Origin of the sequence: Salinicoccus halitifaciens, assembly GCF_021026095.1 — a bacterium.
Taxonomy (GTDB): domain Bacteria; phylum Bacillota; class Bacilli; order Staphylococcales; family Salinicoccaceae; genus Lacicoccus; species Lacicoccus halitifaciens.
The window spans coordinates 519,043-575,201 of record NZ_JAJNCU010000001.1 but is presented as its reverse complement, the minus strand read 5'-3'; the positions used below and the strand labels follow the sequence as shown (position 1 = coordinate 575,201).

The following is a 56,159-nucleotide window of genomic DNA, read 5'->3' as shown; positions in this document are numbered from 1 at the left end:
GCTCAATGAATACGATGCTCAGCTGGATGATGCTGTCTTTGTTTATATCGTTGCCGGATGTTTCGAGGTCGACGACCGCGAACTTTTGATTAATCATTAAATATCACCAAATTTTAAAATTCAATATCTGCACTTATTATTTTATGGGTTTCACCATACCGGTCTGTCGCAAGCAGAAAACCTTCTTCAGTGATATCCACCGGCTTCGCCATGAATGTCCGGTTCACCTCGGAAATCCTCATCTCTTTGCCGAATATGATCGACTTGGAAATCCATTCTTCCCTGATGGATGAAAAAGGCATATTTATGAACTGGTCGTACTGTTTTTCCAGCTCGATTATCAGCTGTTTGAGGAAATGCTCCGTATCCAGATCATTTTTGTCATTCAGCTTCAATTCATCCTCGATGGAGGTTGCCGTTTCCAGCCTGGAAATTTCCTCTGTATGATATAAATTGAGGCCAATCCCGCAGATGATGCTCTGAATCATATTGTTCTCACTGATGACTTCGGTGAGGAAACCGCACACTTTTCTGCCGTTTATGTAGATGTCATTCGGCCATTTGATGCCGGCGTCCAGATTGAAGGATTTTTCAATCGCATTCGCTATCGCAAGCGATATGAACAGATTGAACTTTATTATTTCATTCAGGTAGATGTCCGGCTTGAAGACAGCGGACATATACAGTCCCGATTTTTCAGGGGATGCCCATTCCCTGTTGAAGCGTCCCCTGCCCCCGGTCTGTTCGCCCGCCACGACGATGAATGGTTCTTTTATGTCCGTGATCTTCCCGAATGCAAGTTTCTGTGTGGAATCCACAGAATCCTTATAGATGACTTCCGAGAATAGGTCCGAGTCTTTTATCATCGAAGTCAGAAGGGTCTCATTCAATTCATTGGATGCTGAGACCAGTTTGTAGCCTTTATTGGTGACCGACTCCACTGTATACCCTTCTTCCCTCAAACTCTTCACGGCCTTCCAGACAGCCGTCCGTGATATGCCGAGCTCTGTTGCCATTTTCTGTCCGGATAAAAATTCCTGCTTACTCAGTAATTTCAGCACTTCCTGATTCAACTTTGACATGTCGCCTCACCCAATCGATTATATCATTATGTTCGTTTTTTAACCTTCCGAATAACACTTCATTTTCAATGATGTTCAGACATTCCTTTATCCACGGTCCGCTCCGGCTCTGAAACAATGCCATAAGGTCCCTGCCTCCGACCGCGAGATCCTGCTTACTGCTTATCGGGAGGGATTTCTTGAGGGAAGCCGCTTCACTGAGGGCCGGATATTGATCTGTGAGATGATTCTCATCATTGACGGCTGAAAAGCGCCCGATTACATCTTCATCGAATGAATAGGCGATCTTCAACGGATGCATCCCATCTTCCAGGGCACCGTGGAGTGCAGCGCAGCTTTTGACAAAACCCACTTCTTTCCTTGAAAGTTTCAAATGGGACAGTCCGCCTTCCAAAGCGGGGCTTTTAATGATCTGGACCGCCAGCTCATCAAGCAGGCTGTGCACCCTGCTCCGGAGCAGATCCTCTTCACCGATGTCCGCAAAGAATGGTATATGGCGGACGAGCCCCGTCTGGACGAGTTTCAGTTTGGCCTCCGCCAGAGCAGCGCCGCCATACATCTTTTTGAATTCGGTGATGATGCGTTCCACAGAAACGTGTTTCAAAAGATGCGCATTCAATGTCATCGCTGCCTCGGTATCTTCTTCGATGCTGAAGTTCAGCACCGACATGAACCGGAGTGCGCGGACCATGCGCAGGGCATCCTCGCCGAACCTGTCGGACGGGCGGCCGACTGTGGTGATTTCATGCCTTTCGATCGCTCCGCGTCCATCATACGGGTCATGGAAAGTGTAATCACGGTCCATGGCCATCGCATTCATTGTGAAATCCCTGCGCTGCAGATCTTCATTCAGGTGGTTTGAAAAAATGACCTCGTCAGGATGGCGGTGGTTTGTGTAGGCACCATCGGTCCGGTAAGTGGTGACCTCGAAAGGTATGTCTTCCGTCATGATGATGATAGTACCGTGCGCCTTTCCGACATCAATCGTCTTCTCAAAAAGTGCTTCCACTTCCCCGGGCTTTGCATCCGTCGTGATGTCTACATCCTGTATATCACGCCTCATATGGAAGTCCCGCACACATCCCCCGACGAAGAATGCTTCATGCCCGTTGTCATTCAGTCTTTTTATTATTTTTGCACCTGTTTCGAATAACGTATGCATCATTTACCCTCTTTTAACGAGATATATAATTTTTCATACTGGTCAATGATATTTTCACTTTTGAAGCGTATGAGGATATCATCGAGCATGTTCTTTTGCAGCTTTTTATATTCTTCCTCATCTCTCAACAGGCGTATAAGATGCTCTGCTGCCCTCCTGTAATCCCCGGTTTCCACGATGTAACCCGTCTCCCCATGACGGATCACTTCACTGATCCCGCCTGCATCCGTCCCCACCGGAACCGATCCGCAGTTCATGGCTTCCAGTAAAGCGAGGCCGAAGCTTTCCTGCTCGCTGAGCAGCATGAAGCAGTCCGACATTTTATAGTAGTTTACGACATCACTCTGCTGTCCTGTGAAAACGACCTTATCCTCAAGGTCCAGAGTACGGACGAGCTGCCTCATCCGGTTCATTTCCGGGCCGTCCCCGACGAGCATCAATACGGCATCCACTTCCTTTGATGCGATGTCGAAAGCCCGTATGATGTCCTCGATCCTTTTGACCGCCCTGAAATTCGACGTATGCATGACGACTTTCGTATCTTCCGGAATGCCGTAATGCTTCCTGAGAAGCGCCCCTGCTTCCTTCCTGCCTTCCAGGTTGAACTTCGTTTCATCGATGAAATTATACACGGTCGTGATTTCCTTATCCGGACTGATGAGCCTGTATGTGTCCCGCTTGAGGCTCTCGGATACGGCAGTGGTCATATCGGAAGACTCGATGCCGAACTTGATGGCATCCGTCAGGGATGCATCATGCCCGAGTACGGTAATGTCCGTGCCGTGGAGCGTGCTGATGATCTTGACGTCGCTTGCGGCCATCTGTTTGGCAAGTATACCGCAGACGGCATGAGGCACCGCATAATGCATATGAATGACATCCAGGTCATAATATTTTATCACCTCGGCGATTTTACTCGCAATGGTGATGTCGTATGGTGGATACTGGAATACGCTGTAGCTGTTGATATCCGTCTGATGGATATGGATGTTGGGGTGGTTTATCGTCAGTCTGAACGGTACTTTGGAAGTGATGAAATGCACCTGATGCCCTCTTTTGGCCATCTGGATGCCGAGTTCCGTCGCGATGATGCCGCTGCCGCCGACCCCGGGATAACATGTTATGCCGATCCTCATACCTTCACCCTCTGTCCTTCATATTGATGTAGTGCATTACAGCACCGGCTGTGCCTTCATTCGTCGCAAGCGGCACATCATAGACATCAGAGAGCCGGAGCAATGCAGATACATCCGGTTCATGGGGCTGTGCCGTCAATGGATCCCGGAAGAAGATGATGACATCTATCTCATGATTCGCCACCATGGCACCGATTTCCTGATCCCCGCCAAGGGGGCCGGATTTGAAACGGTGTATGCCGAGCCCCGTTTCTTCGCTCAGCATCTTGCCTGTCGTACCTGTAGCATATAAACCATGCCTTTTAAATGTATCGATATTCTCCTTGACGAATGTAATCAAGGCCTCTTTCTTCTTATCATGGGCGATCAGTGCGATTTTCATAGCTGCCTCCAAATAAATTAATATACACCCATTATAGAGAAAAAACGGTGCCATGTGAAATATTCAAAATAAAAATACAGCCGGAGTGGACTCCGGCTGTATTTATGTTCAATTAACTCTGGCTTCTTGCAATGAGGATGAACCTCACAAGCTCTGCCACTGCGACTGCTGTAGCTGCCACATAAGTCATGGCTGCAGCATTAAGCACTTTCTTGGCATGCCTGTATTCTTTTTGATTGACTATATTCAGCGATTCAATCTGTTTCATGGCACGGTTCGAAGCATCAAACTCAACCGGCAGCGTCACCAGCTGGAAAAGTACTGCGAATGCCATCAGACCGATACCGATCCAGAGCAATGTAGTTCCGAACGGTGAATTCATACCTGCTGTAAGCAGTATACCCGCTATGATCAGGAAGTATGAAAAGTTGCTGCCCAACTGTGCAAGAGGGAACAACGCTGATCTGAAGTTCAAAAACTTGTAGCCTGTGGCATGCTGTATCGCATGTCCGACTTCGTGTGCGGCGACTGCCGTACCTGCTACACTCGGCTTATCATAGTTGTGGGGTGAAAGGCGGATGACCTTGTTCTTCGGGTCATAGTGGTCACTCAGGAAGCCCTGGCCCCTCTCGACACCCACATCATAAATGCCGTTCTCATGCAAGATTTCCTCTGCCACTTCCCGTCCTGTCATCCCACTTGTTGAACGTACTTTCGAGTACTTGTTGAAAGTGGATTTGACATTCATCTGGGCAAGCATTGGAACGACCATCAATATGATGAAATAAAGGATGATACCCATTAAGTTATTTCCCTCCTAGTACTGTCTTACTATATTTTACTTTAATGATTACTCGTTCGTCAACGAATTACGCCTCGGCACCAGCTGGTGTAAAAGCACAAGGACAAGCACCGTCAGCCAGAAAGAAAAGTAACCGATATGGTCGCTGTACTGTGCAAGCTGGCCGTACACCGGATACTGCCCGTACACATAATCGATCACATCGTTGTGGAACAGCCAGATGGCGGCGGCATACAGATGCCACTGTTTTATCTCAAGGTGCGGCAGGAATAAAAACGCCTGGACCGCCATAATGCCGTGGGATGCGACAAGCATGAGGCCGACCCATGAAATGAAGCCGGTCTCCATGAATGTGAGCATATTCATCACTACAGCCCACACACCGTACTTGATCAGAGTCGTGAATGCGAGCGCATCGATGAGACCCCATTTCTTTCCCATCAGGATGAGCACGATCAATATGCAGAGGAAAAGTGTCGCGGTCGGGCTGTCCGGCACAAAAGGCATGAAGTACCATTCGGTGTTTGCGAGCTGTCCCCTGTACCAGTAATAGCCGTAAACCGTACCTATAAAGTTGCCTATCAGCAGAAGAATCAGAAACCATCTGTTGAACATCAATTCAATTAATTTATTCATATCATCACCTAATAAAAAACCCCCTTGATAAAGGGGGTTAGAATTATTCTTCTGATTCCGGTGTGTTCTCGGCTTCATCTGCCGAAACAATTTCAAGGTCAGCGACGAATTCGGAAATCGCGATGATTTCATCGTCGGTCAGTGTATCCTCAAAAGCAGGCATTTCTCCTACACCATTTCTTACGAATGCTTCAACCGTTTCAGGCTGGTAATCCGGTTCGATCAAGCCAGGGCCCGAACCTCCGGCAAGTTCCCCGCCGTGACAGCTGGTACAGTTGGTCCGTATCAGTTCATTGAACACGGGGTCCTCAGCGTCAAGGTTCGAGAAGACGATCTGACCCTGCGCATCCTGCTGCTCCCAGTCATGGTAGGCAACGGATTCCCATGTCGTATAGAAGATGATCGCTACCGAAGCGAGCATGAGTCCGCTTGCTATCGGACGGCGTTTCCAATGACGGTCCTTTTTGTTGTCGAGCCAAGGCGCGAGCAGGAGTGCCGTGAATGCGATGCCGGGTATGACGATGGCACCGATGACGTTGAACGGCCCGGATGCATAAGTGTACTTCAGTATCTGATAAAGGAACAGGAAGTACCAGTCCGGCAATGGGATGTATCCCGTATCAGTCGGATCGGCCACACGCTCAAGAGGCGCCGGATGTGCAACCGTCAGACACAGAAATCCAATGAGGAATACTGCACCTGTCACCCATTCTTTTAAAAGGTAGTCCGGGTAAAATTCTTCGGTACGCCCTGGAAATTCTGAGTAGTCGCGGTTGAGCTTTGGTTTATCGTATTTCAATATACGGGAATCTCCGACGAATGTCAGTCCTTTTCCACGTTTCATATATTTTTACCTCCCATTTCTCCTATAGTGGTCCTGAGATACCTTGTCTACGTATCATGATGAAGTGGATCGCCATCAAGATAAACAATGCAGCAGGCAGGAAAAATACATGGATAGCGAAGAATCGCGTCAATGTCTGTGCACCAATGATTGTATCGTCGCCGGCCAGCAGTGTCTGGATCCAGTCACCGATAAACGGCACACTACCCGCAATATCCAACCCTACTCTAGTTGCGAACAATGCTTTCATATCCCAAGGCAGTAAATATCCGGTGAATGCGAGCCCGAGAATCGTTGCGAAGAGCAGTACGCCGACCACCCAGTTCAATTCCCTTGGAGCCTTATAAGCACCTGTAAAGAATACCCTCAATGTATGTAGGAACATCATTACAACAACTAAACTCGCACCCCAGTGGTGCATACCTCTGACAATCAGTCCAGCTGCTACATCATGCTGAAGATAATAAACAGAGTTCCAGGCGTTGACAATATCAGGTACATAATACATCGTCAGGAACATACCCGATAAAATCTGTATCAATACTATGAAAAATGTCAGCCCTCCAAAACAATAGACGAATGCAGAGAAGTGATAGGCAGGGTTAACATGCTCCGGCACCTCATGATCTGCAACATCCCTCCAGATAGGAGTGATATCCATGCGGTCGTCTATCCAATCATAAATTCTGTTGAACATTAAGTTTCCCTCCTATACTAATTGGTTTGGAATTACTTGGCCTATTGTAAGATATCCATCAGATTCGCCCACTTCAAATTGATCCAATGGACCTGTTGGAGGAGTTCCCGGAACGTTATTCCCGTTCTTCTCATACAAGCCGTTATGGCATGGGCAGAAGAATCTCTCCGGGTTGTTATCATCGGCAGCCCAGGTGACTGTGCAGCCAAGGTGTTTACAAACAGGTGAAAATGCGATGATTTCATCGCCTTCCCGGAACACCCATGCAAAATCCGTCACTTCACTCGTATACCAGGCATCCTGCTGTTCGAATGTGAAGTCGACCTGCATCGGCTCTTCTGTGATTTCATCTATCGTGACACTAGTCGTCACCATATCACCTTCCGCACCTTCCTGGAAAAGTGGATCGAGCGCCATCCTTCCCATCGGAAGAATTACACCGGCCGCCATGAATGATCCCACACCCATCAGAGAATAGTTCATGAACTGACGTCTCGTAATTTTTTGCGACATTTTAATTTCCCCCCTCAAACACTCGCGTTCTTTTACATTAAATATAACTAGGACATATCAATTTTAGCCTATTAAATTCTGACGGTCAATAAGCATTAATGATTTTTAATGTACGCAATATGCGATAATCGTGTAATAATACCTAAAACTAACTGTTCCAGATTGAAATGATGGATTTCATCACTTTCTTGACTTCTTCCTTCACCATATCCATCTTGATGTCGTTCGTCATATCCTGCAGCGGTATATGGTTCAGGCGGATCGTGGTGTGTGGTTCATCGAGTTCCATATGTGTGATGATCACGACATTTTTAAAGCCGTAATCGTAAAGCTGGGCTTCGTACTGTTCAAGCACGGTGGTGTCCGACTTCACAGTGGTCATCGCCGGGGTGATAAAGATCCTGCCTTTGAACTGCTTTTCCAGCTGTATTGAAACCAGCTGGAGCAGCTCGATGTTGTTGGCATGCGTCAGTGCCCCGTCATCCATATCGGCACCGGTGAAGGGAATGATTGCCGTATCCACAAATTCCAGCTGCTCATCCAGGTTTTTGATATCTTCAAAATTGTATAACATATGCTCACCTTTCAAGGGACCGAGCTTTATTCAGCTGATCACTCAGTTCATAAAATAAACTTTTGTCATTATTCTGCAGGGCTGCATCGATTTCCTCTTCAAGGATTCTGATCCGGCAGCCGGCCTGACTGCTTTCATTGCCCGCTTCCCTGTCCTTCACATCTTCATACCGCCTGCTCGGGCCGCTGAAGACGAATTCGATATAGAGGGGCTCGGACTTGTTGCTGTTTATATCATGGAAAATCACTTCACCGTCGGTCGTTATGATCTCCCCCTTTTCAAATACCAGCGTCGGCCTGCCGGTGGCCTGTTCAGCGATGCGCAGCCTGCGGTCTGATGACCTGTCCGTGAATGATATGAAATTGATTATAGAGGGGTGTGCCTTGATGAAATTCATAATCCAGACAGCCGTCCTGTCGCGGAAGTCATAATGGTACAGGACATAATCCAGGAAGTCCCGCTTATAGTTCGCCGTCCTCATCAAACAAACGCTCCTTTTCATCCTGCCATCTGATATTGGCGGGATCCATTTCAATTAGCTTATCAAGTATATCCTTGCGCAAAGGATGCCTGATTTCGGTTAAATAGCCATAATAATCTTCGTAAAATTCGAGAGACTCCCCGATGAGGCCGGAAGCCTCACTGTAATATTGCATCGCTTTCTCATCGTCTTCGTTCTCTGCATATATTTTGGCGAGCAGGTACAGTGACTCACCCGACAGGGCATGGTGGTCGAAATCATGGAGGTAGTCATCGATATCTTCTGCAGCGTCCAGCTTCAGCAGGGTCTCGAACAGCATCAGGTAGGCATCATCGTAATCCTGATCCAGCCGGATCGCCTTGTCAAAGTACCCAAGGGCATCCTCCGGCCGGCTGGTCCTGAAATGGAGGCGGCCGAGATGGAAATAGGCAAGAGGGTTCTTATCATTTTCGCCCAGGTACCTCTCCATGGTGGCGATGGCCTCCGGGAGGTCATGCTGTGTTTCGTGGATGTTCATCAATAAAATATATGCGTTCATATAATAAGGCTCATTATCAAGCACTTTTTCGAGCAGACTGATCGCCTTGTCGTATTCCTGAAGCTGGTATTCGAGGAGCGCCTCCCGGTACCAGTCGTCATTCGAGAAGTTCTCTTCCCGGGCTGCACCGAAGTGATCCCTCGCCTCTTCAAGATTCAGCAGGTTCATATTGATTTCAGCAAGCCTAAGATTGATGTCGACCTGATTCACCTGCTCGATCTCCTGATTCAGGAGGATGGTGTAATGCCTGTTTGCTTCGGGCAGGTCGCCGTCGTGGAAATACAGCTCTGCGATTGCAAAATCTATAATCGGATCGTCCGTCATCTCTTTTGCGTCAAATAAAGCCTTCAGTGCAATATCATTCATGTTGAGCTGCTGAAAGATCTCCGCCTTCAGCATGAGGACGGCCGGTGTGGTTTCTGAACTGTTGACCAGGCTCAGGGCCTCATCCAGCCGGTTGTCCGTGATCATCAGATCCACAAGATATGCGAGGACCTCATCATCATGTTCGGTATTGCGGTAAAGATGGAGATACACTTTCTCGGCATAGTCATGCAGACCGCCCGAGACGAGTGCATCCCCCATGATGAATAAGGCATCCATATCATCGGCCGCCCGCGCTTCGGGCAGCCTGCCGATGATGGCGTTCAGCTTCTCTTCGGGATATTCCCCTTTATTCAATGAATCGATTGCCTGGTAAATCATTTCCTGCATCTTAAATTTCCTTTCATCTGGCCTGTTTCAGTTTCTCCAAATCCTCAAGAAATCCCGGATATGAGATGTTGATCGCCGATGTGTCGTCTATGTTGATCTCGGTGTTGGAAGCGACCGCCATGACGAGCAGCATCATGATGATGCGGTGGTCATGATAGCCCTTGAAACTGTCGCTTGTCATTTTCAATTCCTTCAACGGATATACTTTGAACCCGTCTTCAAACTCTTCGAATTCGATGCCGAATTTTTCGAGTTCATCTATGACGGCCCTTAATCTGTCGGTCTCTTTGTAACGCAGTTCCAGGGCATCTTTGATCACGCTCGGCTCACTGCCGAATGCACCCAGCACCGCGAGCACCGGGATCTCATCGATCAGTCTCGGGATGATCTCCCCGGACAGTTCGAACGATGTGAGGTCTTTTGAGTGGCGGATGCGGATGTTGCCGATCGCCTCCCCTTCGGAAGATGTCTCCTCGATCTCTATGTCGGCATTCATCTGCTGGAACACGTCGATGATGCCGGCCCTCGTCTCATTCAAAGAGACATTTTCTATCGTGATGTCGGAACCTTCGGTGATTGCTGCAAGCACCATGAGGAAGGCGGCGGAGGATATATCCCCCGGCACCTGTACATCCCTCGGTTCCAGCGATTGGCCGCCCTTCAGCCTGATGGACAGGCCGTCGACTTCAATATCGACGCCGAACTGTTCCAGCATGATCTCAGTGTGGTTCCTCGATTTGATTTTTTCATGGATGGTTGTCTCCCCATCCGCATACAGCGCGGCAAACAGGATGGCACTTTTCACCTGGGCACTCGCTACAGGCATTTCATACTCTATCGCCTTCAGGGTGCTCCGTTTCATCAGGATGGGCGGGTATTTCCCGTCGACGAGTGAAATATCTGCACCCATCTTCCCGAGCGGCGTACGCACGCGGTCCATCGGACGTTTGGCGATCGAACTGTCACCTTCTATGGTGGCATCCATGCCGATGCCTGCAATCAGCCCCATCAAAAGGCGTGTAGTCGTGCCGGAATTCCCGGTGTATAACACTTCCTCCGGGGTGGTGAAATTGCTGCTCCCCGGCGATGTGACGGTGATCCTGCCTTCTTCCCTTTTGATGTCGACGCCAAGCTGGCCCATGATTTCCGATGTCCTGAAAGTATCTTCACTCTCAAGCGGTGAGTGGATGACTGAAGTGCCTTCCGCCAGGGATGCCATCATCAGTGCACGGTGTGTGATCGATTTGTCGCCCGGCACTTGTATACTGCCGGTGAATTTCTGATTTAATAGTGATTTCATAATGACTCCTTCAATGCCCCTATATATTTTACCATCTCATCAGTGCTGATTTCAGTAAAAAAGGGCTCAAAATCTTTATCCATTAAAATAAAGCCCACAGATGCATCACTGATGTTTTTCTTGTCGTGTTTCATATGTTTGAGCATCCGTCCTGGATCGAGGGTGCCCAATAATTCCATCGGGTACCCCAGATTTGAAAAATATGTGTGATGGGACTCCAGATCAAAAATCCGGGACTCCGACTGTTCATTCGATATGAACATCATTGCATACAGACCCAGCATGACTGCATGGCCGTGCTGGATCTTATATTCATATTCAATGGCATGGCCGAGTGTGTGGCCGAGGTTCAAGTATTTCCTTGAACCGGACTCGAATTCATCCTCGGTGACATAACGCATCTTCGTCCTGATGCCTTTGATGAGGCTGTCTTCGAGGTCTGCAGCCTTCACCCCGTGTGCAGTCTGTTCCATCAGATCACGAGCGGCTTTTTCACTGTCCAGCAGAGCATGTTTATAGACTTCCCCGAACCCGCTCAGAATTTCCGATTCAGGCAGGGTGCTCAAAAAGTCGAGGTCATAAATGACGCCGGAAGGCCTGTGGAAAGCTCCGATCAGATTCTTGCCATGCCTTGAATTGATGGCAGTCTTGCCGCCGATCGCGGAATCATGTGCAAGCAGGGTGGTGGGCACCTGGATGAAATCCACGCCTCTTAGAGTGACTGCAGCGGCAAAACCGCCCGCATCCCCCGCCGCTCCGCCGCCGATGACGACGACGAGGCTTGAGCGCTTTATTCCGCGTTCAAGGAGGCTTTCAACAATCCCGATGAAAGCCTCCGCTGTTTTGGCAGCTTCCCCCGGCCTGGTGATGACCGGATCTTCAATATCCTTTAAAGCGGTGGTTTTAAAAGCGTGATGGACATTTTCATCTATTATATAAAAAACATCCTCATATCTTGATGTATAAAGATTCAGCGTTTCTTTGAAGATGCCGTGGCCGACATGGACTGTGTAATTATCATCAGGATAAGTCGTTTCAAATTCTTTCATGATTAAAAGTTTTTCACTCTTTCTTTATGCGCTTCGACTGCACTTTCCAGCTCTTCGAAGTTGTCATGCGGGAACTTATCCAGGATCGCCTTCGCCATCTCGATAGCAACCATATGTTCACAAACTATCGAAGCTGCCGGCACAGCACAGGAGTCGCTCCGCTCGACCGTCGCCTTGAACGGTTCCTTCGTGTTTATATCAACACTCATCAGAGGTTTGTACAGTGTCGGGATCGGTTTCATGACCGCACGGACGACGATCGGCATCCCTGTGGACATGCCGCCTTCGAATCCACCCAGATTATTGGACTTGCGGATATACCCTTCTTCGCTGCTGTAGAGGATTTCATCCTGCACTTCCGATCCCGGCGTTTCCGCCAGTTTGAAGCCCATGCCGAACTCGACCCCTTTGAAAGCATTGATGCTGATCACACTGCCCGCGATCTTCGAATCGAGCTTCCTGTCATAATGGACATATGAACCCAGTCCGACAGGCGGGTTTTTGACGATCACTTCAACGATTCCGCCGATGGAGTCGCCATTTTTCTTGGCGGCATCGATCAGTTTTTCCGTTTTGCCGGTCTCTTCTTCAGATATCATGCGCACTGAAGACTTATCCGCAAGTTCGCTGATCTCTTCATAAGAGTAAGTGCCCTCATCCTTGACTTCGCCTATCTGCACCACCCGGCTTGCCATCTCTATGCCGAGCGCATGCAGCAGTTCCTTGCAGAGTGCGCCTACAGCGACGCGTGCGGCTGTCTCCCGTGCGGATGAACGTTCAAGGACGTTCCTCAGGTCACGCGCATTATACTTGATGCCCCCGACGAGGTCGGCGTGGCCAGGCCTCGGTTTTGTGATGACGCGTTTCAGCTTTTCTTCTTCCTCTGGGGTGAGCGGGTCGCTCCCCATGATTGTCGTCCAGCTCTTGAAATCATCGTTCGTGAGTTCGATCATGATCGGGCTGCCGAGCGTTTTACCGTGCCTGATTCCGGCGCCGAATGTGAAAGTGTCCTTTTCAATCTTCATTCTGCGGCCGCGTCCGTAACCGCCCTGCCTTTTTATGAGTTCAGCCTCCATCCGTGCCTTGTCGACCGGCATATTTGAAGGGAAACCTTCAATGATTGCAGTAAGTTTTGGGCCATGTGATTCGCCTGATGTTAAAAATCTCATAATTCCACCTTCTATTCTAAAATTATATTAAAAAAAGCTGAGTAAAAACCCAGCTCATTGTTTTAAGATTAGTAGATCCAGTCTTTGTTAATCAGATTATAATCCAGTATTTCAGCTTTATCAAAGAATAAGCCAATCTCTCTTTCAGCACTTTCAGGTGAGTCCGAGCCATGGATGATATTTTTTCCAACAGTTAAACCAAAGTCACCTCTGATGGTACCAGGTGCAGCCTCCTGAGGATTAGTAGATCCGACAACGAGTCTTGCAGTAGAAATCACATTTTCACCTTCCAGCACCATAGCAAACACCGGGCCTGAAGTGATGAAATCAACCAATTCACCAAAGAATGGTTTTTCAGCGTGCTCCTGATAATGTGTTTTGGCAAGATCTTCAGAAACCTGCATCAGCTTGGCACCGACGATTTTGAAGCCTTTGTTTTCAAGTCTTGAAACGATTGGGCCGATAAGGTTTCTTTGTACCCCATCCGGTTTAATCATTAGAAAAGTTTTTTCCATTATTAAATCTCCTTATAAAATAGTTATGTGACCATTTTAACATTAAATATTTTTAATGTTAATTCATTTCAGACGTTTTTCAAGTTTTTCTGCGATTTCAAGGAGGTAACCCCTGACAGGTTCCCTGATGCCGCTTAAATGCGAAATCGCTTTGTCATAATGACGTGTGCTGATCTGCATCGCTTCTTCCAGGACACCGGAAGCGAGTATCTGTCCGATCAGCTCATCAAGCAGACCGGGATTGTCCTTGAAATCATCAAGGTCCCGGCTGAACTTTTCATCTTCATCACGGAGGAGCAGCACGGGTAAAGTGTAATGCCCGTTCGCAAGATCCGAGAACTTCGGCTTGCCGAGTGCCGCTTCATCGCCGGTGAAGTCGAGTATGTCATCTATGATCTGAAAGCTCAATCCGATATGATTGGCGAATGCGGTCAGGTTTTCCATCGTCTCTTCATCAAGGTGGCTCGCATAGCTGCCGAGCCTTACACTGAGCACTATGAGCAGCGCGGTTTTGCGATATATTTTTTTATAGTAGTCATCATAGCTCTGCTTGGAATTGAACTGATGGTTGAATTGCAGGAGTTCCCCGCTGACGATCTGTTCTATCGCTTCAGAGTATGTCCTGTGGCACTCCGGGTGTTCAATATCACTGACGATATGGACCGCGGTGGATAAGAGCAGGTTGCCTGTAGTCACAGCCTGGAAATACCCATAGTCATAATAGGCGGTCGGCCTTCCCCGCCTCAATTTGCTGTCGTCTATGATGTCGTCATGGACAAGGGTCGCCATATGAAGGAGTTCCAGACTTGCGCTGACTTTATAGACATCGTCCATTTTATCCGGGTTCCCCAAACGTCCGGCTAAAATGGATAATGTCGGCCGTATTTTCTTCCCGCCGGATTTATAAAGTTTCAAGCCGAGGTCATTGGACAGGACACCTGAAGGTTCCAGGCTCTTCCTGATGAGCCGGTCAACTTTGATGAAATCCGGAGCCAGGTATTTCTTCAATGAAACCATGCCTAATCCTCGGTGATCGGTTTTATCGCGAAATGGGTGGCTGCCGTACCTAGTGTGTGGGGAAGGACTTTAACATTGGTGAACCCTGTGGAAACGAGCATCTGTTTCAGCGCTTCTTTTGACAGGAATGAATGAGTGGATTCATACAGCCATGTATATTCGTCTTTTTTCTTTGCGATCAAACCTCCAAGAGCCGGCATGATCTTTCCGAAATATACTTCAAATCCATAATTGATCAGGCCGTTTTCAGGTGTGGAAGTCTCAAGGATGACAAGCGTCCCGCCGGGTTTCAGGACGCGGTGGAAATCCTCGATCGCCGCCTGGTAATCCGGGAGGTTCCTCAACCCGAACCCGATGGTGACGTAATCGAACCGGTCGTCTTCGAACGGCAGCTCCATCGCGTTGCCATGGATCAGGGAGATGTTGTCGAATCCAGCCGATTTCGCCTCCGCCACTTCGAGCATGTTCTCACTGAAATCAAGGCCGGTGGTCTCCGCCCCGCTCAAAGCGAGCTGGATGGTCCAGTCACCGGTACCGCAGCATACGTCCAGCACTTCCATACCTTCTTCAAGGAACATGTGGTTCATGGTTTTATTCCTCCAGAGCGTATGCTGGTTCAGGCTGATGATATTGTTCATATGATCATAATCATCTGATATCGTATTGAAAATTTTATGTACACGTTGTTCTTTATCCATTATCGTCACCCGTACTCTTTGTAATATAAGGTAATTTTTTTATGTCAATCTCCTCTATGTATCGACTGATCAGGCTCAACAGGCTGTCTTGTGCATAACCATTATCTACAAGATAAAGAAGAGGTGCAAATAAAAGATGCTGTAATTCTTCCGGCGAGGGATTTTCAGGAATCTCGGCATAGGCGGATTTTTTGGAAGTGATCGCTTTTGATATGCCGGAAACATCATTTATCACTTTATACTCATTATGTGCAGCCAGTATCTTATAAAACTGGCTGAAAAAATAATCACCGGTCAGTACATGTTCCTCCCTCTCCTCAGCTTCTGGTTCCTTATCCAATATCTGCAGTGCCTTGTTGAAAAATAAAACCGCATGACAGATATGAGGGTCGCGGATGATGTTGCTCTCGTCATTGAAGAAGGCGAAAAAAGGTTCGCTATGTAATTCCAGTTTATTGTTCTTCAAATCTTTTTCTATCTGTTGTATAAGATTTTCCATGAAAAAAATCACCTTATAAATTAATAGACCTAACATTAACCGTTAGGCCTAAATCATAAATTATTTTACTGCATCTTTAAGTGCTTTACCCGCTTTGAAAGCCGGTACTTTTGAAGCTGCAATCTCTATTTCTTCACCAGATTGTGGATTGCGTCCTTTACGTGCGGCACGTTCACGAACTTCAAAGTTACCAAATCCGATCAGCTGCACTTTTTCACCATTTTTCAATGATTCCTGAATTGATTCAAATACTGCGTCTACAGCAGCACCTGCTTCTTTTTTAGTAAGGTCAGCCTTATCGCTGACAGCATTGATTAAATCAGTCTTGTTCATACTTGTCCACCTCCCATAATGAGTATAATGATATGTTTAATCATTATGTTTTGACTTTAACACAGTCGATTAAGCACTGCAATCAATTTTGACGTTTTTTAACATAAAAAAGGCTTTACTGCGCACTTTTGTGGACATTTGTCATGAAAATCGGTTCATTGTTTTCGTCCACTGTAATCTCCGGGGAATAGATCGGCACGACGGGTGTATATTCATACAGGACCTGCCTCACATCATCACCCGTCTCGAATTCCAGTCCGTTCTCCTCGATCATCCGGCCGATCTCCTCCCTGTAATCCACGACGAACTCTTCACCGCCGCTGTAGTAGATATCGAGTGTCCCGCCCGAGTACGGGCTGGTCACGGTGGGGTTCTCAGAAAGGTTGTAGAAGTCGAGATCGAGCTTGTACACATTGGGACCGACGGCTTCTTCGAATTCCACATGCTCACCCATCCCCTCGACCCTGAGGCGGAGGGAGCGGATTTCTTCGGTGATCCTGAGGTCTGCAATTTTGACTGTCGGATCCTCTTCGGCATCCAGTATCACGAACTGGTAATAGCCGCCTGCTTCATAGGAGATCGCAGGCCTCTCATCCAGGTAATCTGGTACGAGCCTCGTAAAATCCACCTGATACTCGAAGTATTCGCGCGTATCGGATACTGTCTTGATCGGCAGAAGACCGCCCGAATCTTCCCTGAAACTGTCAACCGCCTGCTGTACCATCTCAATCTGGGATTCACTCGGCACCTGCCCGGCCTGTTCCGATTCCGGATACATGCATGCGCCCAAAATTAATGCGGTGAACAAAATGACTGACATCTTTAACATATTTAAAATTTGCATTTAGCTGCCCCCCAGGACAGGGATCATGAGAATGAAGGCCAAAAGCAGCAGTCCCCATGCGAACAGGGAGAGTACGAAACTGATGATCCTGTTTTTGATGACGAACCTTGCAACGTAAATCAGCACCGCTGCAACCGCCATTGATCCCATGGAGATAAAGGACAACCACATCAAGTCCATTGCGGATATACCAAACATAATTTACTGATTGCTCCCATCTTTATATTGCTCGTGAAGCAGTTCCTTCAAACCGATCGATTCCGAGGTCTTCTCCCTCATCATCAGTTTGTAGAATGCTTCTTCCTCACTGATATCATCAAACAGATATTGGTGCAGAACCTTCGTGATCGGCATTTCCACACCGTATTCCTCACTGAGTTCATAGGCTGCGCGGGTCGTATTGACACCTTCGACGACCATGCCCATCTTCGCTTCCGCTTCTTCCAGGCTCAGACCTTCAGCCAGCATGATGCCGCAGCGGAAATTGCGTGAATGCTGGCTTGTCGCTGTAACGATCAGATCCCCGATGCCGGAGAGCCCGAGGAACGTCAGGGGGTCTGCACCCATTTTGGTTCCGAGCCTCGCAATTTCCTGAAGTCCGCGGGTGATGATCGCAGCTTTTGCGTTATCGCCGAAATTCAGGCCGTGCAGGGCGCCGACCGCAATCGCAATGATGTTCTTCAGTGCACCGCCTATTTCCACACCGATGAGATCTTCATTTATATAAACCCTGAAATATTTGCTCATGAAGACATCCTGGACGGTTTCGACACCTTTGTTATGGAGTGAGGCGGTGCTCACAGTCGTCGGTGATTTCAACGCGACCTCTTCTGCATGGCTCGGCCCGCCGAGCACACAGATGTCTTCCACTGTCTCATCTGTAGTCTCCTGCTCGATCACTTCCGACACTCTGAGATGGGTGCCGAGCTCCAGGCCTTTTGCCACGTGCACAATCAACACTTTCTTCTGATGGGCAAGCAGTATCTCCTGGATATCCCTGGTGAGACTTCTGACAGCCTTCACCGGGACTGCGATGACAAGCAGCTCGGCGTGGAGGACGGCCTCTTCAAGATTGCTGACGGCATATATCTCTTCAGGCAGGGTGATGTCTTTCAAATAGTGCCCGTTCGTATGGCGGCTGTTGATTTCATCGACGACCGCTTCATTCCTCCCGTACATCATCACATCATGCCGGTTGCCGGCCAGTACCATCGCCAGGCTCGTGCCAAAGCTTCCGGTTCCCAAAACTGAAATGTTCATTAATGCCCGCTCCTTTAATTTCTTTTCCTGCTTATTATATGAATCGGCGTCCCGGTGAAATCGAAAGCGCGCCTTAACTGGTTTTCAAGATATCTTCTGTAACTGAAATGCATCAGTTCGGTGTCATTGACGAACATGACGAATGTAGGCGGCCCGACACTCACCTGGGTGGCATAGAAAATATTGAGGCGGTGTCCGCCTTTATCGGTCGGTGTAGGATTCATGCTGACGCTGTCCACGATGACTTCATTGAGTGTGCTGGACTGTATGCGTTTTTTGTGGGAATCATTCACCATCCTGATCAATGGGAACAGGGTCGTGAGGCGGGATTTGGTTTTCGCAGAGAGGAAAGTGATGGGGGCGTAATCAAGGAACTGAAACTCTTTTCTGATGTCGTCCTCAAAGTTCTTCATCGTCTTATCATCTTTTTCCACTGCATCCCATTTGTTCACGACGATCACGATCGCCCGCCCCGCTTCGTGTGCCAGTCCGGCGACGCGCTTATCCTGTTCGATGATGCCTTCTTCGCCGTCCAGGACAATGACGACAACATCCGAACGTTCAATCGCCCGGTTCGCCCTCAGCACGGAATATTTCTCGGTGGACTCGTAGACCTTGCCCCTTTTCCTCATGCCTGCAGTATCGATCAGGGTGTAAGGTTCGCCTTCGAAGGTGTACTCCGTATCAATGGCATCCCTGGTCGTTCCGGCGATATCCGAAACGATCACCCTCTCTTCATTCAATATTGCATTGATCAGGCTCGATTTACCGACATTCGGCCGGCCGATCAGGGAGACTTTGACGGACTCGTCGTCCTCCACAGCCGCCTCTATCTCCTTGAAATGTTCCACTGCGGCATCCAGCGCATCCCCAAGCCCGAGGCCATGGGCACCGGAAACCGGGAACGGATCGCCGAGACCCAGCTGGTAGAAGTCATAAATTTCATTTCTCATTTCAAAGTTATCTATCTTATTGACGAGCAGGACCGTCGGTTTCTTTGAACGCTGCAGAATCCTTGCAACGTGCATATCGTCGTTGGTCACGCCCTCCCTGCCATTGACGATCATCATTATGACGTCAGCCTCAAGAATGGCGATTTCAGCCTGCATTTTGATCTGCTCCTGAAAGGGCTCGTCCTTTATCTCAATACCGCCTGTGTCGATGACGTTGAATTCGTGGTTCAGCCATTCACCGTCGGCATACAGCCGGTCACGTGTCACTCCAGGCGTATCCTCCACAATCGCTTTCCTTTCTCCGATGATCCTGTTAAACAAAGTTGATTTGCCGACGTTCGGCCGGCCAACAACAGCAATTGTCGGTTTGTACATGATTTCGCCTCCTTATTTAGAAATAATTTTAACATAAAAACAAAATAAAGGGCGATTTCCATCGCCCTTTATTGACAAATATTTTATAGGTTTATAAATCTAAATTTTTAAATTTATCACCAAAAACATCACCTAAAGTCGGTCTGTCGTCATCAGTTTCATCTCTGTAAACTTTTGACGGCCCTGAGCTTCTTTCGCCCGGATCGGTCGTTTCCTTGATGGACAACGATACTTTTCCGGCCTCAGCATTCAGGGACAGGATTTTAACCTGAATCTTCTCACCTTCGTCCAGAACATCGGACGGCTGCGCCACGTGGTCATGACTGATCTCCGAAACGTGCACGAGACCTTCCACACCAGGTGCGACTTCGACGAATGCACCGAAATCGACCAGCCTTTTCACAGTGCCTTCAAGCGTTTCACCTTCGTTATGCTCATTGATGAAAAGCTCGAAAGGGCTTTCCTGCGCCTGTTTGATCGATAGGCTGACACGCTCGTTTTCAACGTCAACATCAAGTATCTTGACATCCACCTTGTCGCCGATGCTTACAGCATCTTCAACTTTCTCAACTCTCTCGTAGCTGAGTTCGGAAATATGAGCGAGTCCGTCAATGGAGCCGAGGTTGATGAAAGCACCGAAGCTCGTCGTCCTGACGACTTCCCCTTCCACTGTCGTGCCGGGCTCAAGCTTTTTGAGCTGATCTTTGCGCCCTTCTTCTTTTTGCGATTCAATAATCCTCTTGCGGTTTAAGATGACGCGGTTTTTATCTTTGTCGATGTCCTCCACTTTGACTTCAAGTGTCTGGCCTGCAAATTGCTCCAGGTCCTCGACATATTCATCGGACAGAAGTGATGCCGGAATGAAGCCTCTGACGCCGACATCCACGACGAGACCGGCCTGCACGACTTCCATTACGGTGCCTTCAAGCGTTTCGTCATTTTCTTTAGCTGCGATCAATGTATCATAGCTCTGGTCTTCTTCCAGTTTTCTGATTGAAAGGATCAGATTGTGGCGTTCATTCTCATCCTCCACTTTGATCACTACCGCTTCGATGGAATCATCTTCGGCAACGACTTCGTTTGGATGCTCGATCCTTTTATTCGTCACCTGGCTGATCGGTATGATGCCTTCAAAGTCCGTGCCGTCAATATGGGTTCTGACATATTTGTCTTCCACTTTGAAAACCGTGCCCGTTACTTTGTCGCCTTCGCTGAAACTGACTTCCGAATCATTTCCGGTTGTTTCAGGTTCAGGATTTTCCCCTTCTTCCGAAGCGTCCACCTGTGATTGTGATTCCTCTGAAACCTGGTTTTCCTCTTCAGGTGAGTTGTCCCCGATTGTTGAGTTTTCCAATTCATTGTTCTCTTCATTGTTGCTTTCTTCGTTCATAATATTATCTGCCGTCATGTGCCTGCCTCCATTACATTACTATAGACTATATACCTAACTTCTTATAAATATCAGTATTTGTCAAGTAATTATTATGATAATAATAAATTGTTGATTTGCGTCTTCAGTTCTTTGGTGATCTCTTTACGTGTCATTCCCGCTGCCACCATTTCATTTACGTCCATCGGTTTTCCGAATACGAGGGTGATGCCCTTATGCCTGTTATACTCACCCTTTATCGCTGCAGGGACGATCGTTGCACCCCCCTTGACAGCCATGAAACTGGCACCTTCCTGCAGATCCTGGAGCCTGCCGTCCTTCGTCCGCGTGCCCTCGGGGAACATTGTCAGCATCTTGCCCTCTTTCAGTGCTTCCACGGATTTCTTGAGCGCCTGCCTGTCCCCCTTTCCACGGTCGACGGGGATCGCATTCAAATTGTTGATCAGATAACCGAGCACCGGTATTTTGAATAATTCCGTCTTTGCGAAAAAGGACATTTCACGTCTTGTGCTGATGCCGATCAATGGCGGGTCGTATTCGGAAATATGATTGCTGCAGATGACGACCGGCCCGGTCTCGGGAATCCTCTCCTCCCCTATGACCCGGATTTTGAATCGTGTATGATAAAACCTTTTAACCACTGCTTTTGCCACTTTATAAAACATGTCACTCTTCCCCTATCTTATTTTGTGCAATTTCAAGAATGAAGTCTTCGACTTCGGCGATCGTCATATCCGTCGTATCCAGCAGTACAGCATCTTCAGCCTTCACAAGAGGCGAGATTTCACGGTTCATGTCCAATTCATCCCTCTTGATGATCTGGGCGGTCAGCTGCTCAAGGTCGATGCTGCTCCCCCGTGCCCTCTCCTCCGCCAGCCGCCTTTCGGCCCGGACTTTCGGGGAGGCCTGCATGAAGACCTTGAGTTCGGCATCCGGCAGCACCGTCGTGCCGATGTCCCTGCCATCCATCACGACACCTTTGTCCAGGCCGAGTTTCTGCTGCATCGATACAAGGTAACTGCGCACAGCCTCAAGGCTTGACACCTCGCTCACTTTCGATGTCACGCTCTCGGATCTGATCTCCTCAGTGACATCACGCCCGTTCAGCAGGACACGGTTGCCATCCTCCCTTTTGAATGTGATTTCCACATCTTCGAGGGAATCGATGATATCTTTGCCTTTTTCTATGTATAATAATGTGACAGCCCTGTACATGGCACCGGTGTCGATATAAATGTAACCCAGTCTTTCAGCCACCCTTCTGGAAATGGTGCTTTTACCTGCAGCTGCGGGACCGTCAATTGCGATATTGATTTTTTTATCCATTCGATGTCTACCCACCTTGATTCGTTATTCTCATTTATCTTATCATATATTCATGCTTTATCTTAAATTTACCGACATTTAAAAATGATAATATTTAAAATTGGACCGGGAGGAATAAAATGAAAAGAATTCTTGCTGTACATACGGGAGGGACCATCAGCATGTCCGAAATGGACGGTGTCGTGAGGCAGGGTGCTGAAAATCCATTGAATATCGGAGGTCATATGCCTGAAGATATCCGGGTGGAGGAGATCTATCCCCTCAAAAAACCGTCCCCGCACATCACGGTCACTGACATGGATGAATTGAGGCGCATCATCCTGGAAAACGAACAGTCCTATGACGGCTTCGTCATCACCCATGGGACGGATACACTCGAAGAAACGGCCTATTTCCTCGATATCACTTTAAACATCGCACCGCCCGTCATCATAACGGGCGCCATGCGCTCCTCCAACGAAATCGGCAGTGACGGGATGTACAACTATCTCTCCAGCATACGGGCGGCAGCAGATGCCGAATCCGAAAACAGGGGCGTGCTTGTGGTCTTCAATGATGAAATCCACACTGCCCATTCCGTCACAAAGACACACACATCGAACATAGCGACATTCCAGAGTCCGAACCATGGTCCGGTCGGTTTCCTGACGAAGGAGGATGTGCAGTATCATCATCCGGTGCAGTCCCGCCTCAAATTCAGGAAAGTCGACACTGAGATGAAAGTCGGCCTGATAAAAACCCATATCGGCCTTGACGGGACATTTTTCAATGCGCTGGTGCAGGCGGACTACGACGGTCTGATCATAGAAGCATTGGGGCAGGGAAACATTCCGCCGAGTGCCATGCCGGGACTTGGACGGGTACTGGAAGCGGGCATCACCACCGTCATCGTCTCCAGATCCTTCAACGGCATAGTCGGCAGCTACTATGACTACCATGGCGGCGGATATGAACTGAAATCGCGGGGGGTCATCTTCTCGAACGGCCTCAACGGCCAGAAGGCCCGCCTGAAGCTGCTGCTCGCACTCTCCAATCTCGAGCCGCACATGATAAAAGATGTCTTCGAGCATTAAAAAATCAGCACCTTTAAAGGTGCTGATTTCCGTAAGCTGATTTCTGCATGATGTGCCGGATGATTTTTTTACCGTGGAAACGCCCGTTTTCGATGAAAATCGTATTTGCATCATCACCCGCTGCCACGACTCCCGCCAGATACAGGTTCTCAATGTTGGTTTCCATGGTGGCGGGGTCATGGGACGGCGCGTATCCATCTTCATATGCCGTAAGCGTGATGCCGAAAGACCGCAAAAAGTCGTAATCCGGGCGGTAGCCGATCATCGCAAGGACAAAATCGTTCTTTATCTCTTTGACTTCATCCCCGGTCCTGATCACCGCGCTGTCCTCTTTGACTTCGAGGAGCTCGGTATTGAATTCATACCTGATCCTGCCGTGTTCCACAAGTGATTTCAGCTGCGGCAGCACCCAGGGCTTGATGCTTTTCGAATAATCGCCCCTGCGGTGGATGACGGTCACACGGGCGCCTGCTTTTTCGAGTTCGATCGCTGCATCGGCACTGGAGTTCCTGCCGCCCACCACCAGCACCTGACTGTTGAAGTAAGGGTGGGCTTCCTTGAAGTAATGGGAGACTTTGCTTTTGTCCCCGCCGGGCACATCCAATCGGTTCGGCTGGCCGTAATAGCCTGTCGCGACGATGAGGTGCCTGCACGAATAATTGTTCTTATCTGTTTCGATGATGAACCCTTCATCCGTCCTGCTGCCGGAAGTCACCTTCTCGAAGATACGGATGTTCAAATCGAAGTGTTTGACGACTTCGCGGTAATAGACGAGTGCCTGGTTCCTTTTGGGCTTGTGATCTTCGGTTATGAAAGGGAAATCACCGATGGCGATCTTCTCTGAGGAGGAGAAGAAAGTCTGGTGGGTGGGATAATTATAGATCGCATTGACGATATTATGTGATTCAAGCACGAGATAATCCATATCATTCCTCTCGAGCTCGACCGCTGCAGCCAGTCCGCATGGACCGGCCCCTATGATGATCGTTTCAAAATATTCCATATCGCCCATCACGGGATGATGAGCTCCTGGCCTTCGCTGATGGCGTTGCCGCTGATGCCGTTCGCATCACGGATCCTCTGGACGTCCTCAGGGGCCCCGCTGCCGTAGTAGCGCAGCGCTATCTGGTAAAGGTTGTCCTCTGCAGTGACGGTATGCGTTGTGCCGGCAGACTCGGTCTCTTCGGCTTCTTCGCCCTCATCCTGCGCTTCTTCAGCTTCCTCTGCTGATTCCGAAGGCACTTCAGCTTCGTCGCCGCTCTCCTTCTCATCAATCGCATCCCCTGCAATATCTTCCAGGATGGAGAGTTCTTCCCCGCTGTAGTTGGCTTCCACATTTTCTGAAGCGAGGTCGCCTTCTTCAACTGCTGCTTCTCCGCTTTCAGAAGTTTCTTCTTCTTCACTTTCCGACTCTGCCCCATCTTCTTCAGAGCCTCTGGATTCGGCCATGCGCCTTTCCATTTCGAAACGCTGTTCTTCCAGATCTTCATTGAGCTCTTCATCTTCCGGTTCCGCGGCCTCTTCGGTCTCCGCCTCATCCGTTGCGAGTTCCATGCCATCATTTGAAGGCCAGAAATTATTGATGATGACAAAACCCAGGAACAACGTGAGAGGAACGATGATGATGCCGGCGGCGATCATCGGCAGGAGCCCTTTATTCCTTGCGGATTCGCCGTCGTCCACACCGTCCTGCCCGGCAGTTTTCTGCTTCTTCGGTCTGTTTCTGAATTCATCCAGCTTTTCTTTGGTCACTTTCAATTCATTGGAAAATCTCTCATTATAAGTGGAGAGTTTACCTGCAAAGAAGGCCTTCCCCTTTTCCAGGTTCTCCCGGTTGAAGTAAACTTTCACTTTATCGTAAAGCTGGTTTGAAGGCTCATTCGTACGATCTTTATATTTTGCACTGCGTTTCAATGACTCCTCTTCCCGGGATTTCTCATCCACTTTCGCCTTATCTTTTTTATCTTTGTTTTTATGTTTGACTTTGGAGTGCTCTGTATCGTTCTGAGTACGCTTATGCTTCATATCTTTATAAAAGTCGTCTTTCATTGGACATTCTCCTCAACCTTAGATCTACTCATTCATTATATTATTAATTGTGTGAATTTCAAAGCATTATCGGTCTAAAGATGTAAAGCGCACCTGGGACGCACCTTTGATTGAAAAAGTGCATTTTTCACTATAAAATTACATGGAAGTCTTTTTTAAGAGGTGAAATTATGGGTGTAGAAAAGTACACCATTGTAGATATGGACACATGCATCGCATGCGGCGCGTGCGGCGCGTCTGCACCGGATATATATGACTATGACGATGATGGGCTCGCGTATGTCATCCTGGATGACAATACGGGCACGAAAGCCGTCCCCGAGGCATTGCACGGAGATCTCGAGGATGCTTTCTACGGCTGCCCGACCGACTCGATCAAGGTTGCCGGGGAACCCTTCGACGGTGATCCGTTAAAATTTGAATAATAAAAAGAGGCGAAATTCGCCTCTTTTTATATTTTCCTCAGTTTTGGAATCAGCTTCTTATAGATGATGAGGGCCACAAGCCCGACGATGATCCCTTTGATGATATTGAATGGAATGATGCCTGCCGTGACGATGATCCTCAAGTTTTCGATGATATCGGTCTGATCCACGATCATGCCGTAAAGCGGAAGGAGCACGAAGTAGTTCAGTATCGATAATACGACCGTCAAAGATATTGTACCTGCGATGAAACCGATGATGAGCGATTTCGTCGTCTTATGCCTCATGTATATGAAATATACCGGCAAAAGCAGTGAGAACGATGCGAGCAGGTTTGCCAGCGGGCCGATCGGCTCACTGGCGGCAAGCAGGCCATAGATCAATATCTTCAAAATGATGATCATGGATCCCGTGAGGCCCCCGTACAGGATGAAACCGATGAAGGCCGGTATATCCGACAGATCCACGGTCAGATACGGCGGGATGAATGGTATCGGGAACTGCAGCAGCATAAGTACAAATGATATTGCGGAAAGGATGCTGATGATGATTAATTTCCTTAAACGGTTTCTGTCCATAGAATGACCCCTAATCTGTATTATGATTTTTCGGCAGCATGATTTCGAAAGTCGTGCCGACCCCCGGCTCACTGTGTAAATCAATCGTTCCCTCATGCCTTTTTATGATGGACGATACGATGTAGAGGCCGAGCCCTGTGCCGTGCTTACCGCGTGTCCTCGATTCATCCACCTTATAAAAGCGTTCAAATATGCGGTCCTGATGTTCCTTTTTGATGCCGATTCCCGTATCGGCGATGGAAAACCTGACACGGTCCTCTTCTTCCCGGACTTTCAAAGTGATCTTATCCCCCGGTTCAGTGTACCGTATCGCATTATCGATCAGATTGTTTAATACTTGTTCAATTTTACCATAATCGAAGTCAAAATATACACTCTCTTTTTCGGCGTCGATGACAAAATCGATTTCCTTCTCGTTCAAGGCATGTTTGAATTTCAGACCGACGTCTTCAAGCAGATACATGAAGTCGTTGCCTTCTATGTTCATAAGATCCGAGCCGCTGTCCATCCTTGCGATCGTGATCAGTTCGTTGACAAGATTGTTCATCCGGTCCGACTCATCCTTGATGATCTTGATCATTTCCTTCACTTCCCCAGGCTCGGTCACGATACCATCAAGAATCGCCTCGGAATATCCGCTCAGCATGACCATCGGCGTCTTCAGCTCATGTGAGACATTGGCGATGAAGTCAGACCTCATCGTTTCCGTTTTCACCAGTTCCGTGATGTCCCGGATCAGCACGATCGTGCCGTATGTCCTGTTGTCACTGACGACGGCGGTGTAGGAAACCTGATAATGGCTGTTCAGCATGTTCAACCTTTCAATCCGGGATGCCTTCGTCTCAGCGATGTCCAGAACGTTCGAGATGAACATCTCCTTTTCATGGCTGTTGGATGAGAGGGCCGCATAGATGGATTTACCTTTGGCGTTGCTGTAGATCAATTCACCGTCGGTATCGAAATAAAGCACCCCTTCCTCCATGGAACTGAAGATCTCCTCGCGGAGGTTCTTTTCATGAAGGACGGCTTCGATGTTCTTTTTGATGTCCCTGTTCATCTTGTTGAATGCAAGCGTCAGCTCCCCGATCTCATCCCTGCTCCTGACTTCAAGCGGCTGGTACTTCCCGCGGGAAGTGTTGTAGGCTGCCGTTTTCAGGTTGATGAGCGGCCGGGTGATCCTGTTGAGAAGGAGAAAAGCGAAAATCGTCGTACCGATGATGAGGATCCCCGTGGTGATGAACATGATCACGGTGATCCCGCTGATCGACTGGTTCACCGCATCGAGGTCCCTGTACATGATGATATGGAGGTCTTCTTCGAAATACCTCGTCAGGCTTGAAGTTTTGATCATGTACATGCTGTCGTACAGGTCGTCGATGATGAGGGTCTCGTCGGTGATGTTTTCAGTGTTCATACGGTTGTATATCTCTTCATCGAGTGCTGAAAACGGCAGGAGAGGCTCCCCATCATAAAGTATGATCAGGTTGTCCTCCTGCAGCAGGCTCGTATTGCCGAGGGTGCCCATGTCATGTTCGGTGAGGAGCATCTCCTCCACCCTGTCTATATCTTCTTCCAAAATCGTCTCTGTAGTGTTGAAGACATAACTTCTGAAGAAAAAGATCAAAACCAGCGTCAATATAATTAAAACTGCGGTCACCATCAGGATGATGGTCAACCACAGTTTAGAAACAAGGCTATTTAGCGATCTCACGGTTCATTGACCTCGAATTTGTAACCGATGCCCCATACCGTGTGGATCATGCGGCTCGCTTCCGGTGAAACTTTATTGAGCTTTTCCCTCAGGCGCTTCACATGGGTATCAACTGTCCTGAGATCACCGTAGAAGTCGTAGTTCCAGACTTCTTTCAGCAGCTCTTCACGGTCGAACACCTTATCCGGGCTTTTTGCCAGGAACAGGAGCAGCTCATATTCTTTAGGCGTAAGGTTCACTTTTTTATCATCCGCGAGCACCCGGTGTGCATCATTGTCGATCACCAGATGTTCGTAGACGATGATGTCCTTTGCCGTCGTTTCCTGCTTGATGAACGAGGTTTCGGAAGCGCGGCGCAGTATCGCCTTGACGCGCAGCACGACTTCCCTCGGCGAGAAGGGCTTCACGATATAGTCATCCGCACCGACCTCGAAACCTTCCACCCGGTTGTTTTCCTCGCCTTTGGCCGTCAGCATGATGATCGGTGTCGATTTCTCGCGGCGAAGCCTTTTCGCCACCTCTATACCGTCCATTTCAGGCATCATCAAATCGAGCAGAATGCAGTTGTAATCATTCTCCAAAGCAAGATCCAGCGCTTCAGCGCCGTCTTCTGCCTCCGTGATTTCATAGCCCTCGCGGACCAGATACATATTGAGCAGTTTCCTAATGCGTTCTTCATCGTCAACTATCAGAATCTTTTCCGTCATATCAACCCTCTTCTCTAATTATGCATATGAATGGAGTCCTGCAACGATCAGATTGATGGCAATCAGGTTGAAGAGTATCAGTATGAAACCGATCACTGCAAGCCATGCAGATTTCTCTCCTTCATATCCTCTGTTCAATCTCAAGTGTAGGAAAATGGTATAGAACATGAATGTGATGAATGCCCAGGTTTCCTTCGGATCCCAGCCCCAGAATCTGCTCCATGCGATCTGTGCCCAAATTGCAGCAAAGAAGATGCCGCCGAGGGCGAATAATGGGAAGCCAATGATGACAGAACGGTATCCGATCTCATCCATCAAGTTCAAGTCCGCCTTGTTGGCGAGCGGCTTGACCAGTGCAGTGAGCCGCTTCCGGAGTATCAGGCGGAGGATTCCGTACACAATCAAACCGAGTATGATGGACCACAGCACTGTGTTCAGTGACTGGGAATTGATCACCGGCGGCAGGTTGATGCCCGAGTGGAAGTGTTCCACCTGTTCATATTGATTGTCGCCCACATGTTCAACAGGGATTGCGTCGTTATAATTCACAAGGCTCGGCAGGTGGTAATCCGCCACCATCGTCTCCCCGCGCTGGTCGGTGTACATGAATTCATCACTGTAACCCACGGCGCCTTTCATGACAAGCGTCGTCCCGATATACACGAGTACGATGACAAGGCCGGCCATGATCATTTCAAGCAGGCGGGCACGCCATGATTTCTCATTCTCGGGAATCGCCTTGAGCAGGTAGATCAAGCCTGCCACTGCACTCATGGAGAGTATTCCGTAGGATATCGACACGGTGATCACGTGGATTGCGAGCCAGTTGCTCTGCAGTGACGGGATCAAAGGATTGACATCAGTCGAGAACAGGCTGCCGTAAGCAATCAGCAGCAATGACACCGGGATTGCAAACAGGCCGAGCACCTTCGTTTTGTAATAATGATAGGTGATCAGATAACCGAGTATGATCATTATCGAGAAAGTCGCGATGAACTCATACATGTTCGATACCGGGGCATGCCCCGTTGCTATCCATCTTAATATAAAATAGCCGAGTTGCATAACAAAAGCGATCACCGTCATGATGATGGCCGTATTTTCAAATTTTTTCTTTTCGTTTCTTATGCTCATGGAAAGGGGCACAAGTGCAACCAGTAATATGAAGAATGCTGAAGTGATCAGCCAATTGCTTATCGATAAAAGTGTTGATTCCATAATTATTTCTCCTCACCAATGATGACGCCTTCATCAAAGTCTTTTGCGTCTCTGTCAAAAATCGCATCGTAGCCGTTTTCTTCCAGGACTGGATCGATCTCCTTCTTCAGGCCGAAGTAGTTTTTATTTGTATGTGCACTGATGCTGAAGCCATTTTCATCATTGATCCATATCCTTCTGTGATTGATGTAGGATCCGATGAACAGTCCGATCAGGAAGATGCCGAAGCCGGTCGCTATGATCGGTAAGGTCAAATCTTTCTTCAGGGTCAGGACGGTCGCCCAGTGGTTTTCATTCTCAACGAACCTCACGTTGTACTCGTTATCCTGGGTGATGTCGGTCGACAGCATGATCTGCAGCAGGCTGAGTTCACTTGAATCTCCGTCGGTCACTTCAAATACGAATGCCGGATTCGTCGCCACCGGTGTCGCAGAAATCAGTGCACCGTTCTCATCTATCTCAAGGAAGTCCGGCGCATACGCCCTCATGTTCACTTCCATGCCCTCCCCGACCTCGTAGGTCCGTTCAGGATCATCAAGCATCACCGTGAAAGGTTCACCGACAGTCTCACCACCGCTGTCTTCCAGCTGGAATGTCATCGACTTCATCTGGGAGTTGTCATAACTCGACTGGTAAAGTTCGAATTGATCGAAGCGGTAAGGATGGTTGACGCGTATGCTGTAATCCTCCACTTTCTGAAGGTCGGGCTGTGCCCCGATGACATCAACATTTTCGTTTTCATAGAAAGTGATATCCGTCTGATAGTTGCTCGTTATGACCTCATTGGTGCGCTGCACTGTTTCATCAAAAACCGTTCCTGCATCCTCTTCATAGATATCGACGATGAAGTCATTGTTCTCCACATAATATTGGCCTTCCGTTTCGGGAAGCTGGACGGTGTCGCCTTCAGTGATGTACACCAGTTCATCGACATACATGCCGGGAAAGAATCTCAGCATGCTGCCGAACAGGAGCAGTATCAGCCCGGTATGGTTTATGTAGGGACCCCATCTTGAAAGCCTGCCTTTTTCGAGCAGGTGATGATTGCCTTCGGATTTGACTTTATAGCCTTTTTTCTTGAATCCTTCTATGACCGCCTCAGTCTGTCCCGGATTTTCCTGATGGAGGTTCAGACGCTGCCTCTTATAGAACGTCGGGTGCTTTTTGGCACGCTGGTTCTTCAAAGACTTGAATAAAGGCACACCTCTGTCGATGCTTGCTGCAATGAGTGACAGTGCAAGCATGCCGATCAGTACGATGAACCACCATGAGGAGTATAGATTATGGAAGCCGAGCTCATAGTAGAGCCTCCCCAGGGTGCCGTAATGCTCCGTATAGTACTGCAGCGGATCCACTCCTACAGGAATGAAGTATTCCTGCGGGAAGATCGTCCCGATTGACGCGGCGATTGCTATGATCAGGATGATCGTCACACCGACCTTTATGGAGGTGAAGAAGATCCAGATCTTGTCGAAAATGCTCTTCGACCTTGTTTTCGACCGGATCGCACTGCCGTCATAGCGCATCAGGTCCTTGATTTTCTTCTTATCATAATCGCTGTTGATCATCTTTCCGCAGGACTGGCACAGCTGTGTGCCCGGCGGGTTCACATGACCGCAGGATCCGCACTTAATCTCTTTTAATTCCATTACACTTCATCCTATTCCGAAGTTGATTGTTCGACGAAACTGTATATGTCGTCTGTGCTCAGCTGATATTCCTGTTTATCGACGACCACGCCGTTTTTATCGATTGCTATCGTCGTCGGCAATGGTCCGATATGATAAGCTTTCGTCACGTCCCTGTTGCGGTCGAGGGCAATCGGGAAAGCCAGATCCTCATCAAGGCTTCTCAGGAACTGATTGATCTGCTGCTCCCCTTCCGAAACGTTGACAGCGATGAGTTCATATTCATCGTTGCCTTCATTGTAAATCTGATTCATATCGGGCATTTCCTCCCGGCAGGGTTCGCACCATGTGCCCCAGAAATTCAGGATGACACCTTTGTCTTCATTGATCTCAGATAAATGGACGGTTTCCCCGTCAAGGGTTTCGAGCTGGAAATCCACCGCGTCATCCCCGACCTGCACTGCCTGGGAATCGGAAGTCAGATTGAACCATAATGTTATTCCAAGGAGGATGACAATGCTTAATATGATTGTGATCCTGAGTATATTCCTTGTTTGTCTCTTCATATATTTCACCTACAGTAACTAATTTGCTCCACTTATTATATCATTCATACAGAGGCACGGTTTGACATTATTATGACAATTGAAGGCTCAGCTTTTCGCATTTGCGATCAACTTTTTCACTTCGTGCGGCTTTAAAAATCTGTGGTCGCCTTCACTCAGGCCTTCCAGGGTCAAAAAGTCATATCCGATGCGGGTCAGCTTCAGTATTTCAAGATCAAAATGCTCGAACATCCTTCTGACCTGGCGGTTGCGTCCTTCATGTATCGTCACATCGACGATCATGTTTTTGTCCTTTTTATCACGGACCACATTCACCGTTGCAGGCGCAGTTTTGCCATCTTCGAGCATGATGCCTTCGGCCATCATCTTCTGCTCGTGCCTTTTTAAGATGCCCTTGACCTTCACCCTGTAGGTTTTGGATATTTCATATTTCGGGTGCGTCATGTACTGTGTGAATTCGCCGTCATTGGTCAGCAGCAGTATTCCTGACGTATCATAATCCAGGCGCCCCACAGGATAGAGGCGCTTATCGAGTGCCTTGAACTTGGAAATCACCGTCTTGCGGTCGCTTTCATCCTCCACTGACGAGATTTCACCGACAGGCTTGTAATACAGGATGTAGACTTTCTCTTCTTTGGTGATCGGCACGCCGTCCACTTCAACGTCATCCCCTGCCGTCACTTTTGTCCCGAGCTCTGTGATGGTTTTTCCGTTGACTTTCACACGTCCTTCAGTGATGAGTTGTTCCGCCTTCCGCCGCGATGTCACGCCGCTGTTGGCTATAGCTTTTTGCAATCTGATTTCATCCATCATTTTCTTCCTCCTTCAAATTATCGAAAAATAAATCTATTTCTTCCTGTTCCTTTATATCGTCCTGTGTCGGCAGATCCGCGAGACTTTCCAGGCCGAATACGTAAAGGAAAGTCGGGGTGGTGACAAAGTGTGATGCGCGTTCATTCTCAACGCTTTTCTTCATGATAAGGCCTTTATTCAAAAGGGTCGTGATCGGGCCGTCCGACTGGACCCCGCGCAGCTCCTCTATCATAGCACGGGAAGCGGGCTGGTTATATGCAATGATCGCCAGCACTTCGAGCGCCGCCTGCGAAAGCCTGTTCTTCGGCTTATCCTGAAGGATGCGGTCAATATATTTCTCCATCCGCGGCGTCGTCTTCAGGAAATATGTCTGTCCGTGGCGGCTGATCTCCAGATGCGGCTTGTCATATTTTTCGATTTCCTGCTGAAGCTGCTGCTTTGTGACCGGTACATGCATGATCAGCTGTTCTTCCGTCAGCCCCACATCACCTGCAATATAGAGCAGACCTTCTATGATTTCAATTTTTTCCATACTATTGCTGCCTTTCAAATTGGAATTCTCCGTCGTCCAAAGTGGTTATATTCATTTTATGTGCTTTCACCCAGTCCAGGACGACCATGAAAAGTGCCACGACCATCGCCCTTGATTCGTCCAGGCTGAACAGTTCGGTGAGCCGGAGTGCACGTCTGCCGCTGAACTTTTCGTTGATGTAGGACTCTGCATGTTCTTTTGATATCACTTCCCGCCGGATGGAAATCGTCCGGCTGCGGGTCAGCGAGACACGCATCCTGACCTTCTGGTATGCCTCCAGGAGATGTGCCAGGGTCAGGTCGGGCTCATCGCCCCCCTCCCCGGACTCCTCGAACTCATGCGGTGCTTTGATGAAAGTCTTATCGTTCTCCATCTTCAGATATGAAAGTTCTTCTGCATACTGCTTATAGTTCTGATACTCCAGCAGCTGTTCCATGAGCTGCTCCCTCGGGTCTTCAAAATCCTCCTCTACGGCGGCCGGTTCGGGCAGCAGCATGAAACTCTTTATCTTAAGAAGCTCACTCGCCATGACCAGATATTCACTCGCCACATTGATCTCAAGTTCTTTCATTTGGTTGATGTATTCCATATACTGGGCTGTAAGTGTGGCCATGGGTATATCATATATATCGATCTCAAGCTCCCTGATCAGATGCAGCAGCAGATCGAGCGGCCCTTCAAACACTTCTAACTTAACTTCATATGTACGCATACTAAAACCTCAATTTTGGAGAATCATTATGGATGAAAACACTTTATTGGAATACTATAACGAATTTATTATAAAGCAAGATTACTTTGAATGCCATGAAATCATGGAGGATGCCTGGAAGTCGAAACCTTCCTATTCAAAGGAAGACGATGAAATCTTTTTCATTCAGATTTCGACGGCGGAATACCATTATCGCAGAAACAACCTCTATGGTGCACGGAAAATATACGGCCGTGCTGTCCGGCGGCTCGGGGAGCGGCCTTTCGAACACTGGAAGTACGGTTTGGAGAGCGACATCATCCCGCTTGTGGAGGAGCGTCTCAGTTCAATAGGCGCCGTAGACTTCTCACCCCTCCAGCTGCCGCTTACGGATGACATGCTGGAGGCGCTCCGCGTCTATGCGATGCCGGGGTGTCCGGCTGATGCCTTCCGCCGCTTCATCCGCACGCTCCACAAAAAAGACATCACCCTCGTGCAGAAACACCGTCTCAGGGACCGGTCGGAGATCATCAATGTAAGAAATGAAAAGCTCAGGAGGAAAAGATCCGGAGATCATGAAACATAAAAACTGCAGACGGCTGTCTGCAGTTTTCTAAACTAATAGGAACCAGTAAGCGATGCCCCATATGAGGGCAAACAACAGTATGACCAGAAAGACGACGTTTTTATTTTTCATCTTTGATGATCTCACTTAATAAACTTCTGCCTTCTGTCTCGTACTCGACACCGAAGTTCTCTGCTATCGTCGCCGCCAGGTCGCTGAATGTCTCACTCTGGCGGATCGGTCCGTAGTCCAGGTCTCTTTTGGACGTGATGAGGAGCGGTACATACTCCCTTGTATGATCGGTGCCCGTGTGTGTGGGGTCGTTGCCGTGGTCGGCGGTGATGATCAACAGATCATCCTCCCCGAGCTTTTCAACGATCTCCGGCAGCCTTTCATCAAACTCTTTCAAGGCATTGGAATAACCTGCGGGGTCCCGCCTGTGGCCATATAAAGCATCAAAATCAACGAGGTTCAAAAATGACAGGCCCTCAAAATCCCGGTCCATCACTTCGAGCAGCTTATCCACCCCATCATCGTTGCTTTTTGTCCTGACCGAGTCGGTGATGCCGGAACCGGTGAAGATGTCGTTGATCTTGCCGATCGCTATGACATCCTTCCCATCATCCTGAAGCGCGTTCAGAACAGTCCTGCCGAAAGGTTCAAGTGCATAGTCATGCCTGTTTTCGGTTCTTGTGAAATCATGCTTGTTTGTGCCGGTGAAAGGTCTTGCGATGACGCGGCCGACAAGGAATTCAGGCTCTTTCGTCATCTCCCTCACTTTCTCGCAGATTTCATACAGCTCTTCCAGAGGAATGACTTCCTCATGGGCCGCAATCTGGAGCACCGGGTCATTTGATGTGTATATGATCAGATCACCGGTCTCAAGCTGGTGTTCCCCGTAATCTTTGATGATTTCCGTGCCGCTCGCAGGGATGTTGCCGACGATCCCCCGGCCGGTCGCTTCCTTGATTTTATCGAGCAGCTCTTCCGGGAAACCGTCGGGATAGACCTTGAACGGCTCCTTTATATTGAGGCCGGCGATTTCCCAATGGCCGGTCATCGTATCTTTGCCTCTGGATATTTCCGCCATCTTGCTGTAAAAAGCCTGCGGTTCGTCAGGGCAGCCGACCCCAGGAAGCGCATCAATGCAGCCGAGCCCCATCTTTTCGAGGTTGCCGAGGGTGACGGGGGAATCTTCAAGCAGGTGCTTAAGCGTGTGCGCACCTTCATCCCCGAATTCCCGGGCATCGTGCTGCGCCCCGATGCCGACTGAATCAAGCACTGTCAAATGAATTCTTTTAAACATATTATACCTACTTTCTCGGGTGGAATTGTTTATACATCTCACGGATTTTCGAAGCGGAGATCTGCGTGTAGATCTGGGTGGTGCTGATATCCGAATGGCCCAGCATCTCCTGGACCGCCCTTAAATCCGCACCGTTTTCTATCAGGTGTGTTGCAAATGAATGCCGGAAAGTGTGCGGCGTGATATTTTTGTTGATGCCGCTCAGCACTTCATATTTCTTGATGGTCTTCCATAGTCCCTGACGGGTGAAGCCCCTGCCCCGGTTGGTGATGAAAAGGTCCTCGGTGTCCTCGGCCTTGAGCAGCCGGGGCCTTATGCTGCTGATGTACTCATCCAGCTGCCGGGCGACGAAGTCCGTGATCGGCACGATGCGTTCCTTGCTGCCTTTGCCGCTGACCCTGATGAAGCCCATTTCAGTATTGACGTCCGCACGTTTGATGCTGATCAGCTCACTCACCCTGATGCCGGAAGCGTAAAGCACTTCCATCATGGTGCTGTCGCGCATCCCTGCCGGAGAATCATCAGGTGTTGCAAGCAGCGTCTCCATCTCTTCTATGGTCAAATATACCGGCAGCTTCTTCTCCCCGCGCACTGCGGTCAGCTTGACGGCCGGATTGACTTCGATCACATCCTGATTCAGCAGGAACTGATGAAAGTTCCTGAGCGTCGACTGTGTCCTGGAAATCGTCTTCGGGCTCAATCCTTTTTCAGTCATGTATCTGATGAAACCGATCAATACATCGGTGTCCACTTTTGCCAGGGAAGTGATGCCCTGCTCATCAAGATATATTAAGTAATGATTCAAATCCTGTTTATATGAACTGAGCGAAGCCGGACTCAGCCCTTTTTCAATTTTGAGGAAGGTGATGTATTCATCAACATGTTTTTCAATCATCTTTGATCTTCTCCATCACCAGTGTACAACTTTTGCACACACCGTGAAAAGTCAGACGGTGATCGGTTACTTTAAAGTGAAAATCATTCTCAACTTTGATTTCCACATCCCCGAGCAGGTCTTCCTCTATCTCCTGAACAGATCCGCAGCTGATGCATACCAGATGATGATGGAAATGTTCTGCACCTTCTTTGCGGAGGTCATAACGGGCGACACCGTCACCGAAATTGATCTTATCCAAAATCTTCAGCTCGTTGAGGAGTTCAAGGGTGCGGTATACGGTGGCCAGGCCGATTTCGGGGTATTTTTCCTTCACTTTCATGAATACATCTTCTGCGCTCAGGTGATCACTCTCGTTTTCCAATAATACCCGGAGTGTCACTTCTCGTTGTGGTGTCAATTTGTATTTTGCATCATGAAGGGCTTCTTTGATATGCTGGATTCTGTTTTCCACGACGCCACCTACTTTAATCATTAATCAATAAATTCATTATACAAAACTTCTTCCAGGATTGAAAGTTATTAATAATTATTATAAATAAAAACTTTTCTAATTGAGAATCACAAATGTGCCAATACATACTGTACAGCAATGATGGTTTTGGCATCACGGAATTTACCTTCTTCAAGAGCGGACCGGAGTGAATCGACATGGACCTTTTCTATATCCAGGAATTCATCGGCCTCCAGTGCCTGTGCCTCGAATTTCAGCTCCTCTGCAATATACAGATGGATAAGTTCACTTGCAAACCCGGGGGCGGTGTAAAATTCGTACAACTTCCGGATCTCAGGGCTCACTGCACCGATTTCTTCCTTCAATTCCTTTTCTGCAGTATCGGCCGGCGCCTCATCACGCTCCACTTTGCCGGCAGGGATTTCGAGCAGCACTTCACCGGTCGGCACCCTGAACTGCCTGACAAAATATAAATGATCTTCATGGACCGGTATGATTGCAACGGCACCGTTATGGTGGACAATCTCCCTGTATGAGGTTTCACCGTCCGGCAGCCTCACTTTATCATGTGTGACTTTGATCACCCTGCCGTTGAATATCTCATCGCTTTCGAGGATCTCTTCTTTCAAGTGCTCATATGATTTGCTGTTGGTCATGTCAATGCTCCTTGGCTTTTTTATATCCACAATTATAGCACTAAAATTATTGCTTTAAAAAGGGCGGAAACGCTTTGGTGATTTAAACTCAATTTTTGTGCGTTTTATTGATATAATAATTCTACCCGTGAATGTAAAGGAGTAATATACATGGAATATATTGAATCGAAAAGTGGATTGGCATTTTCCCGCATGTCTTTGGGCTGCATGAACTTACCGATCGAAGATGAAATCAGGACAGAAGAGATCATCGAATATGCTCTGTCCCAAAATATCAATTATTTTGATACTGCCGACTTATATCAGTACGGTGAAAATGAAACTGTAGTCGGAAAGATTTTGAAGAGGTACCGGAGCAGATATAATTTCCATACGGGCACCAAAGTCGGCAATGAATTTGATAAGACGCTGAAGAAGAAGATCGGATGGAACCCGGGCAGGAAATATATCAAAACCCAGGTTCAAGAATCACTCCGCCGATTGGATATGGATCATATCGATCTGTATCAGCTTCACGGAGGCACAATCGAAGATGACAAGGAGGAAACGATACTTGCATTCGAGGAATTGAAATCCGAAGGCCTGATCAGAAGCTACGGCATTTCATCCATACGTCCAAATGTCATAGACTACTATTATAAGAACAGCAATATCGATACGCTGATGCTTCAGCTGAACCCACTCGACAATCGTCCGGTGGAATTGCTGGAAGACCTGAAGGACATCGTCATACTCGCCAGAGGGCCGTTGATGCAGGGGCTGTTCACAGAACGCCACGAAGCCCACTTGAAAGAGAAATTCCCTGATGGTATCCTTAATTACTCACAGAAGGACTTGCGCGGCATCTTCGGGACGCTCAGGCGCGAGCATGATGATCTGACCGCCCTGTCGTTCAAGTATCTCATCGATAAGGGCGCTGTCATAGTAAATGGTGTGAGCAGCCTGAAACAGTTGGAGGACAATATGAACAGTTTCGAAAAAGCAGCTTCAATGCCAAAAGAGGATTTACGGTCACTGGATGAGCTGTTTAAAAAAGAAAAGTACGAGGACCATAGATCATGAAAAAATTAGGCAAATGGATTTGGACAGGCATACTTTCAGTGGTGACCATACTGGTCTCACTCGGTTATTATGCCTCTACACAGACGCTCTTTTTCAAACTCCGCGATGTGGAAGTGATCAAACGCCGGGAAACAAGGGCGAAGCGGATAAACCTGGAGGAATTCAGAAAGCTGCCCCAGGACAATATCTTAATTCCATCCAGATTCGACTACAGTATCAATGCCGTCTTTGTCTATCCGAATGATACGAACAAGTGGGTGGTGCTGTGCCACGGTGTCACCGAAAACAAAATCAGTTCCATCAAGTATTTGAACATGTTTGTGGAGATGGGCTACAACTGTGTGATCTACGATGCAAGAAGGCATGGTGATTCGGGAGGCATCCATTCCACATACGGCTTCTATGAGAAATACGACCTTGAGAGTGTCGTCAAATATCTGCATGAACATTACGGGGAGGATATCGAGTTTGGCATCCATGGTGAATCCATGGGTGCGGCGACCATGCTGCTCTATGCAGGTGAGCTTTCAAATGAGGCGAAATTTTATATTTCCGATGCCTCGTTCTCAAAGTTCGCCGACCAGCTGACTTTCATATTCGGCCAGTATTCAAGAGTCGCTTCTCCATTTATTCTGATTGTGACGAACCTTTTCTTCCGTGTAAGGAGCAAATTTTCACTGTTCAAAGTATCTCCAATAAGGATTATAGACAAAATAGAACAGCCGATATTATTCATACATTCTAAAAATGACAAATTCATACCTTATCACCAGACGAAAGAACTGTACGAAAAGAAAAAAGGGCCCAAGATGGCCTGGTACCCCGGGCGAGGCGGCCATGTTGAAAGCTTCAACCGCAATCAGGAGGCCTACGTCGCAAAAGTCACTTATTTCCTTGAGAATTACGTAAGATGGGATGTTCGAAGAAATCGTGGGTGATATGGACGTTTGAAGGCAGCTTTTCATCCAGCCCATCCAAAAAACCATCTTCATAGCGATTGCTCAAATGGGTGATCAGCAGTGATCCGTAATTTATGCTTTTAAAGTTGTCGAGCACATCGGTGATTTCCGAATGGAAATACCGGTGTGCTTTTTCACGTTCCCCGTCGAGATAAGTCCCCTCGTGTACGATGAGGTCACTGCCGTCCACGAGGGACATGTACCCAGGTGTCGTGATCACACGTGTATCCCCGTGCACGGCAATTTTCCGGCCTGTGATGTCAGGACCGGTGAAGTCTGCTGTATGGTAAGTTTCGCCGTTGAATTCAAAGATTTCCGCATTTTTGATGCGGGCATAGGACGGTCCCGGCTGGAGGCCGATGCGCTTCAGTTTTTCCGGGTCCAGCGCACCTTTTTTATCATTTTCCTTGAAGACATACAAGAAGCTGTCGATGTTATGGTCGAGCAGATGCACATGGACTTTGAAGCCGTCCATTTCGATGCAGTCGCCGTGCGTGATCTCAATTATTTCGAGTGGATAGTTCAAACGGGACCCGCTGATTTCAAATGTGACATCCAGCCACCGGGCCAAGCCCCGGGGCCCGTAAATGGCAAGCGGCACATCCTCCCCGCCCTGGTGCGCACGCGACGACAGGAAGCCCGGCAGGCCGTAAATGTGGTCACCATGGAGATGTGTGATGAATATATTCCTGACTTTCGAAGGTTTGATGCCGGTATGGAGTATCCTGTGCTGCAATGCTTCCCCCGCATCGATCATTATATACTGATTGATTTCATCCACCGCATCCAATACATAGCTTTGGGTGTGTCTTTTTTTGGATGGCAGCCCTGCACCTGAGCCGAGAACTGTAAATTGCATAAAAAATCACCTGTCTTAATTGATTTTTTAATTATATCATAATAATTGTGTTTTTAAGATGACAGTGAAATAATTATGATATAAGAAATGAACTTTGAAGGTGGCATCAGGCAGTATGGAGACTGTTAATTTTATTGAAAAATTCATCATATATATAGAAGACCGTTTAAGGGAAGAAATCGACTTCAGCTCTGCATTGCATGAACTCGGCGTCGAGCCGAAGTCCTTCATCACCATATTCACTTCGCTGGTGGGCATGACACCTTATGAATATCAGCAGAAACGCAGAATGACCGAGATAGCATATGAACTTTATGAAGGTCACCGCAGGCTTCTGGATATTGCGAAATATTACGGCTACAGGGATGCGGATGAATTCAAGGAACTGTACAAGGCGCGTATGGGCATCTCCCCTTACGAAACTGAAAAACATATCCGGTCGCTTGATCTCCTCGAACGCATCACATTCGAAGTCGTCCCTGTCGACAAACCTGAATATCCCTCCCGGACCGTCCATATCGACAGCTTCAGGATAGTCGGATTCACCCGGTATTTCTCACTCAATGATTATACCCGCGATAAGAAAATGGAAATGCTGAAAAACCTTGAAAAAAACGGCCTGATTGATGAACTTCTCGGATTCAACAGCGGTCGTGTCAAAGGCATCATTCTGCATGAGAGGATCGTCAAAGATGAAATGGAGCTGATGATCGGGGTCGCCTCGACGGATGCGGTGCCTTTCGATGAGACTTATACGGAGTCTGGTGATTTCACGGTTTTTGAAGGTACCGGGAAAGCCGGCACCGTGATGGAAGATATTTATCAGTACATTTTCAGGAGATGGCGCTTCAAGGTCAAACGGGATTTGAACTGCAACTTTTCCATTGAAGTGATCAAGAGCCCGTTTGATATCGGTTATTCCGATTCTAAAATACAGGTCTGGCAGGCGCTTGAATGAAAAAGAAGGTGATGACATTGGATGTCACCACCTTCTTTTTATGCCTGCTTTGAATGCTGGATTTTGATGATCTCCACGATGAGCTCGGCCGCTTTGATGAGCTCTTCGATCGGCATCCTTTCAGAAGTCGTATGGATGTTTTCATACCCCAATCCGAGCACGACGGTCTGAATGCCTTTCCCGTTGAATACGTTGCCGTCGCTTCCCCCGCCGAGTGATATGAAGTCCGGCTCCCTGCCGATATTTTCAATCGCCGTCCTGACGGTCGTGACCACTTCGGAGTCAAGTTCTGCATGCAGGTGGTCATACATCTTCTCGACTGTCACCTCTGCACGGCCCCCGAGCTCTGCCGCTGCTTCTTCGAATGCCACTTTCATATGTGCAGCTTGTGCTGCCATCTTTTCAGGGTCAAGACTGCGTGTTTCAGCGAGGACATAGGCATAATCCGCGACGATGTTCGTGGCGCTCCCGCCCTCGATCCGTCCGATATTGGCTGTCGTTTCCTGATCAATCCTGCCGAGCGTCATCCTGCTGACGGCGTTGGCGGCAATATTGATTGCACTGACACCTTCTTCAGGTGCAACACCGGCATGAGCGGTCCTGCCATGAATATGCGCTTCCACTTTACTCTGCGTCGGTGCACTGGTGACGACGGTCCCGACTTTCCCGGTGGAATCGACCGCATAGCCGAACTTGCTTTTAAGCTGGCTGGTATCGAAAGCTTTGGCGCCGACAAGTCCGGACTCTTCACCGGCGGTGATGACGATTTCGATATCACCGTGCGGGATATCATTTTCCCGGATGATGTTCAGCGCTTCGATCAGGGCTGCGATGCCCGCCTTATCATCGCTGCCGAGTATAGTCGTGCCGTCGGAAACTATGTAGTCTCCCTCAATCTTCGGGGTGATGCCTTTACCGGGTGTGACCGTGTCCATATGGACGGTGAAATACAACGGCGCCACATCTTCTGTGCCCCTGACGCGGATTAGAAGATTGCCGGCGCCATGCCCGGTGATGTCCGCACTGTCATCTTCAATGACCTCTACATCCATTTTGGTGAAGTGTTCTATCAGGTAGTCGGCGATCTCCCTTTCCTGCCCCGACTCTGAGTCCACTCTCAGCATCTCTGTAAACTGGTTGATCAAACGTTCTTCATTCATGGGTTTTCCTCCGTAATGATATTGATTATGGGAAACTGGTGTAATATACTGGTTACATTAATCTAGTAAGGATGGTTTTTGTGCATAATAAAAAAGTTAGACAAGTGGTCATTTGGTTCATGGTGTTTTTAATCGTCGTTTCAGGTCTATTATTCGGAGTGAGCATGCTGACGGCATTTTAACTAAATTAAAGAGGTCCCGGAGGGACCTCTTTTTTATATTTCTTCGCAGTGCTCTTCGAACCATGCCTGCAGGTTTGTGATGACGCTCATCGTTTCGTGCCCTTCGATTTCATGCCTTTCAATCATATCGACGATCTCACCGTCTTTGAAGAATGCAAACGACGGGGAAGATGGCAGATAATCCGGCGCCCTGTCACGGACATGTTCCGTTGCCTCTTTGTCCTGGCCGGCGAATACCGTAAGCAGCTGGTCAGGCAGTTTATCGTAGTTCAATGCGTGTTTTGCGGCAGGGCGTGCGATGCCGCCGGCACATCCGCAGACCGAGTTGACCACTACAAGTGCGGTCCCCTTCTTATTCAGATGCTGATCCACTTCTTCCGGGGTCGTAAGCTCGGTGTAGCCGGATTCACGCATTTCACTGCGTGCAGTCGTCACTATATCGTTCATATACAGGTTAAAGTCCATATTCATTTCGAATCTCTCCTCGTTCAAATAAACCCTGTCATGCCAAGAGTTTATAAAATTATATCTAAGCCCAGTTTATCGGTAAAATTTTACTTTGTAAAGATTAATACACCGATGTATGTTCCGCTGATATCTTCTCGATTTTTTCCTTGACCCTTTTCAGGAACTGTCCGGCAACTAAGCCGTCAAGGACGCGGTGGTCGATGGAGAGGCATAAGTTCACCATATGTCTGATTGCGATCATATCATCCACGATCACAGGTTTTTTGACGATGGACTCCACCTGCAGTATGGCTGCCTGCGGATGATTGATGATGCCCATGGACTGAACCGAACCGAAAGCGCCGGTATTATTGACCGTAAAGGTGCCGCCTGACATATGTTCGGATGTCAGTTTATGCGCCCTGCCGAGCTCTGCAAGTTCATTGACCTGTTTCGCAATGCCTTTTATCGTCAGTTCATCCGCATTCTTAATGACGGGGACATAAAGTTTATCATCACCTGCGACTGCTATTGATATGTTGATATCTTTATTCACCACGATCTTATCTCCCTGCCATGAACTGTTCAGCATCGGGAATTCCTTCAATGTCTCTGCTGCCGCTTTTACAAAAAAGCTGAAGAAAGTCAGATTGAAGCCCTCATCCTTTTTGAAATCATTTTTCAGGCTGTTGCGCAGATTGACGAGATTCGTCGCATCCACTTCCATCATGAGCCATGCATGAGGGATTTCGGTTGAAGACTGGACCATTTTCTCTGCAATGGCCGCCCGCACGCCGCTCACCGGAATCTCCTCCCCGGCCCTCACTGAAGGTTTTGCGGCTGCCGGTCGGCTTTGTGCCGCGGGTGCCGTTTCAGCAGGTGCCGATTTAGGTTCAGCAGGCTGTTCAATCACTTTCAATATATCCTTTTTTGTGATTCTGCCATTGAAGCCCGTGCCCTGGACTTCATTCAAATCGATGTCATTTTCACTTGCCAGGCGCATCACCACAGGGGAAATGCGGGCACCCCGGGGTTTTTCAGCTCCTTTGGCCGGAGACGCCGCCTTGGCAGGTGCAGGCTCCTCCACCTCATCTTCAGGGGCATCTTCACCGGCTGCCGGTGCTTCTTCGCCGCCCTCGGCTTCCACGGTGCAGATTGCGACCCCGACATCGACGGTCTCCCCTTCACTGACGAGGAGTTCTCCTATTGTGCCGGCTGCGACGGACGGCACTTCGGCGGTCACCTTATCGGTGATCACTTCACAAAGGGGGTCATATTCCTCCACCGTGTCCCCGGGTTTCACGAGCCATCTTTCAATCGTGCCTTCAGTAACACTTTCACCTAGTTTAGGCATTTTTATTTCAGTCATATTATCCCCTCCATCAGTGTTCCAACAGTTCAAGCATCTTCTTTTCTATTTTGTCCGGATTGACCATGAAATGGTCCTCCATCAGCGGAGAATACGGCATTGCCGGCACATCCGGCCCTGCCAGCCTCATGATCGGTGCATCGAGGTCATAGAGGCAGTTTTCAGCGATGATCGCCGATACCTCACTCATGACACTGCCTTCGAGGTTGTCTTCTGTCACGAGCAGCACCTTTCCTGTCTTGCTCGCGGATTCAATGATGCTCTCCTTATCCAGAGGATAAACGGTCCTAAGATCCAGAATCTCGATATCATGGCCGTCTTTGGAAAGCCTTTCTGCTGCCTGCAGTGAATAATTCACACAGAGGCCGTAAGTGATGACGGTGATGTCCTCGCCCTTCCGTTTGACGTCCGCCTTGCCGATCGGCACCGTGTAGTCCCCTTCCGGAACTTCCTCCTTCAGGAGGCGGTAGGCTTTTTTATGCTCGAAAAATAAAACCGGATCGTTGTCCCTGATTGCCGATATCAGCAGTCCTTTGGCGTCACTCGGCGTGGAAGGGATGACCACTTTCAACCCCGGCGTGGAAGAAAATAAAGCCTCCACGGACTGCGAATGGTACAGGGCTCCGTGGATCCCGCCGCCGAAAGGCGCACGGATGACGATCGGGCAATTCCAGTCCCCATTGGAGCGGTATCTGATTTTTGCAGCTTCACTCAATATCTGGTTTGTGGCCGGCAGTATATAATCGGCGAACTGGATTTCTGCAACCGGCCTTTTGCCCATCATTGCAGCACCGATCGCCGTACCGACTATGTTCGATTCGGCAAGGGGGGTGTCCATACAGCGGAGTTCCCCGTATTTTTCCTGGAGGCCGGCAGTCACTTTGAATACACCGCCTTTTTTGCCTACATCTTCACCGAGGATGAATACATCCTCGTCCTTACCCATTTCATGATCCAGTGCATTGGAGATTGCCTGGAGATAAGATATTTTAGCCATTGTTTGCCTCCTCATACACATTCTTCAACGCATCTTCTGCTTTTGGATAAGGTGCGTTTTCGGCATCTTTCGTCGCATCCTTGACGATCACTTTGAATTCTTCCTCTACATCTAAAAACCAGGAATCATCCGCGATGTCTTTTTCGACCATATAATCTTTCATCAGGACGAGGCAGTCTTCTTCTTTATTTTTCTCGCGCTCTTCCAGCGTACGGTAAGCATCATCGTCATCGGAAGAGTGCGCCGTCAGCCTGGTCGACATGGCTTCAATCAATGATGCGCCTTCACCGTTCACTGCCCTCTCCCTTGCCGCCTTGACCGCTTCATACACGGCAAAAGGATCATTGCCGTCGACATGATCGCCATGCATCCCATAGCCGTGTGCACGGGCTGAGAGCTTTTCGACTGCATATTGAAGATGTGTCGGTACGCTGATGGCATATTTGTTGTTCTCGATCAGGCAGATCACAGGGAGCTTATGTACACCTGCGAAGTTCAGGCCTTCATGAAAATCTCCCTGGCTTGTCGAACCTTCTCCAAGAGTGGTCAGTGCGACCCTTTTTTCGCCATCCAGTTTAAATTTATAGGCAGCCCCGACGGCATGCAGCACCTGGGTGGTGACCGCAGAGCCCTGGGACAGGATATTATTGGTTTTTTTGCTGAAATGCCCCGGCATCTGGCGGCCTCCGCTTTGTATATCGCCTTCTTTGGCAAAAGCTGAAAGCATCGTCTCAAGAGGGGTCATGCCGAAATGTGTCACCAGTGCGAGGTCTCTGTAATAAGGGCTCAGGACATCTTCCTCCCTGTCCAGCGCAAAACCCGCACCGACCTGTGTCGCTTCCTGGCCCTGGCAGGATATGACGAACGGCAGTTTACCCGCCCGGTTCAACAGCCACATCCTCTCATCGAGCTTCCTCGACAACAGCATTGTGCGGTACATTTCTTTTACATCATCATCAGTCAAACCGACTTCTTCATGATTTTTCATTGTTTGCCTCCTTAAACATGTATAGCCATTCCTTCGGCATCCAGGCCGAGTTCCATCAGAATTTCAGATATCGATGGATGTGCATGGACACTTGAGCCGAGCTCCAGGGCAGAAGCATCCAGGAACTTGGCCAGTGCAGCTTCGTTGATCAACTCGGTCACATGGGGCCCGACCAGGCTTACACCGAGTATATCCCCAGTTTCCGGTTCAGTCAGTATTTTTCCGAAACCGTTCTTATTACCCTCGATAACAGCTTTGCCTATCGCGTTAAGTGGAATTTTATGCGCCTCGAATGGTATGCCTTCTTCCTTCAGGCGGTCCTCTGTCATTCCGAGGGAAGCCGCTTCAGGGGAAGTGTAGATGCACCTCGGCACCTGATTGTAATCCAGCTTATACGGTTCCTCATCAGTCATATGGATGACGGCGTTGATCGCTTCTTTGGAAGCCACATGTGCAAGCTGTAAGTTGCCAATGCAGTCTCCAACAGCATATATGTTCTCATCTTTCGTCTGATAATAGTCATTTGTCTTGATATAGCCGTCTTCGAGTTCTATCCTGGTGTTCGACAGGCCGATATCTGCGATGTTCGGTGATCTGCCTATTGCCACAAGCACTTTATCAAACGATTTTTCGGATTCTGATTTAAATTTTACATCATCACTATTTAAAATCACATTATTTTCGTCCAGAGTGACTGCCGTCTCAAAATCGATCCCCTTTTCGGTAAGGGATTTTTTCAAGGCGTTGGCGAGATCCTGATCCTCACCGGGGAGGATGCGTTCACCCGCTTCATATACAGTCACCTTTGAGCCCAGATCATTCAGTAGGCTTGCAAACTCGAGCCCGATCACTCCGCCGCCGATGATTGCGATGCTGTCAGGCACCTCGTCAAGTTCCATCATATCATCACTCGATAATATCAATTTTCCGTCAAACGGGAGGAATGGCAGTTCACGGGGTTTGGAACCCGTACAAATCAGGACATTCTGATTCACGAGTATTGCACTTTCACCTTCATCGTCGTGAGGATTATCCACAGCGACAGTTCCGGCCATCGGGGAGAACAGTGAAGGCCCGAGAATCCTTCCATGACCTTCGAATACATCAATTTTATTCTTTTTCATAAGATGTTGGATGCCGTTATACATCCGGTCTACGACTTCGTCTTTCCTCGCTGTGATATTTTTCATATCAAACGTCGGTTCGACTCTGTCGATGCCGAAATCAGCGGCATTCCTCATCAAGCTGGCTGTTTCGGCCGACTTAAGGAATGATTTCGTAGGGATGCATCCCTTATGCAGGCATGTCCCGCCGAGTTTCGAACTTTCGACGATTGCAGTTTTCAGTCCCGATTGGGATGCTTTGATGGCGGCAACATAGCCTGCGGTGCCGCCGCCCAAAATGACCAGATCATACTGGTTTGCCATTACTAGTCCCCCTTATTCATATTCCTTCAGCACTTCTTCACCCGATACCACCCGGTATGCACCTTCTGCAAGTGCGAGCATTTCCTTTTCCCCGGGGTATACATGTATCCCGCCGAGGAATTCTATATACGGCCGTATGAGATTGATCAGGAAGTCGCTGTAGGCAAGGCCTCCTGTGAATAAAATTCCGTCTATATCACCTTTCAGGACGGCTGCACGCGATCCGATTTCCTTGGCGATCTGGACACTCAGTGCCTTGTATACTCCAAGGGCATGCTGATCCCCCGACAGAGCCTCCTCTTCCACCTTCAGGGCATCTCCGGTTCCTCTCAAAGAAATGAAGCCGCCCTCTTTGCTGATGGATTTTTCGACTTCTTCGAGTGTCAGCCTGTTATCAAAAATATACTTGGCCAATGCTCTGTTCGGCAGTGCACCGCTCCTTGTCGGGCTCATCGGCCCATCGCCGTACAACCCGTCGTTCACGTCGATGACCCTGCCCTTCTGATGGGCGCCCACAGTGATGCCGCCGCCCATATGTACCACGATGACATTTATATCCTCATACCGCCTGTTGAGGCGCGCGGCGTAATCACGCGCCACAGCTTTCTGGTTCAGTGCATGGAAAATGGAGATGCGTTCAAGCCCTTTGATCCCTGTCACCCTCACCTCATCCATCAGCTCATCGACGACGATCGGGTCGGTGATCGTCGCCTGAATGCCGTATTCGCTGCCGATCTCATGAGCGAGTATGGCACTCAGGTTGGAAGCATGCTCACCGCTCCCTGAAGACCTGAGGTCCTCGAGCATACGATCATTCACTCTGTAGGTACCTCCGTCGACGGGCTTCAGCAGACCGCCCCTTGCACTGATGACATCCAGATTTGCAACGTCGATTCCATACTTATCCAGGAAACCATATATGGAATCCAACCTGGCGGGCACCTGCTCGATCAGGGGCCGGCTCACCTCTTTGGTGGCGAGCCTTAAAGTTTCGGCATGCATTTCCTGAAGGTCTTCAAAATAGGCGACTTTGGTGGAAGTGCTGCCCAGGTTCAAAACGAGTATTTTAACTGTCATGATCGTGTTAAATCCCTTTATTGAATTGATTTTTTTCATTTAATGAAAATGTGCTTTTGACACGCATCATCTGTTCAATGCGCGTTTCAGCCAGCCGGTCGGCGGCCTCTGCGGTGGAGATGTCCTGCTCTTTTGCAATACTGAAGATCTTGTCCATCTGATCGTAGATGCCTTTCACTTTCTGGACCGCCCTCTCTTCATTATAACCTTCGAGTTCATCCGCCACATTGACGACGCCGCCGCTGTTGACGACATAGTCCGGCGCATAGACGATATTCTTTTCAGCCAGCATGCTGCTGTGTTTTTCATCCTCGGCCAGTTGATTGTTCGCACTTCCGCAGATTGCTTTGACTTTCATCTGGGGTATCGTCTCATCATTTAAGATGCCGCCGAGTGCACAGGGTGCAAATATATCGGCTTCAACGCCGTAGATTTCATCCAGTCCGACCTGACTGGCCCCGAAGTCATTCACGGCTCTGTCGACGGCTTCCTGGTTAATGTCGGTGACGATCAATTTGGCGCCTTCCTCATGGAGGTACTCACACATTTTATAGGCCACGGCACCAACGCCCTGCACCGCAATCGTCCTGCCTTCCAGTGAATCATCACCGAAAGCCTCCTTCGCGGTCCGCTTCATCGCCATGAACACTCCAAGTGCCGTCTTCGGGCTCGGATCCCCGCCGGAGCCGTATGATTCATTGATACCGCAGACATACGGTGTCTCCTGATAAATATAATCCATATCCTCGACCGTAGTGTTCACATCTTCCGCTGTGATATACCTGCCTCCGAGACTGTTGACATAACGACCGAGAGCCCTGAAGAAAGCTTCCGACTTGTCCTTTTTGGCATCTCCGATGATGACGGTCTTGCCGCCGCCAAGGTTCAGACCTGCAGCGGCATTTTTATATGTCATGCCTTTGGCCAGCCTCAGTACATCCGTGATCGCCTCTTCCTCCGATTCATAATCCCACATCCTCGCTCCGCCCAGTGCCGGTCCGAGGGTGGTGTCATGGATGCAGATGATGGCCTTTAATCCGCTGGCCCCATCATAACAGAAGACAAGTTGTTCATAATCATTATGTTCCATCTTTTCAAATATCATTTACTACACTCCCTGAATTATTATAGATTAAGATAAAGATTTCATGGCAAGACATATGGAATTGTATTTATCCTCTGCACTGTCCGCCCTTGAAGTCAGAACGATCGGGACTTTTGCACCTACGACCATTGCAGCTACTCTGGCTCCCGCCGAGTAAACCAGTGATTTGTACAGTATATTCCCCGCCTCAATCTGAGGTGCGACGAGTATGTCCGCATCACCCGCCACCTCAGAATCGATGTTCTTGGCTGCGGCAGCCTCCTTTGAAATGGCAAGGTCATACTGAAGTGGTCCGTCCACTATGAATTCTCTCATATTTCCGTTATAAATACTTTGAATAACATCTATCGATTCGACCGTGGAAACTATTTTCGGATTGATTTTTTCTACAGCAGACAACAATGCGACCTTCGGCCTCTGTATATCCAGGCTGTGTGCAAAATCCACGGCATTATCTATGATGCTGATCTTCTCTTTTATGCCTGGTGCAATATTCATCGCGGCATCCGTCAATATGATACCTTTATGATAATTTGGCAGATCGAATAATGCAACGTGGCTCAAAAATCCATTATAAACCAAACCGTGGGCTTTGTTCAAAACTGCCTTCAGGATGACGGAAGTGGATACTGCCCCCTTCATCAGTATATCGCATGTCCCATCTGCAACGAGTGCTGCAGCTTTATCCGCCGCCTCCACATCCGATTGTGCGCCGTGGATGTAGATATCCGGATGATCCAGGTACTTTTCATCCATCACCCCCAAAAGCCGGTTCAGACGTGTCTCGTCATCCACAAGGTGGATGGAAATCTGGTATGTATCCACCAGTCTAAGGACCGGCTCCAGCACAGTTTCATCTGCAGCGCAGGAAATTGAAAGCGCAATCATTTTATGGTTCGGCTGATTGAAAATTTCATCGAATTTCATGAATACCCCCCTCTTCGCTTACATTATACATATATGTATAAAAAATTACATGGAAATTAAGAAACGTGGAATATTAAGAATTTTTTGTTGAATTGTACTATTTAATCAGACATTGTATAATGAGCAGGATATGAGGATTGGGTGAGGAATATGCAGAAAATCATAGCATTATTAATTCTTGTCATACCGGCAATTCTTGCCGGCGTCGGTGTAAAATGGATGAGGGACAGCGTATTCGGTGTCCTGAATGATCCATTCACCATGACAGCAGTACAATTTGGCGTCGGACTCGCCATCTCGGTGGCCGGCATCTGGTTTATCGGCGGCTACATTCTACATCGTGAAAAAAAGAATAAGCGGGCGGCTGAAAGGTTCCGGAAAAAAGAAAACACAACTGTTGATGAAGATTAATCAACAGTTGTGTTTTTTATGAGTGAACGGGCGTTAAGAAGAGCAGCTTCGGTCACATCCTGGCCGCTCAGCATACGGGCGATTTCATATACATGATCTTCCCCGGTCAAATAGCGGGTGTTGGTGATTGTCCTCTCCCCGTCACTGTCTTTGTAAATGTATAAATGATAGTCGGAAATGGCCGCAGCCTGGGGCAGATGGGAAATCACCAGTATCTGCCTCGACCTGGATAAGATTTTCATCTTTTCAGCCATCCTGGTCGCTACACCACCGCTCACTCCCGTGTCAATCTCGTCAAGAATGAGTATGGACTGCTGGTCATATTCTGCGAAGATGGATTTGATCGCGAGCATCACGCGGGACATCTCCCCGCCCGAGGCCACCTTGTTCATTTCCTTCAAAGGTTCACCCTTGTTCGTGGATATCATGAACTGTACATCACTGTATCCCCTCGCATGGAATTTGTCCTGCCTTGTCCTGATTTCAAAATCCACCTGTGACATTTCAAGATCCATCAATTCTTTCAGGATCCGGCTTTCAAGAAAATGCTTGCGTTCATTCCTGAATGTATGGAGCGCCTCCGCATTCTTCTCCATGTTGGCAAGAAGGGCTTCTTTTTCGGAATTCAGCTTCTCAAAAGAGTGGGAAATATTTTCAAGTTCCTGTATATCATTATCAAGCTCATCAAGAAAAGACAGAAGCTCATCATATGTCTTGTTATATTTCCTTTTCAGGTAATTGATGCTGTTCAGCCTTGCCTGTATATCGTTCAACCGTGCCTCATCATAGTCCATTGAGGACATGCTGGAAGTGACATGGGACTCCAGTTCCTGGATGATGAAATAGCTGTCCATTATAGTCGGGCTGTAATCCTTGAATTCCGTATCGTACTGGGAAAGCGATTCGACCTGCTGATTCAAATCATATAGTGTCGCCTGCGGGCTTTTTTCGGAAGCAAGCAATGACTTGATGGCACTCAATGAATCGAAGACCTTTTCGAAATTCATCAAGTACTCCAGTTCCTCCTCAAGCTGTTCTTCCTCGCCCTCTTTCAATTCCAGGGCGGAAATCTCCTGGAACTGATGCTGATACAACTCGAGGGAATCCCTCCGGTTCCGGTCCCTGTACTCGAGTTCTTCGATCTTCTTGATCGTCGCCAGATAATCATCGTAATCCCTTTTATACTCCTGGAAGATATCTTCATTCTGGATATCAAGAAATTTATCCAGATATAATATGTGTTTCCTTTTATCCAGGGCGTCCAGCTGGGATGACTGTGCAAATATGCTGACAACCTCTTCCATGATTGTTCTGAGCTGCGTAAGGGTGATCATATTGTTATTCAGCTTGATGATACTTTTCTTGTTCTGCATGATCTCGCGCCGCACGATATACAGCTCATCCTCGGGTATATTATACTCCTCCAGAAGATCGTGCATCCTCGGCGTATCCGGAAAGTCAAAGACACCTTCGATAAGGGAGCCTTCAGTATCATACCTGATGTCATCCTGCGAAGCTCTTTTGCCGTAAAGATAATTGATCGATTCTATGATCATACTTTTACCGGCACCGGACTCTCCTGAAATGACGGTCAGTCCATTATGGAAGTCGAGTTCTACATGTTCCAGAATAGCAAAATTTTTAATATTTAAACGTAAGAGCACTTACAACACTCCAATTTTTAAATCAGATTGAAAATACGGTCCCTGATCGCCTCTTGTGACTCCAAATCCCGGCAGATCAACAGGCATGTATCATCTCCACAGATCGTTCCAACCACTTCTTCCCATTCCAGCTGATCGATAATCGCCCCGATGGACTGGGCATTGCCCGGAAGGGTCTTCAGCACAAGCAGATTCTCTGTGTAATCAAGCTTGACGAAGCTGTCCATCAGGTAGCGCCCCAATTTTTCCAGAGGATGGAACTTCCGGTCTTTTGGAAGGCTGTACACATAAGCACCGGTCGGTGTAGGGACTTTGACCAGCTGAAGTTCTTTGATGTCCCTTGAAACGGTTGCCTGCGTCACGTTGAAATTATACTCGTTCAGCATGGCCACCAGATCTTCCTGAGTCTCGATTTTATTATTTGTGATGATTTCTCTGATTTTAATCTGTCTGATCGACTTGTTTGACATTATTATCCTCCATATTATGAGCCTGTATATTTATACATATAATATCATAACATGAGGAGGAAATACACTAAAAAAACATTCACTTATATTACAAAGTGAATGTCTTCTTCAGTGAGACTCTTTCTGCCATTCATATTATGCACTATATGAAGCAGATATTCCTGGTTGCCTTTTGCTCCCTTGACTTTCGATTTGGTGACGGCCACCGGCTGTAAATCCAGTTCCCTGCACTCTGCAGCCACCCTGGTGATCACATTTTTATGGGTTTCCACAGAAGTGATGATGCCGTCTGATTCCCGTTCTTCAAGAAAACTTTCAAACTGCGGCTTGATCAGTGCAATGATTTCATACTCATGGCCGAAAAGTTTCCTGATATGCCTCAGTATGGGAACGATCGAAGTGAATGAAACATCGATGCTCATGATGTCCGGCACGGGGGAAAAATCATCTGCTTCGGTGACCTTGAAATTCGTCTGTTCCATGACGATGACCTGCGGGTGGATCCTGAGTTTATAATCCAGCTGATTGGTTCCGACATCCACCGCATATACAAGACTGGCACCATTCTGCAGGGCACAATCCGTAAATCCGCCTGTTGAACTGCCGATGTCGATCATGACCCTGTCCCGGAGGTCGATCCCGAATTCTTCTATCGCGTGTTTCAGTTTCAATCCGCCCCTCGAAACGAATGATTTCAAATTTTTGAACCTGATGTCCGCTTTCTCAGGGATGATCATTTCGGAGGGCTTATAGACCGGCTGATTGTTGTTCAGCACTTTACCGGCCATTATGAAACGCCTGACTTCCTCAAGCGTGCCGATATTGTAATTTTCTTCCAGATAAGTGTCAATACGGACTTTTTTCATGCTTTTTACCAACCAGTTTCAAAGCTTCTTGTTGAATGTTATCAGCAGTTATGCCAATATCTTCCAACAGACGGTTTACATCACCGTGCTCGATATACTCGCCGTCTATACCAATCCGTTTTACTTTATTGGTGTATTGGTGATCACTGAAAAATGTCGCGATCATGCTGCCGAGCCCGCCTTCAAGCATGGATTCTTCCACGACGACGACCGGGGCGTCCGAGGCACCCAGTTCATGCAGATACTTCTCATCGAGCGGCTTGATGAACCTTGCATTCACCACGCCTGCGCTGACCTCTCTCCGGCTCAAAGCGCCTGCGGCTTCCAGAGCGAGTGCCACCGTCGGTCCGAATGAGATGATTTGGACATCGCTGCCCTCTTTGACCGTTTCCCACTCCCCGATATCGAACGGCGCTCTCGGCTGATTCATATCCACACCCGGAACGTTGCCTCTCGGATACCTGAGTGCGACGGGTCCTTCATGTTCAAAAGCAAGGTCGACCATTTTTGCAGCTTCAAATTCATCCCTCGGCATCATCAATGTCATATTCGGCAGCGGAGTGATGAAACTGATATCAAAAACGCCCTGATGGGTTTCCCCATCCGCTCCGACCAGACCGCTCCGGTCTATGCCAATAAAAACATTCAGGTTCTGACGGTCCACGTCATGCAGCAGCTGATCATAGCCTCTCTGCAGAAATGTCGAATATATCGCAAGATAAGGACGCATGCCGTTTGAAGCCAATCCTGCGGACATAGTCACCGCATGCTGTTCTGCAATGCCGACATCAAAGAAGCGTTCCGGCAGCTCCCTTTGGAACCTGGTCAGCTTGCTGCCAACCGGCATTGCCGGGGTGATCGCAACGATCCTCTCGTCCTCATGCGCTTTTTCAAGCACTGAATTCGACATGAATTCACTCCAGGAGACGGTCTGCTTTTTCCCGAGCACTTCCCCTGTTTCAATCTTATATGGACCGAGGCCATGCCATGTACCGAGCTTATCGTCTTCTGCAGGATGGTAGCCCTTGCCCTTTTTAGTGATGACATGGACGATTACAGGACCTTTATAGTCTTT

Annotated in this window: 64 protein-coding genes (2 of these 64 only partly in view); 7 read left to right on the top strand and 57 right to left on the bottom strand. The window is 48.3% G+C overall.

The features are described from left to right. The 28 genes from LPW40_RS02920 to cmk form a co-directional block, all read right to left on the bottom strand. Positions 1-97 carry the beginning of a helicase C-terminal domain-containing protein gene (locus LPW40_RS02920; RefSeq protein WP_230820731.1) on the bottom strand. 2,417 nt of this gene lie to the left of the window's left edge, so 97 of the gene's 2,514 nt are visible here — the first part of the coding sequence; it begins with the start codon at positions 95-97; the stop codon falls past the left edge of the window. Between the two features lie 16 nt (positions 98-113). Continuing rightward, positions 114-1,082 carry a biotin--[acetyl-CoA-carboxylase] ligase gene (locus tag LPW40_RS02915; RefSeq protein ID WP_230820730.1) on the bottom strand — a complete coding sequence of 323 codons (969 nt, stop codon included), beginning with the start codon at positions 1,080-1,082 and terminating at the stop codon, positions 114-116. Continuing rightward, positions 1,042-2,244, bottom strand: coding sequence for a CCA tRNA nucleotidyltransferase (locus LPW40_RS02910; RefSeq protein WP_230820729.1), 1,203 nt, complete (start codon positions 2,242-2,244; stop codon positions 1,042-1,044). Before LPW40_RS02910 ends, LPW40_RS02915 begins: the two co-directional genes overlap by 41 nt. Continuing rightward, positions 2,244-3,380 carry an N-acetyl-alpha-D-glucosaminyl L-malate synthase BshA gene (gene bshA, locus LPW40_RS02905; protein WP_230820728.1) on the bottom strand — a complete coding sequence of 379 codons (1,137 nt, stop codon included), beginning with the start codon at positions 3,378-3,380 and terminating at the stop codon, positions 2,244-2,246. Before bshA ends, LPW40_RS02910 begins: the two co-directional genes overlap by 1 nt. 4 nt (positions 3,381-3,384) lie before the next feature. Next, on the bottom strand, positions 3,385-3,762 hold the full coding sequence (locus tag LPW40_RS02900; protein ID WP_230820727.1) for a methylglyoxal synthase: 378 nt from the start codon (positions 3,760-3,762) through the stop codon (positions 3,385-3,387). Between the two features lie 112 nt (positions 3,763-3,874). Continuing rightward, complete coding sequence (locus LPW40_RS02895) at positions 3,875-4,564, bottom strand: zinc metallopeptidase (protein WP_230820726.1); 690 nt, start codon at positions 4,562-4,564, stop codon at positions 3,875-3,877. 48 nt (positions 4,565-4,612) lie between these two features. Beyond that, a complete protein-coding gene (locus tag LPW40_RS02890) occupies positions 4,613-5,200 on the bottom strand; it encodes a DUF1405 domain-containing protein (protein ID WP_230820725.1) in 588 nt (195 codons plus the stop codon). Between the two features lie 43 nt (positions 5,201-5,243). Then, positions 5,244-6,044, bottom strand: coding sequence for a menaquinol-cytochrome c reductase cytochrome b/c subunit (locus LPW40_RS02885; protein WP_230820724.1), 801 nt, complete (start codon positions 6,042-6,044; stop codon positions 5,244-5,246). A 22-nt stretch (positions 6,045-6,066) separates the two neighbouring features. Then, entirely contained in the window at positions 6,067-6,741 is a 675-nt protein-coding gene (qcrB, locus tag LPW40_RS02880) for a menaquinol-cytochrome c reductase cytochrome b subunit (RefSeq protein WP_230820723.1), read from the bottom strand. Positions 6,742-6,753: 12 nt separating this feature from the next. After that, complete coding sequence (locus LPW40_RS02875) at positions 6,754-7,254, bottom strand: QcrA and Rieske domain-containing protein (protein WP_230820722.1); 501 nt, start codon at positions 7,252-7,254, stop codon at positions 6,754-6,756. 148 nt (positions 7,255-7,402) lie between these two features. After that, positions 7,403-7,828, bottom strand: coding sequence for a DUF2487 family protein (locus LPW40_RS02870; protein WP_230820721.1), 426 nt, complete (start codon positions 7,826-7,828; stop codon positions 7,403-7,405). Positions 7,829-7,832: 4 nt separating this feature from the next. Continuing rightward, positions 7,833-8,309 carry a YpiB family protein gene (locus LPW40_RS02865; protein WP_230820720.1) on the bottom strand — a complete coding sequence of 159 codons (477 nt, stop codon included), beginning with the start codon at positions 8,307-8,309 and terminating at the stop codon, positions 7,833-7,835. Continuing rightward, positions 8,290-9,561 carry a tetratricopeptide repeat protein gene (locus LPW40_RS02860; RefSeq protein WP_230820719.1) on the bottom strand — a complete coding sequence of 424 codons (1,272 nt, stop codon included), beginning with the start codon at positions 9,559-9,561 and terminating at the stop codon, positions 8,290-8,292. Before LPW40_RS02860 ends, LPW40_RS02865 begins: the two co-directional genes overlap by 20 nt. A gap of 13 nt (positions 9,562-9,574) precedes the next feature. Continuing rightward, positions 9,575-10,861, bottom strand: a complete 1,287-nt coding sequence (gene aroA / locus LPW40_RS02855) for a 3-phosphoshikimate 1-carboxyvinyltransferase (protein WP_230820718.1) — start codon at positions 10,859-10,861, stop codon at positions 9,575-9,577. Next, positions 10,858-11,910: a 3-dehydroquinate synthase gene (locus LPW40_RS02850; protein ID WP_230820717.1), complete on the bottom strand. Its 1,053-nt coding sequence runs from the start codon at positions 11,908-11,910 to the stop codon at positions 10,858-10,860. Before LPW40_RS02850 ends, aroA begins: the two co-directional genes overlap by 4 nt. Before the next feature lie 2 nt (positions 11,911-11,912). Next, positions 11,913-13,079, bottom strand: a complete 1,167-nt coding sequence (gene aroC / locus LPW40_RS02845; protein WP_230820716.1) for a chorismate synthase — start codon at positions 13,077-13,079, stop codon at positions 11,913-11,915. Between the two features lie 68 nt (positions 13,080-13,147). Continuing rightward, positions 13,148-13,594 (bottom strand): nucleoside-diphosphate kinase, encoded by a 447-nt coding sequence (ndk, locus tag LPW40_RS02840; protein WP_230820715.1) that lies wholly within the window; start codon positions 13,592-13,594, stop codon positions 13,148-13,150. A 63-nt stretch (positions 13,595-13,657) separates the two neighbouring features. Beyond that, complete coding sequence (locus tag LPW40_RS02835; RefSeq protein WP_230820714.1) at positions 13,658-14,611, bottom strand: polyprenyl synthetase family protein; 954 nt, start codon at positions 14,609-14,611, stop codon at positions 13,658-13,660. 2 nt (positions 14,612-14,613) lie between these two features. Next, positions 14,614-15,309, bottom strand: a complete 696-nt coding sequence (locus LPW40_RS02830; RefSeq protein ID WP_230820713.1) for a demethylmenaquinone methyltransferase — start codon at positions 15,307-15,309, stop codon at positions 14,614-14,616. After that, the gene (locus LPW40_RS02825) at positions 15,302-15,808 is read right to left on the bottom strand and encodes a hypothetical protein (RefSeq protein WP_230820712.1); all 507 of its coding nucleotides are present in this window, start codon (positions 15,806-15,808) and stop codon (positions 15,302-15,304) included. Before LPW40_RS02825 ends, LPW40_RS02830 begins: the two co-directional genes overlap by 8 nt. A 60-nt stretch (positions 15,809-15,868) precedes the next feature. After that, positions 15,869-16,141, bottom strand: coding sequence for an HU family DNA-binding protein (locus LPW40_RS02820; protein ID WP_097038928.1), 273 nt, complete (start codon positions 16,139-16,141; stop codon positions 15,869-15,871). 115 nt (positions 16,142-16,256) lie between these two features. Beyond that, positions 16,257-16,961 (bottom strand): hypothetical protein, encoded by a 705-nt coding sequence (locus tag LPW40_RS02815; RefSeq protein WP_230820711.1) that lies wholly within the window; start codon positions 16,959-16,961, stop codon positions 16,257-16,259. Between the two features lie 24 nt (positions 16,962-16,985). Beyond that, on the bottom strand, positions 16,986-17,165 hold the full coding sequence (locus LPW40_RS02810; protein ID WP_230820710.1) for a DUF2768 family protein: 180 nt from the start codon (positions 17,163-17,165) through the stop codon (positions 16,986-16,988). A 21-nt stretch (positions 17,166-17,186) separates the two neighbouring features. Continuing rightward, positions 17,187-18,245 (bottom strand): NAD(P)H-dependent glycerol-3-phosphate dehydrogenase, encoded by a 1,059-nt coding sequence (locus LPW40_RS02805; RefSeq protein ID WP_230820709.1) that lies wholly within the window; start codon positions 18,243-18,245, stop codon positions 17,187-17,189. A gap of 14 nt (positions 18,246-18,259) precedes the next feature. After that, positions 18,260-19,573 (bottom strand): ribosome biogenesis GTPase Der, encoded by a 1,314-nt coding sequence (gene der, locus LPW40_RS02800; protein WP_230820708.1) that lies wholly within the window; start codon positions 19,571-19,573, stop codon positions 18,260-18,262. Positions 19,574-19,664: 91 nt separating this feature from the next. Then, positions 19,665-20,981, bottom strand: coding sequence for a 30S ribosomal protein S1 (gene rpsA / locus LPW40_RS02795; protein ID WP_230820707.1), 1,317 nt, complete (start codon positions 20,979-20,981; stop codon positions 19,665-19,667). 74 nt (positions 20,982-21,055) lie between these two features. Then, positions 21,056-21,628, bottom strand: coding sequence for a lysophospholipid acyltransferase family protein (locus LPW40_RS02790; RefSeq protein ID WP_230820706.1), 573 nt, complete (start codon positions 21,626-21,628; stop codon positions 21,056-21,058). A gap of 1 nt (position 21,629) precedes the next feature. Then, positions 21,630-22,289, bottom strand: coding sequence for a (d)CMP kinase (cmk, locus tag LPW40_RS02785; protein ID WP_230820705.1), 660 nt, complete (start codon positions 22,287-22,289; stop codon positions 21,630-21,632). A 119-nt stretch (positions 22,290-22,408) separates the two neighbouring features. Between cmk and LPW40_RS02780 the strand changes: the two genes are divergently transcribed. Further along, the gene (locus tag LPW40_RS02780) at positions 22,409-23,362 is read left to right on the top strand and encodes an asparaginase (protein WP_230820704.1); all 954 of its coding nucleotides are present in this window, start codon (positions 22,409-22,411) and stop codon (positions 23,360-23,362) included. A gap of 13 nt (positions 23,363-23,375) precedes the next feature. Here LPW40_RS02780 and LPW40_RS02775 read toward each other — a convergent pair whose 3' ends face one another. Together LPW40_RS02775 and LPW40_RS02770 are read right to left on the bottom strand one after the other, a co-directional pair. Beyond that, entirely contained in the window at positions 23,376-24,365 is a 990-nt protein-coding gene (locus LPW40_RS02775) for a YpdA family putative bacillithiol disulfide reductase (RefSeq protein ID WP_230820703.1), read from the bottom strand. A gap of 8 nt (positions 24,366-24,373) precedes the next feature. Continuing rightward, positions 24,374-25,411 carry a LysM peptidoglycan-binding domain-containing protein gene (locus tag LPW40_RS02770; protein WP_230820702.1) on the bottom strand — a complete coding sequence of 346 codons (1,038 nt, stop codon included), beginning with the start codon at positions 25,409-25,411 and terminating at the stop codon, positions 24,374-24,376. A gap of 170 nt (positions 25,412-25,581) precedes the next feature. Between LPW40_RS02770 and LPW40_RS02765 the strand changes: the two genes are divergently transcribed. After that, positions 25,582-25,836 carry a ferredoxin gene (locus LPW40_RS02765; RefSeq protein WP_230820701.1) on the top strand — a complete coding sequence of 85 codons (255 nt, stop codon included), beginning with the start codon at positions 25,582-25,584 and terminating at the stop codon, positions 25,834-25,836. Positions 25,837-25,862: 26 nt separating this feature from the next. On the opposite strand, the gene LPW40_RS02760 is transcribed toward LPW40_RS02765, so the two are convergent. The 9 genes from LPW40_RS02760 to LPW40_RS02720 all read right to left on the bottom strand — a co-directional run bounded on the left by LPW40_RS02760 (position 25,863) and on the right by LPW40_RS02720 (position 34,301). Then, the gene (locus tag LPW40_RS02760; protein WP_230820700.1) at positions 25,863-26,414 is read right to left on the bottom strand and encodes an ECF transporter S component; all 552 of its coding nucleotides are present in this window, start codon (positions 26,412-26,414) and stop codon (positions 25,863-25,865) included. 10 nt (positions 26,415-26,424) lie between these two features. Further along, positions 26,425-28,125 carry a HAMP domain-containing sensor histidine kinase gene (locus LPW40_RS02755; RefSeq protein ID WP_230820699.1) on the bottom strand — a complete coding sequence of 567 codons (1,701 nt, stop codon included), beginning with the start codon at positions 28,123-28,125 and terminating at the stop codon, positions 26,425-26,427. After that, entirely contained in the window at positions 28,122-28,832 is a 711-nt protein-coding gene (locus LPW40_RS02750) for a response regulator transcription factor (protein WP_230820698.1), read from the bottom strand. Before LPW40_RS02750 ends, LPW40_RS02755 begins: the two co-directional genes overlap by 4 nt. An 18-nt stretch (positions 28,833-28,850) precedes the next feature. Beyond that, a complete protein-coding gene (gene ccsB, locus LPW40_RS02745) occupies positions 28,851-30,050 on the bottom strand; it encodes a c-type cytochrome biogenesis protein CcsB (protein WP_230820697.1) in 1,200 nt (399 codons plus the stop codon). A 2-nt stretch (positions 30,051-30,052) separates the two neighbouring features. Next, positions 30,053-31,699, bottom strand: a complete 1,647-nt coding sequence (locus LPW40_RS02740; RefSeq protein WP_230820696.1) for a cytochrome c biogenesis protein ResB — start codon at positions 31,697-31,699, stop codon at positions 30,053-30,055. Between the two features lie 11 nt (positions 31,700-31,710). Then, positions 31,711-32,244, bottom strand: coding sequence for a thiol-disulfide oxidoreductase ResA (resA, locus tag LPW40_RS02735; protein WP_230820695.1), 534 nt, complete (start codon positions 32,242-32,244; stop codon positions 31,711-31,713). 87 nt (positions 32,245-32,331) lie between these two features. Further along, the gene (locus tag LPW40_RS02730; protein WP_413775988.1) at positions 32,332-33,054 is read right to left on the bottom strand and encodes a pseudouridine synthase; all 723 of its coding nucleotides are present in this window, start codon (positions 33,052-33,054) and stop codon (positions 32,332-32,334) included. Continuing rightward, positions 33,047-33,589 carry an SMC-Scp complex subunit ScpB gene (gene scpB / locus LPW40_RS02725; RefSeq protein ID WP_230820693.1) on the bottom strand — a complete coding sequence of 181 codons (543 nt, stop codon included), beginning with the start codon at positions 33,587-33,589 and terminating at the stop codon, positions 33,047-33,049. The genes LPW40_RS02730 and scpB overlap by 8 nt, the downstream gene beginning before the upstream one ends. Position 33,590: 1 nt before the next feature. Continuing rightward, positions 33,591-34,301, bottom strand: coding sequence for a segregation and condensation protein A (locus LPW40_RS02720; RefSeq protein WP_230820692.1), 711 nt, complete (start codon positions 34,299-34,301; stop codon positions 33,591-33,593). 28 nt (positions 34,302-34,329) lie between these two features. Here LPW40_RS02720 and LPW40_RS02715 point away from each other — a divergent pair, with 28 nt between their 5' ends. After that, positions 34,330-34,866 carry a DUF309 domain-containing protein gene (locus LPW40_RS02715; RefSeq protein ID WP_230820691.1) on the top strand — a complete coding sequence of 179 codons (537 nt, stop codon included), beginning with the start codon at positions 34,330-34,332 and terminating at the stop codon, positions 34,864-34,866. Positions 34,867-34,966: 100 nt separating this feature from the next. Here LPW40_RS02715 and deoB read toward each other — a convergent pair whose 3' ends face one another. The 4 genes from deoB to LPW40_RS02695 all read right to left on the bottom strand — a co-directional run bounded on the left by deoB (position 34,967) and on the right by LPW40_RS02695 (position 38,156). Further along, complete coding sequence (gene deoB, locus LPW40_RS02710) at positions 34,967-36,151, bottom strand: phosphopentomutase (RefSeq protein WP_230820690.1); 1,185 nt, start codon at positions 36,149-36,151, stop codon at positions 34,967-34,969. 7 nt (positions 36,152-36,158) lie between these two features. Continuing rightward, entirely contained in the window at positions 36,159-37,043 is an 885-nt protein-coding gene (xerD, locus tag LPW40_RS02705; protein WP_230821061.1) for a site-specific tyrosine recombinase XerD, read from the bottom strand. Next, entirely contained in the window at positions 37,039-37,500 is a 462-nt protein-coding gene (gene fur / locus LPW40_RS02700) for a ferric iron uptake transcriptional regulator (protein ID WP_230821060.1), read from the bottom strand. Before fur ends, xerD begins: the two co-directional genes overlap by 5 nt. Before the next feature lie 107 nt (positions 37,501-37,607). Then, positions 37,608-38,156: an NUDIX domain-containing protein gene (locus LPW40_RS02695; RefSeq protein WP_230820689.1), complete on the bottom strand. Its 549-nt coding sequence runs from the start codon at positions 38,154-38,156 to the stop codon at positions 37,608-37,610. A 150-nt stretch (positions 38,157-38,306) separates the two neighbouring features. On the opposite strand from LPW40_RS02695, the gene LPW40_RS02690 reads away from it, so the two are divergent. Together LPW40_RS02690 and LPW40_RS02685 are read left to right on the top strand one after the other, a co-directional pair. Then, positions 38,307-39,218 carry an aldo/keto reductase gene (locus tag LPW40_RS02690; protein ID WP_230820688.1) on the top strand — a complete coding sequence of 304 codons (912 nt, stop codon included), beginning with the start codon at positions 38,307-38,309 and terminating at the stop codon, positions 39,216-39,218. After that, the gene (locus LPW40_RS02685) at positions 39,215-40,156 is read left to right on the top strand and encodes an alpha/beta hydrolase (RefSeq protein ID WP_230820687.1); all 942 of its coding nucleotides are present in this window, start codon (positions 39,215-39,217) and stop codon (positions 40,154-40,156) included. Before LPW40_RS02690 ends, LPW40_RS02685 begins: the two co-directional genes overlap by 4 nt. Here the strand turns inward: LPW40_RS02685 and LPW40_RS02680 are convergent. After that, on the bottom strand, positions 40,101-41,036 hold the full coding sequence (locus LPW40_RS02680; protein WP_230820686.1) for an MBL fold metallo-hydrolase: 936 nt from the start codon (positions 41,034-41,036) through the stop codon (positions 40,101-40,103). The genes LPW40_RS02685 and LPW40_RS02680 overlap by 56 nt on opposite strands. A 115-nt stretch (positions 41,037-41,151) precedes the next feature. Between LPW40_RS02680 and LPW40_RS02675 the strand changes: the two genes are divergently transcribed. Next, on the top strand, positions 41,152-41,994 hold the full coding sequence (locus tag LPW40_RS02675) for a helix-turn-helix domain-containing protein (RefSeq protein WP_230820685.1): 843 nt from the start codon (positions 41,152-41,154) through the stop codon (positions 41,992-41,994). 38 nt (positions 41,995-42,032) lie between these two features. Here LPW40_RS02675 and LPW40_RS02670 read toward each other — a convergent pair whose 3' ends face one another. The 9 genes from LPW40_RS02670 to LPW40_RS02630 all read right to left on the bottom strand — a co-directional run bounded on the left by LPW40_RS02670 (position 42,033) and on the right by LPW40_RS02630 (position 51,673). Then, on the bottom strand, positions 42,033-43,154 hold the full coding sequence (locus tag LPW40_RS02670) for a M20/M25/M40 family metallo-hydrolase (RefSeq protein WP_230820684.1): 1,122 nt from the start codon (positions 43,152-43,154) through the stop codon (positions 42,033-42,035). A gap of 215 nt (positions 43,155-43,369) precedes the next feature. Further along, complete coding sequence (locus tag LPW40_RS02665) at positions 43,370-43,807, bottom strand: BrxA/BrxB family bacilliredoxin (protein WP_230820683.1); 438 nt, start codon at positions 43,805-43,807, stop codon at positions 43,370-43,372. A gap of 97 nt (positions 43,808-43,904) precedes the next feature. Then, entirely contained in the window at positions 43,905-45,152 is a 1,248-nt protein-coding gene (locus LPW40_RS02660; protein ID WP_230820682.1) for a dihydrolipoamide acetyltransferase family protein, read from the bottom strand. A 13-nt stretch (positions 45,153-45,165) separates the two neighbouring features. Further along, entirely contained in the window at positions 45,166-46,149 is a 984-nt protein-coding gene (locus LPW40_RS02655) for an alpha-ketoacid dehydrogenase subunit beta (protein WP_230820681.1), read from the bottom strand. Further along, positions 46,142-47,137, bottom strand: coding sequence for a thiamine pyrophosphate-dependent dehydrogenase E1 component subunit alpha (locus tag LPW40_RS02650; RefSeq protein WP_230820680.1), 996 nt, complete (start codon positions 47,135-47,137; stop codon positions 46,142-46,144). The genes LPW40_RS02655 and LPW40_RS02650 overlap by 8 nt, the downstream gene beginning before the upstream one ends. A gap of 11 nt (positions 47,138-47,148) precedes the next feature. Further along, positions 47,149-48,564 carry a dihydrolipoyl dehydrogenase gene (lpdA, locus tag LPW40_RS02645; RefSeq protein WP_230820679.1) on the bottom strand — a complete coding sequence of 472 codons (1,416 nt, stop codon included), beginning with the start codon at positions 48,562-48,564 and terminating at the stop codon, positions 47,149-47,151. A 12-nt stretch (positions 48,565-48,576) separates the two neighbouring features. Beyond that, entirely contained in the window at positions 48,577-49,641 is a 1,065-nt protein-coding gene (gene buk / locus LPW40_RS02640; protein WP_230820678.1) for a butyrate kinase, read from the bottom strand. A 7-nt stretch (positions 49,642-49,648) separates the two neighbouring features. Then, entirely contained in the window at positions 49,649-50,746 is a 1,098-nt protein-coding gene (locus LPW40_RS02635; protein WP_230820677.1) for a Leu/Phe/Val dehydrogenase, read from the bottom strand. A 27-nt stretch (positions 50,747-50,773) separates the two neighbouring features. Beyond that, positions 50,774-51,673 carry a phosphate acyltransferase gene (locus LPW40_RS02630; protein ID WP_230820676.1) on the bottom strand — a complete coding sequence of 300 codons (900 nt, stop codon included), beginning with the start codon at positions 51,671-51,673 and terminating at the stop codon, positions 50,774-50,776. Between the two features lie 150 nt (positions 51,674-51,823). On the opposite strand from LPW40_RS02630, the gene LPW40_RS02625 reads away from it, so the two are divergent. Beyond that, positions 51,824-52,084 (top strand): DUF2627 domain-containing protein, encoded by a 261-nt coding sequence (locus LPW40_RS02625; protein WP_230820675.1) that lies wholly within the window; start codon positions 51,824-51,826, stop codon positions 52,082-52,084. Here the strand turns inward: LPW40_RS02625 and recN are convergent. From recN to dxs, 4 genes are all read right to left on the bottom strand, one after another. Continuing rightward, entirely contained in the window at positions 52,081-53,748 is a 1,668-nt protein-coding gene (recN, locus tag LPW40_RS02620) for a DNA repair protein RecN (RefSeq protein ID WP_230820674.1), read from the bottom strand. The two genes, LPW40_RS02625 and recN, sit on opposite strands and share 4 nt — an antisense overlap. Positions 53,749-53,765: 17 nt before the next feature. Next, on the bottom strand, positions 53,766-54,218 hold the full coding sequence (gene ahrC / locus LPW40_RS02615; protein ID WP_230820673.1) for a transcriptional regulator AhrC/ArgR: 453 nt from the start codon (positions 54,216-54,218) through the stop codon (positions 53,766-53,768). Positions 54,219-54,301: 83 nt separating this feature from the next. Continuing rightward, positions 54,302-55,084 (bottom strand): TlyA family RNA methyltransferase, encoded by a 783-nt coding sequence (locus LPW40_RS02610; RefSeq protein WP_230820672.1) that lies wholly within the window; start codon positions 55,082-55,084, stop codon positions 54,302-54,304. Further along, positions 55,065-56,159, bottom strand: partial view of a 1-deoxy-D-xylulose-5-phosphate synthase gene (gene dxs, locus LPW40_RS02605; protein WP_230820671.1) — the 3' portion only. Its footprint extends 795 nt past the window's final position; only the last 1,095 of its 1,890 coding nucleotides appear in the window; its start codon lies beyond the right edge, outside the window — the gene reads right to left on this strand; it ends in the stop codon at positions 55,065-55,067. The genes LPW40_RS02610 and dxs overlap by 20 nt, the downstream gene beginning before the upstream one ends.

Excerpts from the sequence above, each read along its gene's own strand:
- LPW40_RS02915 (WP_230820730.1), bottom strand. The coding sequence starts at position 1,082 with ATGTCAAAGTTGAATCAGGAAGTGCTGAAATTACTGAGTAAGCAGGAA.
- LPW40_RS02910 (WP_230820729.1), bottom strand. The coding sequence starts at position 2,244 with ATGCATACGTTATTCGAAACAGGTGCAAAAATAATAAAAAGACTGAAT.
- bshA (WP_230820728.1), bottom strand. The coding sequence starts at position 3,380 with ATGAGGATCGGCATAACATGTTATCCCGGGGTCGGCGGCAGCGGCATC.
- LPW40_RS02900 (WP_230820727.1), bottom strand. The coding sequence starts at position 3,762 with ATGAAAATCGCACTGATCGCCCATGATAAGAAGAAAGAGGCCTTGATT.
- LPW40_RS02895 (WP_230820726.1), bottom strand. The coding sequence starts at position 4,564 with ATGGGTATCATCCTTTATTTCATCATATTGATGGTCGTTCCAATGCTT.
- LPW40_RS02890 (WP_230820725.1), bottom strand. The coding sequence starts at position 5,200 with ATGAATAAATTAATTGAATTGATGTTCAACAGATGGTTTCTGATTCTT.
- LPW40_RS02885 (WP_230820724.1), bottom strand. The coding sequence starts at position 6,044 with ATGAAACGTGGAAAAGGACTGACATTCGTCGGAGATTCCCGTATATTG.
- qcrB (WP_230820723.1), bottom strand. The coding sequence starts at position 6,741 with ATGTTCAACAGAATTTATGATTGGATAGACGACCGCATGGATATCACT.
- LPW40_RS02875 (WP_230820722.1), bottom strand. The coding sequence starts at position 7,254 with ATGTCGCAAAAAATTACGAGACGTCAGTTCATGAACTATTCTCTGATG.
- LPW40_RS02870 (WP_230820721.1), bottom strand. The coding sequence starts at position 7,828 with ATGTTATACAATTTTGAAGATATCAAAAACCTGGATGAGCAGCTGGAA.
- LPW40_RS02865 (WP_230820720.1), bottom strand. The coding sequence starts at position 8,309 with ATGAGGACGGCGAACTATAAGCGGGACTTCCTGGATTATGTCCTGTAC.
- LPW40_RS02860 (WP_230820719.1), bottom strand. The coding sequence starts at position 9,561 with ATGCAGGAAATGATTTACCAGGCAATCGATTCATTGAATAAAGGGGAA.
- aroA (WP_230820718.1), bottom strand. The coding sequence starts at position 10,861 with ATGAAATCACTATTAAATCAGAAATTCACCGGCAGTATACAAGTGCCG.
- LPW40_RS02850 (WP_230820717.1), bottom strand. The coding sequence starts at position 11,910 with ATGAAAGAATTTGAAACGACTTATCCTGATGATAATTACACAGTCCAT.
- aroC (WP_230820716.1), bottom strand. The coding sequence starts at position 13,079 with ATGAGATTTTTAACATCAGGCGAATCACATGGCCCAAAACTTACTGCA.
- ndk (WP_230820715.1), bottom strand. The coding sequence starts at position 13,594 with ATGGAAAAAACTTTTCTAATGATTAAACCGGATGGGGTACAAAGAAAC.
- LPW40_RS02835 (WP_230820714.1), bottom strand. The coding sequence starts at position 14,611 with ATGGTTTCATTGAAGAAATACCTGGCTCCGGATTTCATCAAAGTTGAC.
- LPW40_RS02830 (WP_230820713.1), bottom strand. The coding sequence starts at position 15,309 with ATGGATAAAGAACAACGTGTACATAAAATTTTCAATACGATATCAGAT.
- LPW40_RS02825 (WP_230820712.1), bottom strand. The coding sequence starts at position 15,808 with ATGGAAAATCTTATACAACAGATAGAAAAAGATTTGAAGAACAATAAA.
- LPW40_RS02820 (WP_097038928.1), bottom strand. The coding sequence starts at position 16,141 with ATGAACAAGACTGATTTAATCAATGCTGTCAGCGATAAGGCTGACCTT.
- LPW40_RS02815 (WP_230820711.1), bottom strand. The coding sequence starts at position 16,961 with ATGTCAGTCATTTTGTTCACCGCATTAATTTTGGGCGCATGCATGTAT.
- LPW40_RS02810 (WP_230820710.1), bottom strand. The coding sequence starts at position 17,165 with ATGGACTTGATGTGGTTGTCCTTTATCTCCATGGGATCAATGGCGGTT.
- LPW40_RS02805 (WP_230820709.1), bottom strand. The coding sequence starts at position 18,245 with ATGAACATTTCAGTTTTGGGAACCGGAAGCTTTGGCACGAGCCTGGCG.
- der (WP_230820708.1), bottom strand. The coding sequence starts at position 19,573 with ATGTACAAACCGACAATTGCTGTTGTTGGCCGGCCGAACGTCGGCAAA.
- rpsA (WP_230820707.1), bottom strand. The coding sequence starts at position 20,981 with ATGACGGCAGATAATATTATGAACGAAGAAAGCAACAATGAAGAGAAC.
- LPW40_RS02790 (WP_230820706.1), bottom strand. The coding sequence starts at position 21,628 with ATGTTTTATAAAGTGGCAAAAGCAGTGGTTAAAAGGTTTTATCATACA.
- cmk (WP_230820705.1), bottom strand. The coding sequence starts at position 22,289 with ATGGATAAAAAAATCAATATCGCAATTGACGGTCCCGCAGCTGCAGGT.
- LPW40_RS02780 (WP_230820704.1), top strand. The coding sequence starts at position 22,409 with ATGAAAAGAATTCTTGCTGTACATACGGGAGGGACCATCAGCATGTCC.
- LPW40_RS02775 (WP_230820703.1), bottom strand. The coding sequence starts at position 24,365 with ATGGAATATTTTGAAACGATCATCATAGGGGCCGGTCCATGCGGACTG.
- LPW40_RS02770 (WP_230820702.1), bottom strand. The coding sequence starts at position 25,411 with ATGAAAGACGACTTTTATAAAGATATGAAGCATAAGCGTACTCAGAAC.
- LPW40_RS02765 (WP_230820701.1), top strand. The coding sequence starts at position 25,582 with ATGGGTGTAGAAAAGTACACCATTGTAGATATGGACACATGCATCGCA.
- LPW40_RS02760 (WP_230820700.1), bottom strand. The coding sequence starts at position 26,414 with ATGGACAGAAACCGTTTAAGGAAATTAATCATCATCAGCATCCTTTCC.
- LPW40_RS02750 (WP_230820698.1), bottom strand. The coding sequence starts at position 28,832 with ATGACGGAAAAGATTCTGATAGTTGACGATGAAGAACGCATTAGGAAA.
- ccsB (WP_230820697.1), bottom strand. The coding sequence starts at position 30,050 with ATGGAATCAACACTTTTATCGATAAGCAATTGGCTGATCACTTCAGCA.
- LPW40_RS02740 (WP_230820696.1), bottom strand. The coding sequence starts at position 31,699 with ATGGAATTAAAAGAGATTAAGTGCGGATCCTGCGGTCATGTGAACCCG.
- resA (WP_230820695.1), bottom strand. The coding sequence starts at position 32,244 with ATGAAGAGACAAACAAGGAATATACTCAGGATCACAATCATATTAAGC.
- LPW40_RS02730 (WP_413775988.1), bottom strand. The coding sequence starts at position 33,054 with ATGGATGAAATCAGATTGCAAAAAGCTATAGCCAACAGCGGCGTGACA.
- scpB (WP_230820693.1), bottom strand. The coding sequence starts at position 33,589 with ATGGAAAAAATTGAAATCATAGAAGGTCTGCTCTATATTGCAGGTGAT.
- LPW40_RS02720 (WP_230820692.1), bottom strand. The coding sequence starts at position 34,301 with ATGCGTACATATGAAGTTAAGTTAGAAGTGTTTGAAGGGCCGCTCGAT.
- LPW40_RS02715 (WP_230820691.1), top strand. The coding sequence starts at position 34,330 with ATGGATGAAAACACTTTATTGGAATACTATAACGAATTTATTATAAAG.
- deoB (WP_230820690.1), bottom strand. The coding sequence starts at position 36,151 with ATGTTTAAAAGAATTCATTTGACAGTGCTTGATTCAGTCGGCATCGGG.
- LPW40_RS02695 (WP_230820689.1), bottom strand. The coding sequence starts at position 38,156 with ATGACCAACAGCAAATCATATGAGCACTTGAAAGAAGAGATCCTCGAA.
- LPW40_RS02690 (WP_230820688.1), top strand. The coding sequence starts at position 38,307 with ATGGAATATATTGAATCGAAAAGTGGATTGGCATTTTCCCGCATGTCT.
- LPW40_RS02685 (WP_230820687.1), top strand. The coding sequence starts at position 39,215 with ATGAAAAAATTAGGCAAATGGATTTGGACAGGCATACTTTCAGTGGTG.
- LPW40_RS02680 (WP_230820686.1), bottom strand. The coding sequence starts at position 41,036 with ATGCAATTTACAGTTCTCGGCTCAGGTGCAGGGCTGCCATCCAAAAAA.
- LPW40_RS02675 (WP_230820685.1), top strand. The coding sequence starts at position 41,152 with ATGGAGACTGTTAATTTTATTGAAAAATTCATCATATATATAGAAGAC.
- LPW40_RS02670 (WP_230820684.1), bottom strand. The coding sequence starts at position 43,154 with ATGAATGAAGAACGTTTGATCAACCAGTTTACAGAGATGCTGAGAGTG.
- LPW40_RS02665 (WP_230820683.1), bottom strand. The coding sequence starts at position 43,807 with ATGAATATGGACTTTAACCTGTATATGAACGATATAGTGACGACTGCA.
- LPW40_RS02660 (WP_230820682.1), bottom strand. The coding sequence starts at position 45,152 with ATGACTGAAATAAAAATGCCTAAACTAGGTGAAAGTGTTACTGAAGGC.
- LPW40_RS02655 (WP_230820681.1), bottom strand. The coding sequence starts at position 46,149 with ATGGCTAAAATATCTTATCTCCAGGCAATCTCCAATGCACTGGATCAT.
- LPW40_RS02650 (WP_230820680.1), bottom strand. The coding sequence starts at position 47,137 with ATGAAAAATCATGAAGAAGTCGGTTTGACTGATGATGATGTAAAAGAA.
- lpdA (WP_230820679.1), bottom strand. The coding sequence starts at position 48,564 with ATGGCAAACCAGTATGATCTGGTCATTTTGGGCGGCGGCACCGCAGGC.
- buk (WP_230820678.1), bottom strand. The coding sequence starts at position 49,641 with ATGACAGTTAAAATACTCGTTTTGAACCTGGGCAGCACTTCCACCAAA.
- LPW40_RS02635 (WP_230820677.1), bottom strand. The coding sequence starts at position 50,746 with ATGATATTTGAAAAGATGGAACATAATGATTATGAACAACTTGTCTTC.
- LPW40_RS02630 (WP_230820676.1), bottom strand. The coding sequence starts at position 51,673 with ATGAAATTCGATGAAATTTTCAATCAGCCGAACCATAAAATGATTGCG.
- LPW40_RS02625 (WP_230820675.1), top strand. The coding sequence starts at position 51,824 with ATGCAGAAAATCATAGCATTATTAATTCTTGTCATACCGGCAATTCTT.
- ahrC (WP_230820673.1), bottom strand. The coding sequence starts at position 54,218 with ATGTCAAACAAGTCGATCAGACAGATTAAAATCAGAGAAATCATCACA.
- LPW40_RS02610 (WP_230820672.1), bottom strand. The coding sequence starts at position 55,084 with ATGAAAAAAGTCCGTATTGACACTTATCTGGAAGAAAATTACAATATC.